The sequence below is a fragment of the Shimwellia blattae DSM 4481 = NBRC 105725 genome, from assembly GCF_000262305.1.
In the GTDB taxonomy this organism is placed as follows: Bacteria; Pseudomonadota; Gammaproteobacteria; order Enterobacterales; family Enterobacteriaceae; genus Shimwellia; species Shimwellia blattae.
The window spans coordinates 922,747-980,417 of record NC_017910.1; the positions used below are offsets into that span (position 1 = coordinate 922,747).

A 57,671-nucleotide genomic window follows, 5' to 3' on the forward strand; every position below is an offset into this window, starting at 1 on the left:
CGGGTTTGCTTGTTCACTCATTGGTCGCTCCTTCTCTGTCTAATGCCTGTAGCAGGCACCCCCGGGAGATAACCCCCAGGTATTGCTGATCGTCGCCTGTTACCGGCACTGCGCACGGTGCCTGGGCCACATGGCCCAGCAGCTCGTTCAGTGGGGTTTCTGCGCTGACAGGCTGCGGGCTTTCCAGCAATGCGCTGTCCAGCCCCTGGCCTGCGGCCAGTGCGGCTTTCAGGGAGTCAATGGAGACAATGCCAATAAATTTTTGCGCCCGTTCAATCACATAGCCATATTCCCGGTCGTCATCCTGAAGGAGTTTCAGTGCCGAGCGGGGGCCAACTCCCGGGGTTTTGCGGATAATTCCGGCCTGGCTGCGGCGGGCAATATCTTTCGCGCTGAATACCTGGCTGATATCCACACCCCGGAAAAAGGTGCGGACATAATCATTGGCCGGGTTATTGAGAATTTCATCAGGGGTGCCTGTCTGAATAATCTCGCCGTTTTGCATAATGGCAATCCGGTCGCCGATACGCATTGCCTCATCGAGGTCGTGAGAAATAAAGACAATAGTGCGCTGATGTCTGGCCTGCAGTTTGATTAATTCATCCTGCATTTCAGTTCTAATTAAGGGATCGAGCGCAGAGAATGCCTCGTCCATAAGTAATATATCCGGGTTTATTGCCAGCGCCCGGGCTAATCCGACACGCTGGCGCATTCCGCCGGAAAGTTCATCCGGCCAGGCGTGGACATAATTTTCCAGCCCCACCTGGCGCAGGGCATCCAGCGCTTTTTCCTGACGCTCGCGCAGCGGTACTCCGGCTAATTCCATACCAAAGGCGGTATTATCCAGCACCGTCATATGCGGCATAAGGGCGAATGACTGAAATACCATCGCGATTTTCTTTTTGCGCACCTCACGCAGGGCGGCATCTGAAATACGGGCAATGTCTTCCCCGTCAATCAGTACCTGGCCGCGGGTGGGTTCAATCAGGCGATTGAGAAGGCGAACCAGGGTGGATTTACCAGAGCCTGATAACCCCATAATGACGAAGATCTCGCCTTCTTCAATGGTCAGATTCGCGTTTTTAACGCCGAGTGAGAGGCCGGTTTTCTCCAGAATTTGCTCTTTGGAAAGCCCCTGTTCGATATATTTAAATGCCCGCTGTGGGTTGTCTCCGAATACTTTATAAAGATTTCTGACTTCTAATTTAATTGCCATGCAATAAACTATTTCCTGTATTTATCGATATATTTATCATCCTGATGGAATATGACACTCGCCATATACCCTAACATACTGAGATGCTGAGGCAACCCTCTAATTTGATTATAAGCAAAGTGTGCTGTGCCCGAATGTGGGGTGATCCCCCGCCATATAAGGGCTGAGCGCAAATGTAAATGTGCGGAATATTTTTTACGACGGGATGAGATATTTAGCCTGGTGGCGTAGTGATTACATGCTCTCTTTACTGAGATAATTACCCGCAGGGGCCGTTAATTTCCATTATTAATATGCGGGAAATAGCCGGAATATTTTCCGGCTAATTACCGTTATTGCCCGGGGGTTAAAAGTCCCAGTCCTGATCTTCCGTCTCTATGGCGGTGCCCATTACGTAGGAGGATCCCGAGCCGGAGAAAAAGTCGTGATTTTCATCGGCCCCCGGCGAAAGTGCGGCAAGGATAGCCGGGTTCACTTGCGCCATTTCGGGGGGGAAGATGGCCTCAAACCCCAGGTTCATCAGCGCTTTATTGGCGTTGTAACACAGGAAGTGATTCACATCCTCTTCAAACCCGGTTCCGGCGTACAGATCGGCGGTGTATTCCTTTTCGTTTTCGTACAGGGTCATCAGCAGTTCAAGGGCGAACGCCTGTAGCGTTTCGCGCCGCCCGGGGCTGGCTCCGGCAAGCCCTTTCTGGAACTTATACCCGAGGTAATAACCGTGGATGGCCTCGTCGCGGATGATCAGGCGAATTAAGTCCGCCGTGTTGGTGAGCTTCCCCCGGCTGGACCAGTACATGGGGAGCCAGAACCCGGAGTAAAACAGAAAGGATTCGAGGAACACGCTGGCGATTTTCTTCTTCCCTGCATCATCGGCCTGATAGTGGCTGAGAATAATCGCCGCTTTGCGCTGCAGGGCGGCGTTTTCTTCGCTCCACTGGTAGGCGGCGTCTACGTCGCGGGTCTGGCTCAGGGTGGAAAACACCGAACTGTAAGAGCGGGCGTGGACCGCCTCCATAAAGCTGATATTGGTGAGCACCGCTTCTTCGTGGGGGGTGATGGCATCCGCCAGTAATGACGGCGCCCCGACCGTATTCTGGATGGTGTCCAGCAGTGTCAGGCCGGTAAAGACCCGGATAGTCAGCTGCTGCTGCGCAGGAGTCAGGGTCTGCCAGGCGGGTAAATCCCCGGATAGCGGCACCTTTTCCGGCAGCCAGAAATTGGTGGTTAACCGGTTCCATACTTCAAGGTCTTTCTCGTCCTGGATTTTATTCCAGTTAATAGCGCTGATGCGGTTAAGTGGCGTCATAACATATCCTTAAAGGGCGCAGGAAACACAGCCGGTAACTTCGGTGCCTTCCAGCGCTGTCTGGCGCAGGCGGATGTAATAGAGCGTTTTTATGCCCTTCTTCCAGGCATAAATCTGGGCTTTGTTGATATCCCGGGTGGTGGCGGAATCCGGGAAGAACAGGGTCAGCGACAGCCCCTGATCCACATGCTGCGTGGCCTGGGCATAGGTGTCGATAATCTTCTCCGGGCCTATCTGGTAGGCATCCTGGTAGAGGTGGCGGTTTTCGTTGGTCAGCCAGGGGGCAGGGTAGTAGACCCGGCCGGTTTTCCCCTCTTTGCGGATCTCAATGGGCGAGACAATCGGGTGAATACTCGACGTGGCGTGATTAATATATGAAATAGAGCCCGTCGGGGGGACCGCCTGAAGATAGCGGTTATAGATCCCGTATTGCATCACCTCGTCGCGCAGCTGGCGCCACATGGCCTGATCCGGAATGGTTATCCCGGCGCGGGCAAAAAGGGCGGCTACCTCTGGCGTGGCGGGCTGCCAGCGCTGCTCCGTGTAGCGGCGGAAATAGTCGCCGCTGGCGTAAGCCGAGTGCTCAAACCCGGCAAACCGCTGGCCGCGCTCTTTTGCCAGGGCACAGGAGGCGCGCAGCGCATGCCAGGTCACGGTGTAAAAATAGATATTGGTAAAATCAAGCCCCTGCTCAGAGCCGTACAGAATGCCTTCCCGGGCCAGATAACCGTGTAAATTCATCTGCCCCAGGCCAATGGCGTGAGAGGCCGCATTCCCCGCCGCCACCGAAGGCACTGAGCGGATATCACTCATCTCTGATACGGCGGTCAGCCCGCGAATGGCGGTTTCAACGGTGCGGCCAAAGTCTGGCGCGTCCATGGCGTGGGCAATATTCAGCGAGCCGAGATTACAGGAGATATCCTGCCCGGTATGGCGGTAATCCAGGTTGTCTTCATACTCTGAGGGGCTGTTGACCTGGAGGATTTCTGAGCACAGGTTGCTCATATTAATATGCCCGGCAATGGGGTTGGCCCGGTTAACCGTATCCTCGAACATGATATAGGGATAGCCGGACTCAAACTGGATCTCCGCCAGGCGCTGGAAGAAGCCGCGGGCGCTGATGTACTGGCGGCGAATGCGGGTATCTTCCAGCAGGGTCTGGTACAGCGGGGTGATGGCAATATCCCCGAAGGCTTTCCCGTACACCCGGGCGACATCATAAGGCGAGAACAGGGCCATTTGCTGGTTATCCCGGGCTAGCCGGAAGGTAATATCTGGTATCACCACCCCGAGCGAGAGGGTTTTAATGCGGATTTTTTCGTCGGCATTTTCCCGCCGGGTATCCAGAAAGCGCAGAATATCCGGGTGGTGGGCGTGCAGATAAACGGCCCCCGCCCCCTGGCGGGCACCAAGCTGGTTGGCGTAGGAGAAGGCGTCCTCCAGCATTTTCATGACCGGGATCACCCCGGAAGACTGGTTTTCAATACGCTTAATGGGGGCTCCGGCCTCCCGCAGGCTGGAAAGCAAAAACGCTACGCCGCCCCCGCGCCGGGAGAGCTGCAGCGCGGCATTTACCGCCCGGCCAATGGACTCCATATTGTCTTCAATACGCAGCAGAAAGCAGGAGACCAGCTCACCGCGCTGCTGGCGCCCTGCGTTCAGGAAGGTGGGGGTCGCAGGCTGAAAGCGCCCCGTGAGCATGTCATCCGTCAGCCGCAGGGCCAGGGTCTCATCGCCCCGGGCGAGGGTTAACGCCACCATAACCACCCGGTCAGTGAAGTGTTCAAGCCACTGTTCGCCGTTAAATGTTTTCAGCGCGTAGCTGGTGTAGAACTTCCAGGCGCCGAGAAACGTACTGAACTGGTGGTGATATTCACCGGCCGTGTGAAACAGCCGGGTGATAAACGCCGGGCGCCAGTGGGCGAGGACCCCGGGATCGTAATAACCTTCGCTAACCATCCAGCTCAGGCGGCTGTCCACATCCGGAAAGGTCCGGGTATTGGGGAGCACCTGGCAGGTCATAAATGCTTCTATGGCCTGTTTGTCTTTGTCGAAGGGGATTTTCCCGGCCTCGTCAAACAGGTTAAGCATCGCGTTCAGGGCGTGGTAGTCCTGGCTCAGGGCGTCAGACTGCGGGGTTGGGGTTGTTGTTGCCAAAATTGGGTTACTCCGTTTCGCACGTTATCAAGATCCTCAGGGGTGCCCATCAGCTCGAAGCGATACAAAAAAGGGATCCGGCATTTTTGCGCGATAATCTTGCCCGCCAGTCCGTAGGCTGCCCCGAAATTACGGTTACCGCTGGCGATAACGCCGCGGATCAACGCCCGGTGGCGGGGAATATTGAGAAAGCGGATAACCTGGGCCGGAACGGCCCCGGCAATACCGCCGTTTCCCCAGGTGGGCACCACCAGAATAAAAGGCTCAAAGACCGCCAGCTGTTCACCGGCCTCCCGGGGGATACGCAGCGCCGGAAGCCCCAGGCGCTGAATAAAGCGGTGGGTATTTTCGGAGCTGCTTGAGAAGTAGACCAGGTGGCTCACAGGTAGACGCGCTGGTGGGTGGCGGCACACAGCCGGTTGATCATATCCGGGCGGAACCCGCACCAGCTTTCATGCTCGGTTATCACCACCGGCAACTGGCGAAAGCCCTGCTGGCGCAATGCGTCCGCCGCCTCCGGGTGGTCATCAAGGCTTATCATGTCAATGTCCACATTGCGTCCCTCCAGCGCCTTTTTGGTGGCGTAGCACTGGATACAGTTTTTGCGAGTGTAAATCGTTATGCGCATGATTTGTATTTCCACTTAAGGTGACAATCGCGGCGCAGGGAGTGCGTCGTGGTCTGGTAAACCTGAACCTCAGATACTAGATGTAGTTGGTGTGAAGTTCAACCACTCTATATATGGTGCTTTATGGTAAAAATCCGGTTTTCCGGTGGTGCGGCATGGGAAGGGGCCATCTCACCCGGGGCAAAAAAGGCGGCTAAGTGTAGACGTTATCGGGCCTGTGGCGAATGTTTATGGACTTTTCCGAAAGATTTGCTAATGCTCAATAGAGTAGTGTTATAAAGCAGTAAAAAAAATAATGAGGAATGAGAATGTATTTACGACCTGATGAGGTGGCTCGCGTTCTGGAGAAATCAGGATTTACCATGGACGTTGTTACACCAAAAGCCTATGGATACCGCCGTGGGGATAATTACGTATATGTGAACCGTGAGGCCCGCATGGGGCGTACCGCGCTGGTTATCCACCCGATGCTGAAAGAACGCAGTAGCTCACTGGCGGAGCCCGCGTCAGAAACCAAGACCTGTGATCATTACGAACAGTTTCCGCTGTGTGCCGGGGGTAACAGCCAGGAGCACTACGGTATTCCTCATGGTTTTAGTTCGCGCATTGCGCTGGAAAGATACCTGAGCGGATTATTTGGCGAGCAGCACTGATAATAAGACTGGCGACGGCCAGTCTTATTTCGCCACAGATGACCGCGCTTATGCGCGGCTGGCCACATACCCCTGAACCCGGAACAGGCGGCGGCAGTAATCCAGGAAGTACCCGTAAGCAGCTCCCATCAGCATAGTGGCCAGGGCGTTAGAGCTGACAGCCGCGATAATCTGCTGCGTATCTGCCCCCACGGACCACAAAATCGCCCCGTAAACCGGTGACTGGAAAGTCACATAGGCCGTAATATCCGCAAGGTTACGCATCCACCCGGCATTTCCCCCACGTTTTGCCAGCTTCATAAAGCCATCCCGGTAGAGCCCGTAGGGCCAGGCTATCAGGATATTCACCGGAATTGACACCAGGCGCGACGATAACGACTGCTGGAATGTCATCCCGGACATTAAGATTTCAATCGCCATTCCCACGATAAAGCAGTACACCACCATGGCGAAGATGTCGGCTGCTGCGTGACGCAGGCGGGATTCACGGGAGAACATATCAGTATCGCTCCAGGCTCAGTAATAAATAACGTGAAGTAACGTGTTTTGGAGTTTTAACGGTTGGTTTGTTGCTTGATGAATAGAGTATATTTCTGGTTCTTTTCTTTCAACTAGTGTTAAATTTTTATTTAACATCTTTTGGTAGACAAAATGCTCCGCTCCGCACGCATTGTGAACAGTTTCCCCATTTTTGTTGGTTAAATTATTTTTTTCATTAAAAATCATTGTAATAGAAATTTATCGTACAAATAAGCTACAGGTTAACCTGCGGTTGAGGTTAGCACGCCGGTGTCAGGTGCTGCGGGCGGGGGTGTGGCCGGGTATTTTGCCCCCCAGTGGCTGGCTGAAAAATATCCGTATTCCGGGGCTCACGGTATATGGGCGGGGGGTTATTGGTGGCGAATTTCAGGGCAGTAAAATTTGTGTTAATTAAGATCAGGACCGTAATGGGCTGGCCGGATTATCATGCGAAATAATCTTTCTGTTTTGTTCAAAATATCGGCTCATAATAAGCATGCGGCTGGTAATGAATAAGATAATTAAGTATCTTAGCCGCTCATTTTTTTCAGGTAGTAAATTAAGAGGGAATATGTCTCAGGCGTTACAGGCATTAAATAATATTCGTACATTACGGGCTCACAGCCGCGATTTCTCCATTGACGTGCTTGCAGAAATGCTGGAAAAACTCAGGATCGTCACTGAAGAAAAACGTCAGGAGCAGCTTGCCGCACAGCAGGCGCGCCGGGAGCACGAAGAGAAGCTCAGCACCTGGCTGGAGCTGATGGAATCAGACGGTATCAGCCCCCGCGATCTGATCGTGTCCGCTGATGAAAAGGCCCCCAAAAAGAATAAACCCCGCGCACCGAAATATCGTTATCAGGATGCCAGTGGAGAAGAGAAAACCTGGACCGGGCAGGGGCGTATGCCAAAACCGATTGCCCAGGCTGTTGCGGCGGGTAAATCACTGGACGATTTTTTATTGTAATTTTACAGCCCGATAATATCGGGCGATATTTATATGTAATGGCATAATAATAAAGATATTTTACCCGGTGCTAATTTCCCTGATAACGCTTGCGCGCTGCGCTCTCTTTATTGGCGATATCGCTTCCCTGGGGGTGTAATAAATCCCGGTATATTTGTGCCAGGATGCCGCCGGGTAAAAACTGTTGTCTTATCCACTGGGTGACATAACCCGATGTTGCCCGGCGCGAGGCCAGTAACATTGGCGAGTCCTGGCGCGGGTTGCGGATTTTTCGCATCACCAGGCGGCCCGCTTCGCTGGCGTTGCGGGCCATATATTCCGGTAAAAAACCAATACCGTCCCCCTGAATCTGGCACTGGCATTTGGTATTAAAATCCGGCACCAGGATGCTCTCCTGGCCGTGGAGCAGCCAGCCCACTTTTTTGTTGATGGTGTGGGCGGTGTCTTCCACCATGATATTGGGGTACTGACGCAGCAGGTGTTCCGGCAGGGGCTCCGGCAGCCGCGCCAGGGGGTGATCCGGCGCAATCGCAAACACCCAGCGGATCACGCCAATATCGGTGTAGTCTATCCCGCCGCCGGAAAGCAGCGTGTCCGGTGCGCCAATGGCGATATTCACCTGATGGTTGATAAACGCATCCCAGACACCGTTATACACCTCACTGATGATTGTAATCTGGCTGGTGGGAAAGTGTTGCTTCAGCACCTGTAACAGGCGGGCGGTATGCTGCGGCGTGTAAAGCAGCTGGTTAATACAGATGCGTACTCTGGCCTCCACTCCCCGGGCAATGGTGTCGATGGCGTGGCGGGTATCATCAAAGTGGTTCAGTAGCTCGGTGGCCTTCCGGTAGAAGTAGCCTCCGGCCTCGGTCAGCTCAATATGGCGGGTATTGCGGGTAAACAGCGTAGCGTCAAGCCCGGCCTCCAGGCGCTTAATGGCGTAGCTGACGGCAGAGGTGGTGAGCCCCAGCTCAATGGCGGCTTTACTGAAACTTCCGCAGCGTGCGGCAGCGCAGAACGTCAGCAAGTTTTCTTCAGTAAAAATGGAGTGCATGGTCGTTGCGCCTGATATTCGGAAGGTGATGCCGGCTGGCATAAGGCCCCTATACCAGCGCGACTGCTGGGCAGTATCAATGGGGGATTCTACTATTTATATGATTATCAGATCCCTGACGCTCTCTTTTTTAAATATGTGGGAAATACCGCTTACTGGCGTCGTCGTTTTTATGAAATAAGTGAAATATTGTTGTGCGGCACGCTTTTATTCTATTTTTGAATGGCGTTTGATAATCAGCCCGGTGCGGGTAAATAGGTTTTAAAATGATTTTATTCCTGCGTTATCAGGTTATGCTTTTATCTGATAATCAGGAGGTGAACATGACCGATGCTAATATTATTAACCCGTTACTCCACGCGGCAGAACAGGGCGCTCTCCCGGCGCTGAAACAGGCGTTATCGCCGGGGGTAAATATTAATGCGACAAATCAAATGGGCCGTAGCGCCATCATTCTTGCCAGTTTGCACCAGCATTATGATTGTGTTGCCTGGCTGATTGAGCAGGGGGCGGATATCAATCAGCAGGATAATATCTGCCTTAACCCGTTTTTAATTAGCTGCCTGACTAATGACGTGCAGTTACTGCGCCTGGTATTGCCCGCCGGGCCCGATCTCACCCGGCTGACGCGCTTTGGCGGCGTGGGGCTGACCCCGGCCTGTGAAAAAGGGCATCTGGAGGTGGTCCGGGAGCTGTTAAGCCGCACCGATATCAATGTAAACCACACCAATTTTGTGGGCTGGACACCGCTGCTGGAGGCCATTGTGCTGAATGACGGCGGCGAGCGCCAGCAGCAAATTATTGCGCTGCTGCTGGACCACGGCGCCGATCCGAATATGACTGATAAATACGGTAAAACGCCCCTGACGCTGGCAAAAGAGCGGGGATTCAGGGAGATCGCGGCCCGGCTTATAGCCGCCGGAGCGGTATAAAGTATTATTTATTTATGGTGGTAAATACGATACCCGGATAACTGACGTTACCGCTTTTTCTATTTTATTCCGGATATATACCATGAACAGATAATGTCACGGCACTTTCTTCCTGAAAGTGCTTTCTGACCCTTTTATTCTGATGAGGGAAATATGCCTGTTAGCGTGGTTATCAAAAAGAACACTTATTTTGACTCTATTTCTTTAATGTCATTTTCGACCCAGGCGAATAACCTCCCGGATATTAACCGGGCGTTTATTGCTATGGGAACGGAAATTAATAAAAACCTGTTAAAGGATATGGGGGTGGACCCGGCGCAGACAAACGACGCGTGCGCCAGCGATCTCTTAATTGTCCTGGAAGGCTCCAGCCCGGAGGCGAACACGGCAGCACTGGCCGAGGTTGAAAAGCTACTCACCTCGCCAGGCCAGCAGGAGGGGCCCGCAGTGCGCTGCGCGACCCTGTCCACCGCCATGCAGCAGCAGCCCGGAAGTAATCTGGCGCTGATCTCCGTTCCCGGTATCTACGCGGTGCGGGAAGCGCGCCAGGCGCTGCTCAGTGGTCTGCACGTCATGTTGTTTTCGGACAATATCAGCCTGGAAGATGAAGTGGCGCTCAAGCATCTGGCCCATGAAAAAGGGCTGCTGCTGATGGGGCCAGACTGCGGCACCGCCATCATTAACCACAGCGTGCTGGGGTTTGGTAACCGGGTGCGTCAGGGCGGGGTAGGGATCATTGCGGCTTCCGGCACCGGGAGCCAGGAAGTGAGCGTTCAGCTGCACCAGTTCGGCGGCGGCATTTCGCAACTGATAGGCACCGGGGGGCGCGATCTCAGCGAGGCGGTGGGCGGCATGATGATGCTGGATGCCCTGGAGATGCTGGCACAGGATCCACAAACCCGGACCATTGTACTGATCTCCAAACCGCCAGCGGCGGCCGTGGCCGACAGGATTATTGCCCGGGCCAGAGCGGTTAAGAAACCGGTGGTTATCTGGTTTGCCGGGCCCGGTACGCCGCCAGACGATGAGCCGGGGCTTGTGTTTGCTGCCTCCTCGAAACAGGCGGCTATCAGGGCAATGCAGGCCAGTGGCGTGGATGAAAACAGCCTTGATCTCCACCCGCTGAACTGGCCGTTGATCCACGAAATAAGAGCGGTGCTGGCAGGCCCGCAGCGCTATATCCGCGGGCTGTTTTGCGGCGGCACCCTGTGTGACGAGGCCATGTTCCTCGCCATGAAAAAATACACCGACGTGTACAGCAATATCCACCCTGATCCGGCATTTCGCCTGGCCCCCCGGGATCCGGGGCGCGGCCACAGCTTCCTTGATTTTGGCGATGACGCCTTCACCGACGGTAAGCCGCACCCGATGATCGATCCCTCTTCCCGCATTGAGCGCCTGTTACAGGAGGCCCGGGATCCGCAAGTGGGCGTGATCCTGATGGATTTTATCCTCGGGTTTGGGGCGCACGAGGATCCGGTCGGCGTCATGTTACCGGCAATCCGCGAGGCCCAGGCCATTGCCGCTGCGGAAAACCGCCCTCTGGTGATGGTGGGCTACGTGCTGGGGACCGATCTGGATTCGCCGTCGCTGCACCAGCAGTGCGAAAAGCTAACTGCCGCAGGCGTTATCTGGGCCAGTAGCAGCACGAACGCCGGGCTGCTGGCCCGGGAATTTGTCGCGAAAACGCAGGAGAGCGTATGAGCCAGTCACTCTTTGAACATCCCTTACAGGTTATTAACCTCGGCATTCCTCTGTTTGCTGATGATCTGCGCCAGCAGCATGTGCCGGTGCTGGATCTGGACTGGACCCCGCCGGGCCAGGGGAACCCCCGGATTGTCGCCATGCTGGATGCGCTGGAGCACCCCGCGACAGCAGAGCGGATAGCCGCCGCAAACCAGCAGGCGCTGGCGCGCATTCTGGAGTCACACCCGGTGCTGGTCGGCTTTGATCAGGCCATCAATGTGGTGCCGGGTATGACCCGCACCACCTTGCTGCACGCCGGGCCCCCCGTGAGCTGGGAAAAGATGAGCGGCACGATGCGCGGCGCCGTGACCGGGGCTCTGGTGTTTGAGGGGCTGGCGGAAAATATTGCCCAGGCCGAAGCGCTGGCGGCCTCCGGGGAGATTACCTTCTCCCCCTGCCATGAGCATGACTGCGTGGGCTCCATGGCGGGTGTGACGTCCGCATCGATGTTTATGCATATTGTCGAGAACCGTACCTTTGGCAACCGCGCTTATACCAACCTCAGCGAGCAGATGGCAAAAATTCTGCGTATGGGGGCCAACGATCACACGGTGATTGCGCGCCTGAACTGGATGCGCGATGTGCTGGGGCCCGTCTTGCGTGATGCCATGCGCCTGGCCGGAGAGATAGATCTCCGGTTGTTACTCTCGCAGGCGCTGCATATGGGGGACGAGTGCCACAACCGCAATAACGCGGGCACCGCGCTGCTGGCCCAGGCGTTAACCCCGTGGATTATCCAGACCAGCCACCCCACAGAGCACCAGCGCCAGGTGTTTGAATTTATTGCCAGCAGTGAGTATTTCTCCGGCCCCACCTGGATGGCGATGTGTAAAGCAGCGCTGGATGCCGCCGCCGGGATTGATTACAGCACCGTGGTGACCACCATGGCCCGCAACGGGGTGGAGTTCGGGATCCGGATTAGCGGCCTGCCCGGCCAGTGGTTTACGGGACCGGCCGGGGTGGTGACCGGGCCCATGCTCGCCGGGTATCGCCCGGAAGATGCCGGGCTGGATATTGGCGACAGCGCAATTACGGAAACCTACGGCATTGGCGGTTTTGCGATGGCTGCCGCCCCCGCCATTGTGCCGCTGGTGGGGGGCTCGGTTGAGCAGGCCATTGCCTGGTCGCGAAAAATGGCCGAAATCACCCTCGGTGAAAACCCGAATATTACCGTTCCCCTGCTGGGCTTTCGCGGTATTCCCAGCGGCATTGATATCCGGCGGGTCTTAATGACCGGGATCCTGCCGGTTATCAACACGGCGATTGCTCACCGGGAGCCGGGCATCGGCATGATTGGTGCCGGTATTGTCTACCCTCCCTTCCGCTGTTTTGAGCAGGCCCTGGAGCAGTTCTGTCAGCGCTATTGCTAACCCTGAGCGACACCGGGTATCGCCAGATACCCGGTAACTTATCTGAGAGAGTGTCATCATGAATGGAAGAATACTTGAGTGGAAGCGCGGTGACTGGGCGGCTTATTTTGGGCTGATGACCAATAATCTGACCAATTTACTGACCATGATGGGGTTGCTTATCTTTGTGGTGGGGATCCCTAAGGAGATTGTGTACGGGCGCATCGCCCCGGCATTTGGCGTGGCGGTGCTGGCTGCCAGCCTGTGTTATACCTGGTTTGGCATTAACATGGCGCGCCAGAGCCAGCGCCAGGATGTGACGGCGCTGCCCTCCGGCCCCAGTGCGCCGTCTATCTTCACCGTCACCTTTCTGGTGCTGATGCCGGTGTACCAGCAAACCGGGGATGCGGACTTCGCCATTCAGATTGGCCTGGTCTGGTGCTTTGTGGAGGCGCTTATCCTTGCGGGCGGGGCGTTTGTGGGTGATGCCATTCGCCGGATGATCCCGCGCACGGTGTTGCTGTCCTGCCTGTCGGGCCTTGGCCTGTTATTGCTGGCCATGAACCCCATGCTGCAGGCGTTTGAGGCGCCTACCGTGTCGTTTATTGTGCTGTTGCTTATCTTCATTAACTGGTTTGGCAAAAAGCCGATTTTCGCCCGGATCCCGACCGGGTTACTGCTGCTTATTGCCGGGACACTCCTTGCCTGGCTTTCCGGGCTGCAAAGCCCGGATGACATTAAACACTCCCTCGGGGAGCTGGGGTTTAACCCGCCCGGGGTGCATATTGACAGCTTCCTGCAGGGGCTGCCCCACGCGTTACCGTACCTGGCGTCTGCCGTGCCCCTGGGGCTGGCGAACTATATTTTTGACCTGGAGAATATCGAAAGTGCGCACGCCGCGGGGGATCCCTACAACACACGCAACGTGATGATGGCAAACGGGCTCTCTTCCATTCTGGGCTGCATGCTGGGCAACCCGTTCCCGGTGACCGTGTATGTGGGGCACGCAGGCTGGAAGGCGATGGGGGCGAGGATCGCCTATACCCTGGCCTCCGGGGTGACCATGTTTATTGTGCCGTTGTTCGGGCTCGGGGCGTTTATGCTGGCGGTGATCCCGATGACGGCGATTGTCCCGATCCTGGTGTTTATCGGCATAGTGACCGCCAACCAGGTGGTGCGGGAGACGCCAAAACCGGAAGTGCCGGTCATTTTCATCTGTATGTTTCCGTGGATAGCCAACTGGGCGCTGAGCATTGTGAACAGCGTGATGAATGCCGCCGGTACCTCTGCGGCAGCGCTGGGGCTGGATGTGCTGCACGGCAAGGGCGTCTATTACCAGGGGCTGGTTCACCTGGGCAGCGGGGCACCGCTGGCCAGTATGCTGTGGGGATGCATTGCGATTTTTGCCATTACCGATAAACCGCTACGCGGCGCGCTGGCCGGGGTTGGCGGCGCCATACTGGTGCTGTTCGGGGTGATCCACTCCCCGGCGGTGGGTTTCGCCCAGGGGACATCCCTGTGGTTTGTCACGGCTTATCTGATGGTGTCGGTGCTGTTTGTTGTCAAACATGTGCTTAACCGGCGGGAGTCCACCGCACCTGCACCGGCACCGGCCGTGGCGGAGGGTGAATAATGGGGTTACTCACGGTTGTGGCCATTGGCGGTAACAGTATTGTGCAGTCGCCACAGGATATCGCCGGTGACCGCCAGCAGCAGGCGATGGATCAGCTGGCGGCCAGTATTGCGGATGTGCAGGCGGCGGGGCACCGGGTGGTTATCACCCACGGTAACGGCCCCCAGGTGGGGCTGGAGCTGCGGCGCGCAGAGCTTGCCCACCAGCATGAGGATCTGCCCCCGGTGCCCCTGGCCGCCTGCGTGGCGCTCACCCAGGGGGGGATGGGGTATCAGCTCCAGCTGGCGCTGGCGAATACCACCCGCGGGGATGATAAGCCCGGCGCCGTGAGCCTGGTCACCCTGGTGGAGGTGGATGCCGGTGATCCGGCCTTTCATGCGCCGGATAAACCGGTAGGGCTGTTTTACAGCGAGCAGGAGTACCTGGAGCAGGCAAGGCGACACCCGGACTGGCAGTTTGTGGAGGATGCCGGGCGCGGTTACCGCCGGGTGGTGGCCTCGCCCCGGCCACAGCGCATTCTTTCCTCTGCGGCCATTGCCAGCCTGCTGCATAACGGGCATATGGTGATTGCCGGGGGCGGGGGTGGCGTGCCGGTGATCCGGGGAGAGGGCGGCGCCTACCAGAGTATTGATGGCGTGATCGATAAAGATCTTACCAGCGCCCTGCTGGCCACGGAAATTTCCGCCGATCTGCTGGTGATCACCACCGGGGTGGAAAAGGTGTGCCTTAACTTCGGCACGCCGCAGCAAAAAGCGCTGGGCCTGGTCAGCCTGGCGGAGATGGAGCAGTACCTGCAAGAGGGCCACTTCCCGGCCGGGAGTATGCAGCCGAAGATTGCCGCAAGCCTGGCGTTTTTGCGCAGCGGCGGTAAGCAGGTGATTATTACCGATCCGGCACACCTGAATGCAGCGGTGCGCGGCAGTGCGGGAACCCGGATCGTGCCCTAACCTGAATAGCGCCCCCGGCGAATATCTGTTTTGCCGGGGGCGTTGTCTATATATATTGCCCCCGGCGGCTGTAGCCAATTACCACTGCAGATAACGTTAACATTTATCCTCTGTTTCTGTGGGTGTTATCTCACTTATCTTTCGTTTTTGAGCCATACGCCTGTTTTAATCTTTCCTTTCTGGATTTTTGGAATCAGTTGTTTTTTACATAATTGATTTTTATCTGTTTTCTATTTTGTGATTTTCGGAAGCAGGGATGAATTTCTTCACTGATATGTGGCTGTATTTAATAGGGCAAGGCAAAAGATGCGAAATTTCCAGGCTAATAACGGTCTGGATCAACTGTTATGGTGAAACGCATTGCACTGGTAGGTTTATCCAATTAATGATTATTCGCTACGGTGTATATACTCAAAGTCCCCTAACAGAAAAAGTATGGAGCATGTCATGAGTAAATCAGGAAGTGAGCCGACAGCAGCCGGGTGCCCGTTTCATCATACGGCGCCAAAGCAGGCAGCTGGCGGCGGGACGAACAGTCTGGACTGGTGGCCAAATTTACTGCGTGTGGATTTATTAAATCAGCACTCCAACCGTTCTAACCCCCTGGGCGAATCGTTTGATTATCGCGCTGAATTTCAGAAACTGGATTATTCCGCACTAAAGGCAGACATCAAAGCATTGCTTAATGACTCACAGGAGTGGTGGCCTGCTGACTGGGGTAGTTACATTGGTTTGTTTATTCGTATGGCATGGCACAGCGCCGGCACCTACCGTATGGAAGATGGGCGCGGTGGCGCAGGGCGTGGTCAGCAGCGCTTCGCACCACTCAACTCCTGGCCGGATAACGTAAGCCTTGATAAAGCCCGCCGCTTACTATGGCCGATTAAACAAAAGTATGGTCAGAAAATTTCCTGGGCCGACTTGATTGTGCTGGCGGGTAACGTCGCGCTGGAGAACGCAGGCTTTCGCACCTTCGGCTTTGCCGCAGGGCGTGAGGATGTCTGGGAACCGGATATGGACGTTAACTGGGGTGATGAAAAAACCTGGCTGGCCCACCGTAATCCGGAATATCTGGCGAAAAACCCGCTGGCGGCAACCGAAATGGGTCTGATTTACGTGAACCCGGAAGGGCCAAACGCCAGTGGCGATCCGCTGTCTGCGGGGCCGGCTATTCGCGCGACATTCCACAATATGGCGATGGACGATGAAGAAACCGTCGCCCTGATTGCCGGTGGTCATACGCTGGGTAAAACCCACGGCGCGGGCCCGGCAACCCATGTGGGGGCGGCACCGGAAGCGGCACCGCTGGAAAATATGGGCCTGGGCTGGGCCAGCACCTACGGGAACGGCTCCGGGGCTGATGCCATCACATCCGGTCTGGAAGTGGTATGGACTCAGACACCAACCCAGTGGAGCAATTACTTCTTCGAGAACCTGTTCAAATATGAATGGGTCCAGACCCGCAGCCCGGCGGGCGCTATCCAGTTTGAAGCCAAAGACGGGCCGGAGATCATCCCGGATCCTTTCAACCCGGGTAAAAAGCGTAAACCGACCATGCTGGTGACAGACGTGACCCTGCGCCTTGATCCGGAGTTTGAGAAGATCTCCCGCCGGTTCCTGAACGATCCGCAGGCGTTTAATGAAGCCTTCGCCCGGGCATGGTTCAAACTGACTCACCGTGATATGGGGCCAAAAGCGCGCTACCTGGGGCCGGAAGTGCCGAAAGAAGATCTGCTGTGGCAGGATCCGTTACCTGCGGCGGTGCATCAGCCAACAGAGGCCGACATTGCCGATCTGAAAGCGAAGATTGCCTCCTCTGAACTGAGCATCAGCCAGCTTATTTCGGTGGCCTGGGCTTCTGCTTCTACATTCCGTGGCGGTGATAAACGCGGTGGCGCGAACGGTGCCCGCCTGGCGCTGGCACCGCAGCGTGGCTGGGAAGTTAACCAGGTTGCGGTCAGTGCGTTACCGGTGCTGGAAGCTATCCAGAAAGCCAGCGGCAAAGCCTCTCTGGCGGATGTCATCGTGCTGGCGGGTAATGTGGCTATCGAGAAAGCCGCCGCAGCGGCGGGTGTTGCGGCTGAAGTGCCGTTTACCCCGGGCCGGGTGGATGCGCGCCAGGATCAGACGGATGTCGCATCTTTTGCGGTGCTGGAGCCGGTGGCGGATGCGTTCCGTAACTATCGCGACGCAGAAGGCGGCCCGACCACGGAAGAGCTGCTTATCGATAAAGCCCAGTTGCTGACCCTGACCGCACCGGAAATGACGGTGCTGATTGGCGGTATGCGTATGCTGGGGGCTAACTTCGACGGTAGCCAGCACGGGGTTCTGACCGGGCGCGTCGGAACGCTGAGCAACGACTACTTCGTTAACCTGCTGGATATGGGCAATGTCTGGAAGCCGATCGAAGGCAGCGATAATGAGCTGTTTGAGGCCCGGGATCGTAAGAGTGGTGAGGTGAAATTTACCGCCACCCGTGCTGACCTGGTCTTTGGCTCCAACTCTGTGCTGCGTGCCCTGGCGGAAGTGTACGCCAGTGAGGACGCCCACCAGAAATTTGTGAAGGACTTTATTGCCGCCTGGACGCGGGTAATGAATCTGGACCGTTTCGATATCGCATAACCTCTCAGCGGGCAACCTGGTTGCCCGCTTTTTCCCTCTCTTTTTTTACCTGCCTTCCCGGTGCGTTTTTCACCCGAATCTCCTGCGGTTGCTGTGTGGGAAATAGTCTACGCTGATAGAACTGCTGTGCTGTGGATCACGAAATCAGGCCACAGGATTAACAGCCAGGCTGCACTGATCAGATGACTTATCCGACGGGGGTATCTGTATGGGGTTTGTGACAACACAGGATGGCGTAGCGATTTTTTATAAAGACTGGGGCCCACAGGATGCGCCGGTTATCTATTTTCACCACGGCTGGCCGCTGAGTGCCGACGACTGGGACGCCCAGATGATGTTTTTCCTCGCGCAGGGGTTCCGGGTTGTGGCCCATGACCGGCGTGGCCATGGGCGTTCAGCCCAGGTGCCGGACGGGCATGATATGGACCACTATGCGGACGATGTCCTGGCTGTGGTCCGGCATCTTGATCTTCACGATGTGGTCCATGTGGGGCACTCAACCGGCGGCGGAGAGGTGATTCACTATGTGGCGCGCCACGGTGATTCCCGGGTGCGTAAGGCGGTGCTGATAAGTGCTGTTCCCCCGATTATGGTGCAGTCCCCGGCAAATCCCGGCGGCTTGCCGAAAGCGGTGTTTGATGATTTCCAGTTGCAGGTGGCGACAAACCGCGCCGTGTTTTACCACAATATTGCCTCCGGGCCGTTTTACGGCTTTAACCGCGAAGGGGTGACGCCACAGCCGGGGATTATCCTCAACTGGTGGCGCCAGGGCATGGAAGGGGGCGCCAAGGCCCATTTCGACGGGATTGTGGCGTTTTCACAGACCGATTTTACCCCTGATCTGACAACGGTTACGGTGCCGGTACTGGTGATGCACGGGGGACGATGACCAGATAGTCCCTTATGCGGATTCCGCCCCGTTGTCGGCAAAGTTACTGAAAAACGGCACGCTGAAAACCTATGCGGGTTTCCCCCACGGTATGCCCACGACCCATGCTGCCACCATCAATGGGGATCTGCTGGCGTTTATCCGCAGCTGAGGCGTGCCGGGGTTACTGGCGGTTCCAGGGCATTTTCCCCAGCAGGAGTGCCATGCCGCACCAGCCGCTGACCCCGGCAAACAGCAGGCCAGCCCCGACAAAACCAGAGAGTAAAAAGAACCCCGGGCTGACGGCATAGCCGGCGATGACACCCGCCAGGATAATGGTTCCGGCGACGATTTGTACCTGGCGCATAATGGGCAGTGGCTGGCGGCCGTCCCGGGCGGTTGCCAGCCCGGCCCGTTTCCAGGCGGCTATGCCGCCCTCCAGCAGCATGACCTTCCGCCCGGGCGCCGCCCGGACAAGCGATTGCGCGTTACCGGCGGTGCGGTTCCCTCCCTGACAGTGAAAGATAACCGGCGCACCGGCGGGGGCATCATCCCCCAGGGTGCTGCCCTGCTGAATGCTGCTTAGCGGCAGAGAACGGGCTCCGGGAATGTGTTCATGGCGATATTCATCCGGCTCGCGGATATCAACCAGAATAGCCCCGGCAGCAAGCTGCTGGCTGGCCTGTGCTGCACTGGTGGTGGTGTATGTCATTTTGCTTCCTCCGGGCAATTTAACGGGTATGACGCGGCAGTCTGGTCGCTCAGTTTCCCATGATCGCCCTCACAGAGTGGATTAAATCATCCTCTGATCCGTCGTCAAATTGGCCGCTTTGGTTATTATTTTTCAGTTGAGTAACATTTATCGTGTTTTTTGCAAATATACATTAACATTTTCCAGCGATTTATTTGCATATACATGCGATCAGGAGGGCATTATTTGTCACCCCCCTGAAACCTGCCGGGGTACTGCTCTTGCGGGGAGGCATCATCGGGCCTGAGCGGAGCCTGGCCTGACTTTGCTGGTGCGCCAGCCATTTCCCGGATGTCGCGTTATGGAGCGCAGGCGGCAACGGGCTTCAGTGAATGCTTAAACTGTGACGAGGAAATGAGATGATGCAGATGTTGAGATCCCCCCGGGGCGAAAGCTGTTATATGTGCGTCTGTTTTGCCGCTGTGTATGAGGGTATGTGGTTAAAAATCCGTGGAGCCGGTGACATGGTATGCCCCGAGCCCGTTGTCTGTATGGGAGCGGCCCGCAATGGCGACTAATCATTTCAGTCACTCAACAGAGGCCGGTAAGCCACGGCTGCGTAAGTCTCTTAAACTCTGGCAAGTTGTGATGATGGGGCTGGCGTATCTGACGCCGATGACGGTGTTTGATACGTTCGGGATTGTTTCCGGTATCAGTGAGGGCCATGTGCCTGCTTCTTATTTGCTGGCGCTGGCCGGTGTGCTGTTTACCGCCATCAGCTACGGCAAGCTGGTGCGCCAGTTTCCGGAGGCGGGCTCCGCTTATACCTATGCCCAGAAATCCATCAGCCCCCATGTGGGGTTTATGGTGGGGTGGTCGTCGCTGCTGGACTACCTGTTCCTGCCGATGATTAACGTATTGCTGGCGAAAATTTATCTTTCCGCCATGTTCCCCGGCGTGCCCCCGTGGATCTGGGTGGTGGGATTTGTGGTGATCCTGACGGCGGCGAACCTTAAGAGTGTCAACCTGGTGGCTAACTTTAATACGCTGTTTGTCCTGGTGCAGATTGCCATTATGGTGGTGTTTATTGTGTTGGTGATCCAGGGGCTGCACAAAGGGGAGGGGACAGGAACCGTCTGGTCGCTTCAGCCTTTTGTCAGCGAGAACGCTCACCTGATCCCGATTATTACCGGTGCCACGATAGTCTGCTTCTCGTTTTTGGGGTTTGATGCAGTCACGACATTATCGGAGGAGACGCCGGACGCGGCCCGGGTGATCCCACGGGCGATTTTCCTGACGGCAATGTACGGCGGTATTATTTTTATTGTCGCGTCTTTTTTTATTCAGCTTTTCTTTCCGGATATCCACCGCTTTAAAGAGCCCGATGCGGCATTACCGGAGATAGCGCTGTATGTGGGCGGCAAGCTGTTCCAGTCTATTTTCCTGTGCACCACGTTTGTGAATACCCTGGCGTCCGGGCTGGCATCGCACGCCAGTGTATCCCGCCTGTTATATGTGATGGGGCGCGATAATGTGTTCCCGGAGCGGGTGTTTGGTTATGTGCATCCACGCTGGCGGACACCGGCGCTGAACGTGATCATGGTAGGGATTGTGGCGCTTTCGGCGCTGTTTTTTGATCTGGTAACCGCTACCGCACTGATCAACTTCGGGGCGCTGGTGGCCTTTACCTTTGTGAACCTGTCGGTGTTTAACCACTTCTGGCGGCGCAAGGGCTACAACAAGACCTGGAAGGATCGTATCCACTATCTGATCCTGCCGATGGTGGGCGCGCTCACGGTCGGGGTTCTGTGGATCAACCTTGAGGCCACATCGCTGACGCTGGGGCTGGTGTGGGCGGCGCTGGGAATGGTGTATCTGGCGTATCTGACTCAGCGGTTCCGCAAGCCCCCGCCGCAGTTCAGGGAGAATACGGCAAGCCAGGCGCTGGAGTCGTAATTCACCGTTTTCTGAAATGTGCGGGTTGTTTAACGTCCTGGCCGCCAGGCCAGGACGGGATGCTTCTTAGTGCGTTCGTCTGGTGAAATGCTGCCGCGACATCCTGTTTTTGTATATCCCGCTGACATATCCCACGATTACCTTATTCTGCTGGATAAACTGTATTAGCTTTATGAAGTGCCTGAAAGGTTAGGATTTAATGAGTTGTTTTCACTTCGCGGGGCAAATTGCAGGCACAAAAAAGCCCGCAGGGCTTGTGCCGTGCGGGCTTTCAGGACTTCACCGGATGACTCTGGTAATCACCGGTGGAGAATTTTGGTGGGCTGGCGGAGTCTGAATAAATTCCTCAGTGCATTAAATATAAAGGACTTTTTCGTATTAAACTTTCAGTTGTGTACCTAAACGTGTACCAATTATGAAATGTCATAGTAATACGATCCCTCTTTAGAAATGTGTCACCTTTTTCATGTGGTCTTTTTTTTAAACAATAAGCACAGAAAAAAAGTTTTTTTGCATTTAACTGTTCACACTGTTCACCTCGGTTATTTATCATTTTATATCATGTGGTTAGGTGGTGATGAGTTGGTGAAGAGTGAACAGTCGACTCTTCACCTTTGTGATTTTTGCTCGTTCTGGATCCGTCCGCTCAGGCGATGCGTGGGGGGATAAAAAGTTTTTTTCGGTTTTACTGTTCACACTGTTCACCTCTGAATTTTTATCAATAATTTCATGGTGATACAGGGTGAAGATACGGTGAAGGGTGAACAGTGGATTGTTCACCTTGTGGCAATGGCCAGAAAGGAAAAGACCGGCTGTTGCCGGTCTGAGTGAGGTTATGTTGCTACGGGTTCGTCGCATTTCGGCAGCCAGTCGCCGTAGCTTTCCTCTTTCAGCGACAGATTGGTTTGTATCCCCTGCTTAGTGTGCCGCTTCTCATAATTCAGGCCGTACTCTTTCAGCATCATGGGCAGCCCCAGCCCGAACATTTTCAGGCTGAGCACGTTCCTGTACCCGTTAGCCTCCATATAGGCCAGATATGCATGATAGAGGTATTTACGGTAATTACGCGGGATGATGCTGGCATTACCCATAAACATCCCGTTGGTCTGTGGGAGCATTTCCAGATAGCCGCAAAAATCAAACGTCGGGTCAGCATCGCGCTTGATGCTGAGCGCCTCGTCGGAGTTCTGCTGCGACTGGAGCAGTGCGCGCGCTGCCATTGGGTCGCTGAATTTCTGCATAAGCTGGCGCACGATGACGGCCAGCTCGCGCGCAATTTTATCCCTGAGCTGCGGGTCGCGTTCCTCCGGGGCAATCTGCTCCGGGAAATGAATAATCACCCGGCGACGGGAGACGCCGCCGCTGCGGTCGGTGAAGCGCATCGGGTTATTGTTCACGGCCAGAATCACTGCCGGAATATGTGTTGAGTACGGGTTCTGGTATTTCGGGTCAACCGAGACTGCATCGCCGCCGGTGATGGCCTTAAGTCCTGCGCCGTCACCACTCCATTTTTCCTGGTCAGGCAGTCGGATAAGCGAAAAGCCAATCAGGGAGGCACGCTTGCGCGGGTCTTCCAGTGTGTCGATATCGGCTGACGTGGCATTATCTTCCCCGGCAAGCAGGGTCGCAATTTCGGCGAGAATACTTTTGCCGCTCCCGCCGGGACCGGTGACTTCGAGAAAGAGCTGCCAGTCGTAGCGGTTCGCCAGCACCATAAACAGCGCAGCCAGAATCACGTCGCGTTTTTGTGGATTTTTACCGGCCGCACGGTCGAGCCAGCGCCAGAAGTTCGGCGCGTGCGTCTCCAGCGTTTCCCCTTCCACCGGTGGGGTGAAATCCACGTCGCACAGCGTGCGCAGCCAGTGCGATTTGTGGTGCGGGCTGAATACGCCGCTTTGGGTATCGAGTACCCCGTTGCGAAAGCCAATCAGACGGCGCGCCGGTGTATCCTGCTGTGGAATAATCAGTTTCAGGGTCTCCACCACCGAGGCAATTTTCCCGGACGAGAACGGGGCGCGCAGACGCTGGAATAAGTCAGCCACATTCCGTGAAAGAGTGGCGGCAGGGATATTTTTCCAGATGCCGTTTTCATAGCGGGACAGGAGCTGGCCGTTCGCATCCACCGCCAGCGCTTCGCCGTAATGCTCATGCACCCGCAAGGCCTTGTCGCTGGCGCTCATGGCGGTAAATTCTGCCTCGCTCATGGTATCGAACGGACTTTGCGCCGGTGGCCTGATGGCGTCATAAATGGCTTTGCGCGTGGCCTCCTCGCCGTACTGTATAAACGCATCATTCCAGTCACCGAACACCGGCGGCAGGGCAACAATGCCCTCACAGGCATCTGCGGCCGCAGCGGCTTTACTCTGGCCGTCGCCGTTAAGGTCACGGTCGGCAGCGAGCACAATCTGACAGGCCGGATATTTCTGACGGGCAAGGCTCGCCAGAGAAAGGAGGTTCACGGAGGACAGCGCCACCATGACGGTTTCCCCAGTCAGGTGATGCACGGTGAGTGCGGTCGCATAACCCTCTGCAATCCACAGGCGTTTTCCGGCCTGTTTTTTCCCTTCGATGATATGACATGCCCCTTTGACCTGACCGCCTTTCAGGGTGCGTTTGAGACCGTCAGCATTGATAAGCTGAAGGTTAACCAGTGCGCCGGTATCGTCATACAGCGGGACAGCCACATCACCGGTGTGGAACGCCACGCCGCCGGTTTTATGCATGACGGTGAGCGTCAGACATTCCAGAGCGGGGAAGCCCTTTCGGGTGAGGTAGGCGTTGCCGGTGGCTGGTCGGGTTTTCTCCATCAGTTTCGCGGCCAGCCCGGCCGCCGCTTTGCGGTCGGCATCGGTTTCAGCCTCTGCGGCCGCAATCACTTCCGGGGCAACCGGTGACAGATTGCCGGTCACGGCGTTCACCTTCCCGGCAGCTTCTGACGGGGTCACGCCAAACACTTTCTCTACCAGCTTAAGCCCGTCACCTGCGCCACACTGATTGCAGAACCACGTCCCGCGCCCTTCTTTATCGTCAAAGCGGAAACGGTCAGAGCCGCCACACACCGGGCAGGACTGATGGCGGTTTTTAATCACCTTCACACCCAGCGCCGGGAGGATACGCGGCCAGTGGCCGCACGCATGTTTTACGGTTTCCGTTACGTTCATTTTCATGGTTATTTTCTCCCTCAGTGCAATACAGGCGATGTGATATGACGGGCGCAAAGTTCATCCATCACCGCGAGCCCGAGAAAGGACAGTGAGGGCGCGGCCTTGAGTGGTCCGGCTTCCATTAAATCTTCCAGCAGTGCGCAGGCAATCTGACGGCCTTTTTCCTCACCGTGCTGACGCAGATAGAAACCCTCCAGCTCGGCGGCAATGGCGCTTTCCAGTGCATCGAGGGTGAGGTAGGGATAGCGGTACTGACGCTCGCATACCGTCAGCCATGCACAGGCCACGGCGCGACGATACAGCGCGGCGCGTAATACGGGGGGTAATGGCTTTTTCATACATTCCCTTCCCCGGTCAGCCACTGCTGATTGCAGCGTTCGACCACACCGTCGAGCTGGGCGGTCATGAGGTAAATCACGGAGGTGAGCTGTGACTGCTGCACCGGGTCACGCCTGACGGTCGCACAGTCCTGCACCTGCATCAGCTCATTGACGAGCTGGCCGATGTTGCGCATGTGCTCAAGGCATTCGAGGTCACGGGCGGTAATGGTGGTGTGTTTCATGCGCGCACCTCCGCAACCGGCAGGCGGCCAGCGAACGAGAGGACGTAATCGCGAACGAGGGAAAGCCGTGCGGCGTGTTCATCACCGGCAACAGTGCGGAGCATACAGATACGGGGTTTACGGTCTGCACGACGAACGGCGGCAAACACAAAGACAAACTGCGGGTGTGACGGAGTGAGGGTCGTAGCCATAGGGGCAACCTCCTTGAAGTAGCGGTTATTGCCACCACCGGAGTTCCTACGCTCATGGGTGGTGACCCGAACGGGGGTAGGAATACCGGCCTTCAAGGAAACCGGCCAGCCCGAAGGCTGCCCCGCCCGGACCACCATTATCTGACAGGGGCTAAGGTATAAGCACCACAGCCCGAAAAATGGGTGTGCCTGAGCAACGACATAAAAAAAGACGCATGGCGCGTCTGGTGTCGCCTTGAAGTAACTCGGGTTCCTACGCCCGGCTGCCGATTTTGCGACAGCGGGGAAACTATACCTGGAAACGGCGAAAAGAAGCAAGCCAGAAAAAGGGACGGTTTGCTGAACGGTCATCATCATGCGTCATAGCCCCGGTTGCGTTCGGCAATACGATCTGCCATCCATGCGGTGATTTCAGACTGCGCCCACGCCACGTTTTTACCGCCCAGGCTGATTTGTTTCGGGAAAGCCTCGCGGCTGATGAGGTCGTAAATGGTCGACCGGGACAGGCCGCACAGATGCATCACTTCGGGCAGACGGATAAAGCGCTCATGAACGGTATCAGAGACCGGCATCAGCGGCGCGGCAGGGGCAGAAGACGGGGAAGAAAAAGCGGTGTGCATCGGGCTACCTCACAAAGTCCATACAGTGCCGGTCGTGTCCGTCCGGCTTCGGGTAGCTCTCTATTTTGTGAATATTTTCCCTCAGGGCAACAAGTCTTTTTATAGCTCCTCGTCACACAACAGAGCGATTTTTGAACAATGGCAAACGCTGGCAAACAGATGCAAATCAATGCATTACATTGCAGTAACTTTAAGTACTTTCACTTATATATTTCCTCATAATTAATCGGAAAAAAGACTAAATCCGACACCCCAGGCAAAAAGCAAAAGGTGAACAGTAGTGAACAGTCGGTGAACAGTTACACCCTCAACTGTTCACCCTTTATCTTACTGTATTACTTATCTTTTTCTTTTCAGTGAACAGTAGTGAATAGTTATAAGTAAAAAAACAAACAGTGAGTAAGATTTTCCTGAGACCTTTCTCTGGCCAGCCGGGTTTTAAGGTCTGTTTGTGCCATTTTTGCCACAACGGCAATGAATCGTGTTGTTGTGTCTGGCGCGGCAGAATCTCCTCAGGTTGAAACGAAGAGGAGACCCGACATGACTCAGACCGCTGTTATTCCCGACTACCTTAAACCTGCAATGGAACGCCTTGAGACTGCCCGCTCGGCGCATCTCGTCAATGCCAGCCGTATGGATGAAACCACGACGGCCATCAGCCAGGTGCAAACGCAAAAAAAGGAACTGGAGCAGGAAAACGGCAATGATTCCGGCGCATGGCGCGCCGCCTTTCGTGCCGGTGGTGCTGTCATTACCGACGAGCTGAAACAACGCCATCTGGCGCGCGTGGCACGGCGGGAACTGGCGCAGGAATGTGACAGCATGAACGAGGTACTGTCTTTTGAGCTGGACAGGCTCAAAGGAGCCTGTGACCGCACGGCCAGAGCATACCGTCAGGCACATCACGGCGTCCTCAGTCAGTATGCAGAGCATGAACTTGATGCTGCCCTGCGTGAAAGCTGCAGTGCCCTCATCAGAGCAATGAAACTCAACATACTGGTTCTGAATAATCCGCTTGCTAATACGACCGGGCATCAGGGATATATCGAACCGGAAAAAGTTGTAATGCAGCAGGTGAAAGCGTGGCTTGAACAGGCCGTAAAGGGCTGCAATATCCGTCTGACCGATGAACCGGTGCTGTTTAAAACAGGGCTGTCGGCTTCCACACTGCCGCATATGGAACATGACGTTGCGACCACGCCCGGTCAGCGAAAAGTCTGGCAGGAAAAAATGCGGGAACGTGAAGCTGACCTGAAAGCACGGGGGTTATTGTCATGATGCGCTGCCCTTTCTGCCGCACGGCGGCACACGTTCGCACCAGCCGCTATATGTCTGACAGCGTCAAAGAGAGTTACCTGCAGTGCCAGAATGTGCACTGCTCGGCGACATTCAAAACGCATGAGTCCATCTTTGAAGTGATACGTTCGCCGGTCGTCGATGAGAAACCCGCGCCGGTGCCGACAGCCCCCGTGGCACCCCGTCGGGTAAAAGGCTGCTACAGCTCGCCGTTCCGCCATTAATCAGGAGAGACAACCCGTGACCACTCTGACCTTACAGCAGGCCTATGACGCCTGTCAGACGAACAAAACCGCGTGGCTGAACCGTAAAACCGAACTGGCCGCCGCAATGCAGGAATATCAGGAATTATTGCTGGATGACAATGTATCAGGCTCCCGCAGATTACCGATGCTGCGTGACCTGATTGACGTAAAAAAATGGGAAGTTAATCAGGCCGCCGGTCGCTACATCTTCTCGCACGAGGAGGTGCAGCGCATCAGCATCCGTAACCGGCTGCATGATTTTATGCAGCAGAACGGCGCAGAGCTGGCCGCCGCACTGGCACCGGAGCTGATGGGGATTAAAAACCAGCCCGCGATGATAAAAAATCGCGCGCTTGACCGTTCAGTCTCTTACCTGAGGGAAGCTCTTTCCGTCTGGCTGACCGCAGGAAATGAAATTAATTATTCTGCACAGGACAGCGATATTTTAACGGCCATCGGATACAGGCCTGACGCGCCTTCGCGGGATGATAATCGTGAAAAATTCACCCCTGCACAGAACATGATTTACACCCGTCGACGCGCCGGACTGGCCGCGCAGTAGCCTGTCAAAAAATCCCTGTAAATCCCATCATTTTTCCCGAATTAAGCCATGCATCCATAAGGTGCATGGTTTTGCATGTGTTTTCCCGCCCCTGCACTCCCTGCCTGCGCCAGTCGCGGCGCAGCCTGAGACCACCTTTGCACCTGCATTAAAAGCGGTCCCTTAAGCGGGCAGGCGTGGCGGGGAGAGCATTGCGCGCCAGATGTGGTGTTTGTTTTTAATTTCACAATATGATTGTGATTGCGGTCACTCTTATTCTCAGATAAATCGCTAATGAATTCACAAAATTAACATTAGCTTATATCCATGCGTTGTCTTTATTTGATATTAATATACTGCTAGGTGAGGATTTTTGGCTACAAACGGCATTAATCATATTAAGGGAGTTATATGAAAATATCTTTTTTTGGCGTAAATAACTTTAGAACTATTTCTGGTGGTATTGATAATAATAAAATAATCTTCAAAGATACCAATACACTTTTTATTTACGGAGCAAACAATGCTGGTAAATCAACCTTTTTAAAAGCGTATATGTTTTTTTATAGTAATGAAAAACCTATCATCGATGATTTTTTTAAACGAGATGGTAATAATTCCATTGAGTTCGAGTTAGAAGTTCAGCTTGATGAATTAGATAAAGAAAGAATAGAAGCTAAAGCACCTAAGCAAAAGGAAAGCTATAAGAAATATTTAAATAATGATTATATAAGAATTAAGAAGGTATGGAGAAAAGATGGAGCAAAAATAGAAGACAAAAACTATACCTTTGATTATAGCAAAGGAGAGAACGGTGAATATGACGAAATTGGGTATGCAACAGTTGGTTTGCATACTGTTTTCCAATCTTGTTTACCAAAACCTGTATTTATAAAAGCAATGCCAACAGAGGAGGAAGCGAAGAAAATTCTCAATGAAATCCTAAAAATGATGGCTGAGAGTACACTTAAAACATCAGATCTTGAGGAATTAAAAGCAGCTCAGGATAAAATAAAAGAATTACAAGATAAAATGTATGATCCAGAATTAATTGAAACCTATCAGAGTTCAGTTAACGGATATTTCAATAAAATATTTGGCGATACTGCTATATGCTTCAAAGATCAAAAAGATAGAGTGATATGGACTGAGAATAAACTCGGCAGAGATTTTGAGATTGAGTTTATGAAAAAAAATAGCCAAGGGGATTTTGATCAAAACATTCCATCAAGCTATAGCAGTGTAGGTCACGGAACCATCAGGACAGCAATATTCACATTACTATTGATGAGAGATGTGGCTGAACGTTTTGAAAGAAGGCAGGGTCGTAAAGATTACATGGTTCTGTTTGAGGAGCCAGAGCTATTTCTCTATCCTAGAATGGTGAAAGAACTTCGAGAGCTGATTTATCAGGTGAGTACTGAAGATCTTCCATATCAAGTACTTTGCGCTTCACATTCATCTTCTATGATAGATCTTTCAAAACCTAAATCTTCGATAATACGATTAGTCAATAACTCTGCCGGAACTAAATCATATCAAATCAATGATCAATTTTTGAAGGATGCAAAAGGGATTGCTACAAATGATGAACTTAAACAAGAAATGTATGAGGTTTTAAGATTCAACCCTTATATTTGTGAGTCATTCTATGCTGATGAGGTACTTTTGATTGAGGGGCCGACAGAAGAAATAATATCTAGAGCTTTTTTACAAGAGGTTCCATCAGATAAAACTATATTTGTATTGAATTGCGGTACTGTTAATAATATTCCTTTTTATCAGAAAATATTCTCAAGGTTTAACATTAAATATCATGTGATTTGTGATACGGACAAGGCAGGAATAGTAAGCGTAGATCAATTCGGCAATGCGGATTTTGATTCTGGAATACAGAAAACAATTTCAGAACAGTATAGGAGTGACTGCACTGCAATGAACGGAAATATAGGGTTGCTTCGAACTCATAATATTACATTTGAACCAGCTCACCAAGATGCTAGTATCCCTGACTTTTTGCGATTTGTGGATAGTGGTGATAGGAGCAAACCATTTAATGCTAACTTGTACTGGAAGGATGTTTTAAAGCCAAACATCGCACATCAAGATATAAATAAAGTGCCTATTATCAAGTATTTAAATGAAATAATGGCGCATTAAATTAGTGGGCCGAGCATTATATGCTCGGCCTGTTTTATTTATATATGGCTAAACCCCACCAATCCATTAGTTCTTTCCGTGCTTCAAGGTATGTTGATCTATTATATGCTCGACGAACTTCATTTTTATCACTATGGGTTAGTGCTGCCTCAATAACATCTGCATTGAAACCAGCTTCATTCATTGCTGTACTTGCAATAGAGCGCAGACCATGAGCAACAAGTTTGCCACCATATCCAATGCGCTTAAGTGCGGCGTTAGCTGTCTGACTATTCATTGGCTGCTTGGGATCATTCCTGCTGGGAAAAACATGTTCACGATGAGCGCTGATTGGCTTCATCACTTCCAGAATCTCTAATGCCTGAGGCGATAAGGGAACAACATGCTCTCGATTGGCCTTCATCCGTTCGGCTGGAATAGTCCAGAGCTTTGCATCGAGATCGATCTCCGCCCACCGAGCACCGGAAGCCTCAGAAGGGCGCACAAGGGTCAGGAGCTGCCACTCAATAAGACAGCGAGTCGGAACAGATAGATTTGACATGATTAGCGAACGCATCAGCTTTGGTAATTCCTCTGGCCGCAGCGTCGGCATGCTTTGCTTTTTGGGCTTCTCAAAAGCCATGCCAACACCTGAAGCCGGATTCGCATCAATCAGACCTGTGTTTACGGCATAAATCATTATCTCGTTGATGCGCTGCACCAACCGGCGCACAGTCTCAAGTGCTCCACGTGCTTTTATTGGCTCAAGAGCTTCAACCAGTGTCCGGGCTTTGATTTGCTGAACGGGGATCTCACCGATGGCAGGGAATACATCTTTCTCCAGTGAGCGCCAAATGTCTTTTGCGTAATCAGGGGTAACGCTTTTGCTTTTGAGCTGGAACCAGTTAGCGGCGACCGTTGAAAAAATACTGTCCAGTGCGATTTGCTGCGCTTCCTCTGCAACTTCAGCTTGAATCTGCGGGTCGATTCCGTTGGCTAACAAGGCAAGGTAATCCGTTCTTAACCCTCGGGCATCAGCAAGTGAAAGAGCAGGGAAGGCACCGAGCCCCATCATTGTTCGCTGCTTTGTTGCCGGGCGTTGATAACGGAAACGCCAGAGCTTTTTCCCGCTGGTTTTCACTATAAGGAAAAGCCCATCGCCATCATGCAGCGTTAGATCCTTCTCTAACGCTTTTGCGCGCAGAACTTCGGTGTTTGTCAGGGGGCGTGTTGTCCGTGCCACTGTGGCCGCTCCTTCATGAATTGGTATACGCGTTTAGGTATACATCCTACCGTATACCTAAACGTATACCAATAATCACCGGATTTAGCCGGATGTTCTCGGACAACGGCAGACACAAAAAAGCCCGCAGGGCTTGTGCCATGCGGGCTTTCTGTACTTCACCGGACGTATCCGGATCATGATTTGGTGGAGCTGGCGGGAGTTGAACCCGCGTCCAAAATTCCTACATCCTCGGTACTACATGCTTAGTCAGTCTTTACATTCGCCTGGCACCTGCGGACAGACACGCCACTACCAGACTAGCCTGATTAGATTTAACGCTTCAACCCCAGGCAGGGCATCCACGCGATCTCTTTTGGGTTTGACCTCTCTTGATCCCCGTCCTAAGAGCGGAGGCTAGGGAGAGAGGGCTCTGAGCAGGTTATTAAGCTGCTAAAGCGTAGTTTTCGTCGTTTGCGACTATTTTTTTGCGGCTTTTAACGAGGCCAACCGCCCCTCGGCATGCACCTTGGGTTTCGCGAATCCTGTCGAATCCAGAATCAGCCCCAAAATGTAAAACGGATTATAACAGACTTCACACCCGTGCCGCCAGCGCTGTTTTCTGCGCTGGCCGTTATTCTCACCCGGATCAGCGGCCCGCGTTTTTCATAATCCGGGCTTTATCCAGCTGCCATTCGCGCTCTTTCAAATCCGAACGCTTATCGTGCTGCTGTTTACCTTTGGCAACGCCGATTTTGACCTTACACCAGGCATTCTTCCAGTATAAGGACAGGGCGACGACCGTATAGCCACCGCGGTTGATCTGGCCGTAGAGTGAATCCAGCTCGCGCTGGTTCAGCAGCAGTTTGCGGGTCCGGGTGGGATCGCACACCACATGCGTGGAAGCGACACTCAGCGGCGTGAAGTTTGAACCGAACAGAAATGCCTCCCCGTCTTTGAGGATCACATAGCTGTCACTGATATTTGCCTTCCCGGCGCGCAGGGATTTCACTTCCCAGCCCTGCAGGGAAAGACCAGCCTCAATCTCTTCTTCAATGAAGTATTCATGGCGGGCGCGCTTGTTAAGCGCGATCGTGGCTGAGCCAGGTTTGTGTGCTTTTTTCTTCGTCATAGTGCCGCTCAGTATACGTAATCCGACGGTAATTAGCACCCCATCCCGTGGGGGCTGAAAGACGTTATCTTAGCATGGGGCAGGGGCGGTATAGCACGCTTTGCGCCAGAGTTTTTTGTTTGCAGATGGATAAATGTTATTATTCGCGCGTTGTATGACTCACGGGAATGACTATGCCGCAGATCAGCCGTACCGCACTGGTCCCTTTCAGCGCGGAGCAGATGTATAAGTTAGTGAATGATGTGCAATCTTATCCGCAGTTTTTGCCAGGGTGCGTGGGCTCCCGGGTATTGCATTCTTCGCCAGCCGAGATGACCGCCGCCGTGGATGTATCGAAGGCCGGGATCAGTAAAACATTCACCACACGTAATGTGCTGACCAGTAACCAGAGCATTTTAATGCAGCTGGTAGACGGCCCGTTCCGCTCCCTGGCCGGAGGCTGGAAATTTACCCCGCTAACGTCTGATGCCTGCCGTATTGAGTTCCATCTGGATTTTGAATTTACCAATAAGCTCATTGAGCTGGCTTTTGGCCGGGTGTTCAAAGAGCTGGCCCTGAGTATGGTGCAGGCGTTTACCAGCCGGGCCAAAGAGGTTTACCGTGTCGCCTGAGATCCATGTTGAAGTGATTTATGCCCTGGCGCAGAAGCAGTACCTGCGCAAGGTTACCCTGCCGGAGGGGGCGACCGTAGAAGCGGCTATTCTCGCCTCCGGTATTCCTGAGCTGCGCCCGGAAATTGATCTGGCCAGAAATAAGGTCGGCATCTATAGCCGCCCGGCAAAGCTGACGGATCCGGTACACGAAGGGGACAGGGTTGAGATTTACCGGCCACTGATTGCCGATCCGCGCGCGCTGCGCCGGGAGCGGGCAGAGAAATCAGCCAGAAAATAAGTGCCGTGAATGGCGGGTTCTCATGAAAACAAAAAAGGTGCCACTGGCACCTTTTTTGTTGGTCTGGCGAATCAGTCGCTGCTGTTCTTGCGGCTCAGCGCCGGTTTGTTGGCGATATTGGTCAGAATGCCGTTGCTGTCGAAGGTGAGCGTCAGCGTTTGCTGGGTGACCTTCTCATGGCCTGGCTGCTGGCGGAAGACATAGAACCAGGTGTTGGTGCCGAACGGATCGCTCATCATCGGGGTTCCCAGTGCGTAAGCAACCTGCTGCTGGGTCATGCCCTGGTGAACTTTCGCGATATCTGTGCTGGTCAGGTAGTTACCCTGGTTGATATCAGGACGATAAACCACGCGTTCCAGGGTGGAACAACCCGCAGTCAGCATCAGAAGAGCCGCAACGGCAGCAGTCAGCGTTTTACAGCGCATAGTGATTTTATTCCTTTTCGGGCCCGAGTAAGTTCGTGGCTTATCTATAATATGCTGATGATAATAAACCTTCGCGCAGTTTAAAACCTTCAGACGCTTCACTATGACCGCAGCGGGCGAAAAAAGTTGATGAAAACGCCCGTTAATCGTCACCTGAAATCATGTAAAGATGAATTTTTATACAAATCAGGCCGCCAGTAACTCCCGGGCGTTAGCCAGCGTATTGCGGGTTACCGCGCTGCCGCCCAGTAAGCGGGCCAGCTCCTGCAACCGGGCACGCTTATTCAGTGCCTGCATATGGGTCTCGGTCATTTCACCATCCGTTGTCTTGCTGACAAAGAAATGATGGTGCCCGCAACCGGCCACCTGGGGCAGGTGGGTAACGCACATTACCTGGGTTGATTCGCCAAGCTGGCGCAGCAGCCTGCCGACAACCGCCGCTGTCGGGCCGCTGATCCCTACGTCTACCTCATCGAAAATCAGGGCCGGGGTTTCCATTTTATGGGCCGTGATCACCTGAATCGCCAGCGCAATACGCGACAGCTCACCGCCGGAGGCCACCTTCGCCAGGGGCTGTAACGGCTGACCCGGGTTTGTGGAAACCCGGAACTCAACCCGGTCAGCCCCTTCGGCAGACAGGTGGTTTTCATCAAAGGTGATGGCTATCTCCAGGACACCGTGCGGCATGGCAAGGGCGTGGATGCTTTCGGTGATAAGCCGGCTGAGCTCACTGGCCTGATGATTACGGCACTGGTGCAGCTGGCGGGCAATCGTCAGCGCCTGCTGGTGATGCTGCTCTACAGCGGCGGCCAGGGCATCGGCATCATCGGCCTGGGAGTCCAGCTGGCGCTGCTCCTCCAGCAGGGAGTGGTGCAGGGCAGGGAGGGCCTCCGGCGTGGTCTGGTGCTTGCGGGCCAGGGATATCTGGCGCGAAATGCGCTGCTCCAGCTCATACAGCCGGTTTGGATCCAGATCCAGCCGCTCGCAATAGTGGCGAAGCTCCGTGCTGGCTTCATCAATCTGTATTGCGGCCTCTTCCAGCAGATCCAGCAGGGGGGCGAGCTTATCGTCCATGGAGATCAGCTCGCCAAGGGTCTGGCGCACGCTGTAGAGCTGGCTCTGAATATTGCACTCTTCCGCTTCTGCCAGCACACCCAGCGCCTGCTGGCCCAGTGAAAGCAACTGCCCGCTGTTAGCCAGCAGTTTGTACTCTTCATCAATCTGTTCAAACTCCCCGCTCCGGGGGGCAAATTCATTGAGCTCTTTTAGCTGGTACTGCAGCAGTTCCGCACGGGCGGCCCGCTCCTGAGAAAGCTGCTGATGCCGGGCCAGCTCACGGCAGCTGTGGTGCCATTGCTGGTAGGCGGCGGCCATTGCCGCCAGCAGTTCGCTTTCGCCGGTGTAGCCATCCAGCAGGTGTTTTTGATGTTCGGGCCGGAGTAATAACTGATGGGCATGCTGGCCGTGGATTTGAATTAACTGCTGGCCAAGTTCACGCAACTGAGACAGCGGCACCGCCGTGCCGTTGATAAACCCACGTGAGCGGCCGTCGCTGCTGAGCACCCGGCGTAACAGGCATTCGTTACCGTCATCCAGGGCGTTTTCCTCCAGCCAGCGGCGGGCGGCGGGGGTATCCCGGAGGGAGAAGCGGGCGCAGAGATCGGCGCGTGTGGCGCCCGGGCGGACCATATCCCCTTCCGCCCGGCCACCCAGGCACAGGCCAAGGGCGTCGATAGCGATAGATTTGCCTGCCCCGGTCTCCCCGGTGATTGCCGTCATCCCCTGGTGAAAGTCGATTTCCAGTTCACGAACAATAGCAAAATTTGTGATTGTCAGTTGCGCCAGCATAGCCACCTTCCTGTATATAACAGCAGAACTGTAATTTCATACAGTATATACTGGCTTTATATACAGTAAAGTGGTTAAGGCAATTTTAGAACAATTTTTTAGACCAGCCGAGTTTAGAACTTAATGTATTGAAATAGCTGTAGTCTTTAGGGTGGATAAGGTTCAGGTGGTAATCGCACCGCCGGATGAACACATCGTCCCCCTCCTGAATCGGCAGGGCTATCTGGCTGTCACAGCTGATTTCCAGATCGCTGCGCATATGGGAAAAACGCAGGCGAATGGTGCTGTCGCCGTTGATCACCAGCGGGCGGGCGGACAAGGTATGGGGGAACATCGGCACCAGGGTGATGGCGTCCAGCGACGGGGTGAGGATCGGGCCACCGGCCGAAAGTGAATAGGCCGTTGAACCGGTCGGGGTGGAGATGATCAGGCCATCAGAGCGCTGGGAAAACGCGAAAACTTCGTCAATATAGACTTCAAACTCGATCATATGGGCCACTTTGCCCGGGTGCAGGACCACTTCGTTAATGGCGGTGCTCAGGCAGGTATGGCGATCGTGATGGCGAATTTGCGCCTCCAGCAGGAAGCGGCGCTCAATGATGTAGTGGCCTTCCAGCACATCGGCCAGCTGTTGCTGGGCGTTATCCGGGTCAAGATCGGTCAGAAAGCCCAGGTTGCCGCGGTTGATACCGATAACTTTGATATCATAGCGTGCCAGTACCCGGGCCGCCCCCAGCATGTTGCCATCCCCCCCGACGACCACGGCCAGGTCTGCCTGCTGGCCAATTTCTGCCAGGGTGCCGGTTTTCACATTTTTGAGGCGCAGTTCATGGGCGATTTGTTGCTCAACCATCACCTCATAACCCTGCTCGCTAAGCCAGCGGTATAACATTTCATGTGTTGTTAGTGCAGTTGGGTGACGCGGGTGCCCGACAATACCGATACAATTAAAATGCATGGTCATTATCCAGTGGTCCTTGTGCTGAGCAATTAACGACAATCTGTCAGGTTCTCTTGAAACCCGGCTACTGATCCCCATAATAAGCCAGGTAGCGAGATGAATGCCAAAAGAACGCGGAGAATTTCATGAGTAGTCAAGAACAGAAAGCACCAGAAGAGCAACTCTCTGAGGAGAAACAGGCCATGGAGCAACACGAGGAAGTGGAAGTCGCGGCAGAGAATGCGAACACGGTGGATCCGCGCGACGAACGCATCGCAAACCTCGAAGCTCAACTGGCTGAAGTGCAGCAGCATGAACGCGACGCGTTGCTGCGCGCTAAAGCAGAGATGGAAAACCTGCGCCGTCGTACAGAGCAGGATGTCGAAAAGGCACATAAATTTGCTCTTGAAAAGTTCGTTAACGAACTGCTGCCGGTGATCGACAGTCTGGATCGGGCCCTGGAAGTGGCCGATAAAAATAACCCGGACCTGGCACCGATGGTGGAAGGTATCGAGCTTACCCGCAAATCGATGCTGGATGTGGTGCGTAAATTCGGCGTAGAAGTTGTCGGGGAAGTGAATGAGCCGTTTAACCCGGATGTTCACCAGGCCATTGCGATGGTGGAGTCAGACGAGGTGGCACCCAACCACGTACTGATGGTGATGCAGAAAGGCTATACGCTGAATGGTCGTACTATTCGCGCGGCAATGGTCTCTGTGGCGAAAGCGAAAGCCTGAGCCCGGTAACGCCAGGAACAAAAAGGCCAGTCACTGACTGGCCTTTTGCTTTCTGGTGTCTTAATGCGCGGTGTTTTCTACCGTTTCCCGCAGTGCCCTGACCGGCACCACTTTCACCTGTTTTATCATATTTTCCTGCACATCAAGGATGTCGATATCGTACTGATCAATGCGCACCCGGGTGCCCGGTGCCGGGATATCTTCCAGCGCCTCCAGCAGCATGCCGTTTACGGTGCGCGCTTCGTCTTCCGGCAGGTGCCAGTTAAAGGCTTTGTTAATTTCGCGCACGTTCGCCCCGCCATCAATAATCACGGAGCCGTCGTTTTGTGGCGTGACTTCTTCAGCAAGGCTCGGGGACATTGAGGTGGTGAAATCACCTACGATCTCCTCAAGAATATCCTCCACGGTGACCAGCCCCTGGATATCGCCATATTCATCCACCACCAGGCCCACTTTTTTCTTGTTGCGCTGGAATTTCACCAGTTGGGTACTTAACGGGGTGCCTTCCGGCACAAAGTAGATCTCATCTGCGGCGCGCAGCATCACCTCTTTGGTGAACTCTTTTTTCTCGGTCATCAGCCGGTAGGCTTCACGCACCCGCAGCATGCTGATGGCGTCGTCCAGGGATTCCCGGTACAGCACAATCCGGCCGTGAGGGGAGTGGGTCAGCTGGCGGACAATAGATTTCCAGTCGTCATTAATATCAATCCCGACAATTTCATTACGCGGCACCATAATGTCGTTAACGCTGACATTCTCCAGATCCAGCACCGACAGCAGCATATCCTGGTTGCGGCGCGAGATTTTCGAACGGGATTCATTCACGATGGTGCGCAGCTCTTCTTTGCTGAGGGCAGCACTGACCACGGCATTGGTTTTAATGCCGACCATGCGCATCAGCAGGCGGGTGATCATGTTCAGCAGCCACACCAGCGGCATCATGATTATCTGTAACGGCGCCAGCAGGAAGCTGCTGGGGTAGGCGACTTTTTCCGGGTACAGGGCGGCCACGGTTTTGGGCAGCACTTCAGCAAAAACCAGCACCACAAAGGTCAGCACGCCGGTTGCGATAGCCACGCCCGCATCCCCGTACAGGCGCATACCGACAATGGTCCCCAGGGCGGAGGCCAGAATATTCACCAGGTTGTTACCGATAAGCACCAGGCTAATCAGCCGGTCCGGGGTTTTAAGCAGTTTTTCAACGCGCCTGGCCGCCCGGTTACCCTGTTTTGCCATATGGCGCAGCCGGTAGCGGTTGAGGGTCATCATCCCGGTTTCTGAGCCGGAAAAATACGCGGAGATCACCACCATGATGACCAGGGTGATGATCAACGTGGTGGTCGATATGTGTTCCAAAAGAGTTCCTTACTGTCGCTGATTAGCTGATGAGATATTGCAGGATCCGGCTACCGAAATAGGCCAGCGTTAAAATAATCGCCCCTGCGACGTTAAATCTTACCACCCGGCGCCCGCGCCAGCCTTCATGATAGTGCCCCCACAGCAGGATGACATAAACAAACCATGCCAGGATGGAGAGGATAGCTTTATCAATATTTTCCAGACTGAACAGATTTTTCAGCCAGAACAGGCCGGTACACAGGGTCAGCGTCAGCAGCACCACGCCCACCTGGGTGATATGAAACATTTTACGTTCAATTGTCATTAGTGGGGGCATTTCCGCACTAAATGCGAGTTTTTTATTTTTCAGCTGAAAATCAATCCACGCCAGTTGCAGGGCATACAGGGCCGCAATAATCAGGGTGGCATAGGCAAAGAGCGCAAGGCCAATGTGGATCATCATGCCCGGGGTGGCCTCCAGGTGGGTGATAAACGCATTGGGCATCAGCGTAGCCAGCGCCAGATTGATCACCGCGAAGGCATAAACAATGGGCAGTAATAGCCAGCCCCGGTTGCGGGTAGCGACAATGGTCATCACCGCGCAGATCATCAGGCTGACCAGGGAGCCCACATTCAGCAAGCTCAGGTTCTGCCCGCCAGTGGGCTGGAAAATGCGGGCCTCCAGCGCCAGGGCATGGCTGACCAGCGCCAGCGCGGCAAACAGGATAGCCAGGCGCCGCCAGGCGCTATGCTTGCGCAGCAATCCGGGAATAATGAGCGCCAGGCTTGCTAAGTAAGCAATCAGCGCAATGAGTGCAAAAACAGGCATATTCAGTGTCAGTTTGTCGCCATAAGTGAAGATGCAGTATACCGTCAGGAACCGCCTGCTCCAACCGCCATCGCACTGGGGCAACGGTATGGTATACTCGCTGCATTCTGCTTACTGTCGCTTCGGCGGCCACTGTTATCACCTGGATTAGTGCAATGTTTGATAATTTAACTGACCGCCTGTCGCGCACGCTACGCAATATCAGCGGCCGCGGTCGTCTGACTGAAGACAACATTAAAGATACCCTGCGGGAAGTTCGCATGGCTCTGCTGGAGGCGGATGTCGCGCTGCCGGTGGTGCGTGATTTTATCAGCCGTGTGAAAGAGCAGGCGGTAGGGCATGAAGTTAACAAAAGCCTGACCCCGGGCCAGGAGTTCGTCAAAATTGTCCGCAACGAACTGGTCGCGGCAATGGGGGCGGAAAACAGCAGCCTGAACCTGGCAGCCCAGCCACCCGCCGTGGTGCTGATGGCGGGCCTGCAGGGGGCCGGTAAAACCACCAGCGTTGGTAAGCTGGGTAAATTCCTGCGCGAGAAACATAAAAAGAAAGTGCTGGTCGTCTCTGCGGACGTGTACCGCCCGGCGGCAATCAAACAGCTGGAAACCCTGGCTGAACAGGTCGGGGTCGATTTCTTCCCCTCTGATGTGGGCCAGAAACCGGTCGATATCGTTAAGGCAGCCCTGAAAGAAGCCAAACTGAAATTCTACGACGTGCTTCTGGTGGATACCGCCGGTCGTCTGCACGTTGACGAAGCGATGATGGACGAAATCAAACAGGTTCACGCGGAGATTAATCCGGTAGAAACCCTGTTTGTTGTCGATGCCATGACCGGCCAGGATGCGGCGAATACCGCGAAAGCGTTTAATGAAGCGCTGCCGCTGACAGGGGTCATTCTGACCAAAGTGGACGGTGATGCCCGCGGTGGTGCGGCGCTCTCTATCCGCCATATTACCGGTAAGCCTATCAAGTTCCTCGGCGTGGGTGAAAAAACCGAAGCGCTGGAGCCGTTCCACCCGGACCGTATCGCCTCCCGTATCCTCGGTATGGGCGATGTGCTCTCGCTTATCGAAGATATTGAAAGCAAAGTCGACCGCGCCCAGGCGGAGAAACTGGCCAACAAGCTCAAAAAAGGCGACGGTTTCGATCTCAACGACTTCCTGGAACAGCTCAAACAGATGAAAAATATGGGCGGTATGGCCAGCCTGATGGGCAAACTGCCCGGCATGGGCCAGATCCCCGATAACGTCAAAGCCCAGATGGATGACAAAGTGCTGGTGCGCATGGAGGCGATTATCAACTCCATGACCATGAAAGAGCGCGCCCGTCCGGAAATCATCAAAGGCTCCCGCAAGCGGCGTATTGCCGTTGGCTGCGGGATGCAGGTTCAGGATGTGAACCGCCTGCTCAAGCAGTTCGACGACATGCAGCGCATGATGAAGAAAATGAAAAAAGGCGGTATGGCGAAGATGATGCGAGGGATGAAGGGGATGATGCCGCCGGGTTTTCCCGGGCGCTAATCGGCCTGGCTTGTTTGCCATTCTGGCATTGGGGTGTGCTCGCAATGCTCACGTACTATGTGTACGCTCCGCTTGCTGCGCGCACGCCGCAGCCAGACTGGCATCACCGCCGACGGTCTCGGTTATGGTGCGCCTGGCTTGTTCGCCAGGCAGGCACTGTTACGCTATCGCCTGAGGTTATCTTTATTTTGTTGTTTTCTCGTGTCCGATCGCGGATTGCTATCTGCTGATTGCATTTTCCCCAGAAATCAGTAAAATTTTCGGGCTTTTAATATGACACCGGGCTCCGTTCCTCGATGGGGCCCGGTTGTTTTATTCACACAAGAGGATGTTATGGTAACTATTCGTTTAGCACGTCACGGCGCTAAAAAGCGTCCGTTCTACCAGGTAGTCGTAACCGACAGCCGCAATGCACGTAACGGTCGCTTCATCGAGCGCGTTGGTTTCTTCAACCCGCAGGCCAACGGCCAGGCAGAAGGCACTCGTCTGGATCTGGACCGTATTGAGCACTGGGTTGGCCAGGGCGCAACTATCTCTGATCGCGTATCTGCGCTGATCAAAGAAGCTAAAAAAGCAGCTTAATCTGTCACGGTGGTCATGATGAGCAAGCAACACACCGCACCGATTCCCGCTGACCCGATTATTGTCGGGAAGATGGGGTCGTCTTACGGGATCCGTGGTTGGCTCAGAGTGTTTTCTTCCACTGAAGACGCCGAAAGCATTTTCGATTACCAGCCCTGGTTTATCCAGAAAGCTGGTCAGTGGCAGCAGGTCGAGCTGGAAAGCTGGCGGCACCACAATCAGGATATGATCATCAAGCTGAAAGGCGTTGACGATCGTGATGCAGCGAATCTGCTCACCAATTGCGAAATTGTGGTGGATTCTTCGCAGTTGCCTGGTCTGGAAGAGGGTGACTACTACTGGAAAGACCTTATGGGTTGCCAGGTAGTAACCAGTGAAGGATACGATCTCGGTAAAGTCGTCGATATGATGGAAACCGGATCTAACGACGTTCTCGTCGTGAAGGCAAACCTGAAAGATGCGTTCGGTATCAAGGAGCGGCTGGTTCCGTTCCTCGATGGGCAGGTTATCAAGAAAGTCGATCTCGCTACTCATACCATTGAAGTAGACTGGGATCCTGGTTTTTAAACCTCCGAATTAACGGTAATAAAACGTGCTATGGGGATTGGCTTGTGTTTATTGGTGTAGTTAGCCTGTTTCCTGAGATGTTCCACGCAATTACCGATTACGGGGTAACTGGCCGGGCAGTAAAAAATGGCCTGCTGAGCATCCAGAGCTGGAGTCCGCGTGACTTCACTCACGACAGGCACCGTACAGTGGACGATCGTCCCTATGGCGGTGGCCCCGGGATGCTGATGATGGTGCAGCCCTTGCGGGATGCCATTCACGCAGCGAAAGCAGCGGCAGGTGACGGCGCAAAAGTGATTTATCTTTCACCTCAGGGGCGCAAACTCGATCAAGAGGGCGTTTGTGAGCTGGCAACAAGTCAGAAGCTGATTCTGGTTTGTGGCCGTTACGAGGGTATAGATGAGCGCGTGATTCAGACCGAAATTGATGAAGAATGGTCAATCGGTGACTACGTGCTCAGTGGGGGGGAATTGCCCGCCATGGTGTTGATTGATTCCGTTTCCCGGTTTATTCCCGGGGTGCTGGGTCATGAGGCATCAGCAAGTGAAGATTCATTTGCGGAGGGCTTTCTGGACTGCCCGCATTATACTCGTCCTGAAGTGCTGGAAGGCATGGAAGTACCGGCGGTGTTACTCTCCGGGAATCATGCTGAGATACGTCGCTGGCGGTTGAAACAGTCGCTGGGCCGGACCTGGCTTAGAAGACCTGAACTTCTGGAAAACCTGGCTCTGACTGAAGAGCAAGCAAAGTTGCTGGCGGATTTCAAAAAAGAGTTCGCAGAGCAGCAACATAAACATGATGGGAATGACAATGCCTGAGGGCGTCACCCGTAAAATCAGTTTACCCAGGATAAGAGATTAAATTATGAGCAACATTATTAAGCAACTTGAACAAGAACAGATGAAGCAGGATGTACCTTCCTTCCGTCCGGGCGATACCGTGGAAGTGAAAGTATGGGTTGTTGAAGGTTCTAAAAAACGTCTGCAGGCATTCGAGGGCGTGGTTATCGCTATTCGTAACCGCGGTCTGCACTCTGCATTCACTGTTCGTAAAATTTCCAACGGCGAAGGCGTAGAGCGTGTTTTCCAGACTCACTCTCCGGTTGTTGACTCTATCAATGTCAAACGTCGTGGTGCTGTTCGTAAAGCTAAACTGTACTACCTGCGTGAGCGTACTGGTAAGGCTGCCCGTATCAAAGAGCGTCTTAACTAAGAACGTATTCACGCTACATCCAAAGCGTGTTATAGAACAAGGGGTTAGCCGCAGGCTAACCCCTTTTTTTTGGGGCTCACGGCACCCCGTACCATATGCGTTAAGCGTGCAGCTCTCTTTGCGAAAATAGCCAGAATATCCATTCTGTGACCCGGTAAACATATTAACCCCCTCAGGATATCGCCTGTAAATGCTGTTAACACAGTCAATAGTCGTGTTAATACCCCATGGGCAGAATAAAAATCCCCCCTGGTAGTGATAATCGCCTGAGATTGTCATGAACTTGTCTTATATTATATCTGTGAGTATCTTTTTCTTTTCTATCACATTGTTTTTAATTGCTATTTTTGTGTATTCCTGAGGGCGTTATATATAAACGCCAGTAATTTAATTATCGATTTTTTATGAATTGCCATGGCGCCATAGCCTGATAATTATCCCTCCGTTTTGTTCTTTCTTATAACTATAAAGCGGGATGTTGATTTTGATACGGATAATTCATTTGTGCCGGTTGTCAGGGGCGCTGGTGCTATTTCCCTTCTTTACGGCGGGCGCTAAGGATCTGCCTGCACGGGACCTTTTTAATCAGCAGCAGCAACAAATAGAGGCCCGCCAGTCAGCGCTGGAGGCCTGGCTTGCGCCCCTGGCGCCAGATATTACCGCCGGGATTGCGCCTGCGGATACCGGCAGTGGCCAGTTTGTGACTGAGAGCCCCTGCTTTATGGTGCACGAGGTCGTACTGACCGGGCGCGAGGACTTCCCCTCATGGTTTCCGGCCCGGCGCATTGCCGATACGGGCGCGGGCCACTGCCTGGGGATCCGCGGTATTAACCAACTGATGTCCCGTATTCAGGACAGGATGATAAGCCATGGCTGGGTTACCTCCCGGGTGCTGGCACCGCAGCAGGATCTGCGTAGCGGCAGGCTGACACTGCACTTACTGGCCGGCAGGATCAACAGCATACGCTATGGGCACGGCTCAGATGAGGGGGCAAGCCTCACGGGGGCATTGCCGCTCAGGCCCGGGGAGCGCCTGGATTTACGCGCCATTGAACAGGGGCTGGAAAACCTGCAACGGTTACCCGGCGTCTCTGCCCGGGTGGATATCTCCCCCGCCAGCGCACCCGGTGAGAGCGATATTATCATTACCCGGCAGCAGACGGATCGCTGGCGGCTGAGCAGCTGGATTGACAACACCGGCAGCCAGGCCACTGGCCGTTATCCTGTCGGGGTGGCGCTGGCACTGGATAACCCACTGGCGCTGAGTGATCTGTTCTGGTTATCCGCCAGCCGGGACTCCGGCTTTGCCGGTAAAAAGGGCTCACAAAGCCTGAGCAGCTACTATTCACTGCCGTTCGGTTTCTGGCAGTTCTCTCTTTCGGGCAATGCCAGCACTTACGCCCGGACCCTTACACAGCGTTATGGCGACATCCGTTATTCGGGAAATACCCGCAATTTTAACCTCGGCGTAAGCCGGGTGATCCAGCGTAATGCCACCGGTAAAACCACACTGCGCTACAGCGTGCTGTGGCGGGAAAATCGTAACTATATCAACGATCAGGAAGTGGATGTTCAGCGGCGGCGCACCAGTGCCTGGCAGGCCGGGCTTGATCACCGGCATTTTCTGGGGCCGCTGACGCTGGATGCCGGTATCAGCTGGCAGAGGGGCACCCGCTGGTTTGGTGGTCTTCCGGCTTATGAGACGTATGCCTCCGGGCGCGACTACGCCACCGACAAAAGCAAAATACTGACCTGGCAGGCCACAGCGAGCTGGCCTTTTCAGCTACTGAACCAGTCATTTCATTACCAGGCCAGCTACCTGCGCCAGACCAGTACCACCCCTCTGACGGTGCCGGATCAGTTTGCTATCGGCAACCGCTGGACAGTTCGGGGATTTGACGGCGAACGTTTGCTGAGCGCCAGCAACGGCTGGTATCTGCGCAACACCCTGGCCTGGTCAACACCAGTACCCGGGCAGCAGCTTTACCTGGGGATCGACAGCGGCGGCGTGAGTGGTTACGGGGCTGATCGCCAGGGGCGGCACCTGGCCGGTAGCGCACTGGGGCTGCGGGGAGAGCTCAGCGCGCTGAACCTGCGTTATGACCTCTTTGCCGGGCATCCGCTTTCCAGGCCCGGCAATTTCCCGGCAGATCCGCTGACGTTTGGTTTTTCCGTTGGCTGGCAATACTGAGCGGCCCCTGATTCAGGAGAGAGTGATGAACAGATTATGTTACCGCGTTGTGTTTAATCAGGCCCGCCAGATGCTAATGGTCGCCCCGGAGCTGGCGCGGACAACCGGCAGTCACCAGCCCCGGGGAACCGGGGGCGGTATACCCCATCGCCGGCAGCCGGTGCGCCCGCTGGCGCTGGTGCTCTGGCTGGCGATGGGGTGGGTCAGCGTGCCGGTCAGTGCCAGTACGGTTATCAGCGATCGCACAGCGCCCGGTCACCAGCGCCCGACGGTGCTGGAAACCCGTAACGGTATCCCGCAGATCAATATCCGTACCCCGGACAACCGGGGGCTTTCCCATAATAAATATACGCAGTTTGATATTGATTCGCGGGGGGCCGTACTCAACAACAGCCCCCGGGCGACCACCACCCGGCTGGCCGGGAGTGTCAGTGGTAACCCGTGGCTGGCAAAGGGCAGCGCACGGGTCATCCTCAATGAGGTGACCGGCCGATCCCCCAGCCAGCTTAACGGATTTATAGAAGTGGCGGGGCGGGAGGCGGACGTGATCATCGCCAGCCCCGCCGGGATCACCTGTAACGGCTGCGGGTTTATTAATGCTGCGGGCAGCACGCTGGCGGCGGGGCGCCCCGTGATGAATGCCGGGCAGCTCAGCGGGTTTGAGGTGGATAAAGGGCGCATCGCCATAGAAGGGCGCGGCCTTAATGGCAACGACCAGGCCTGGACCCGGCTGATTGCCCGGGCCGTTGAGGTTAATGCCCGTGTTCAGGCCCGGAGCCTGCAGGTGACAACCGGGCGCAATCAGACCCTGCCAGATGGCGCGGTCAGCCAGGTGGCCGCCGCAGACGATGCCGGTAAACCACGCTTCTCCCTGGATGTTTCCGCCCTGGGGGGAATGTATGCCGGGAAGATTGCACTCACCGGGACCGAAAAAGGTGTCGGGGTGCATAACGCCGGTGAAATAGGGGCTTTCCTGGGGGAGTTACAGCTCAGTGCCGACGGCAAACTGACCAACAAAGGCACGATGTACGCCAGCCAGAACCTGGAGCTACAGACCGCAGGGCTTACGAACCATGGCCTGCTGGGAAGTGACAGCGGGATACAGATAACGAATCGCGGCGATATGGCCAACAGCGGCATGCTGCGCGCAGCGGAGCAGGTGACGGTCAGTAACCGTGGCGCGCTGCGCAGCCAGGGGGAGCACCTCAGCCAGCGCGGGCTGCACATTACGGCAGATTCGCTGGATTTACGCGCCAGCCGCAGCCAGTCGGCCAGCGTGGTGCTCGCGGCCACGCAGGGCGACATCATTGCCGATGAAGCACACATCAGCGCACGACACCTGAGGGTTGCCACCCCGGGTGAGCTCTCGACACAGCGGGGTAATGTCAGCGCGGAGCAGATCGGCATCAGCGCCGGAAAAGGGGTGAATAATGCCGGTGGCCTTATCGTGCAGTCCGGCGCCAGCGAGCTGGCGATAACCACTCCCCACCTGAATAATCACGCCGGATCACTGACCAGCGCGGGCTCTGTGAAACTGGTAACCGGGATGCTTATCAACCAGCACGGGGAGCTGGGATCACATACCGGTAATGTGAGTATCGAAACCGGGCATCTGGCCGGGACTGGCGGCACGATGATTGCGGCGCAGGCGCTGCGGATCTTTGGGGGGGACATTGTTCTGGATAACGCCTTTACCCGTGGCTGGCATATTGATCTTGCGGCCCGCAGCCTGGCACACCAGCAGGGGAAAATGCTGCAGACCGGGGGCGGCGATGCCCTGATCCGGGTGCGTGACGGCCTGAATAACCAGCAGGGCTATATTGTCAGCCTGGGCGGGCTAAAGGCCGAAGGCCAGGAGATTCATAATCAGCAGGGGGTGCTGTCGGCAACGGCGGGCGGGCTGTTCCTGCACGCGGGCCAGCGCTTTAACAATCAGGCCGGAAGAGCAGAAAGCGGCCGGGATCTCACCCTCACGGCCCGCGAGACAGATAACCGCAGCGGAATAATACAAAGTGCCGACGGTGGGGTTATCAGTGGCGGGCAGTTTGATAACAGCGGCGGAAAACTGCTGGCTGCCCGTGGGCCTCTGGTCGCCAGCCTCAGCGGTGGCATAGATAATCAGTCCGGTGTTATCGCCTCCGGCGGAAGTTTTGCGTTACGGGCCGGTGGCGTGAATAACCGGCGCGGGCTGATTCAGGCAGCAGATGCGCTGTTCATTGACAGTGGTAACGGGGCGCTGAATAACACCGACACCCTGGGAACCGGCACCGGTATTCGCGCCGGTGGGGTGCTGGAACTGCACAGCGGTGATACGGACAACCGCGACGGGCTGATTGGCGCAGGCACCTTACTCGCCCGGGCAGGGCGCTGGTATAACCAGGGCGGGGAAGTCATCAGCCGCCACAGCATGGCGCTGCATACCCGCGAATGGATGAATCAGTCAGGCCTGGTCAGTGCCCGGGGCGGCGAGCTGGATATGCATGTGTCCAGCGGGCTGGATAACCAGCGCGGTACGCTGCAAAGTGGTCACGCGCTCCGGGTAAGCGCCGACCGGGCAGACAATACCGGCGGGCGCATGCTGGCTGCCGGTGGTGATATGGCTATCCGGGTTACCCGGGAGTTACATAACCTGAAAGGCACAATTGCCAGCCACGGCAATACCCTGCTGCGGGCCGCCATGCTGGATAATACTGACGGCACGATATTCACCGCTGCCGGTCGCCTTGTCGGGCAGATTGCCGGGCAATTACGCAATCACCACGGGGTGATCGAAAGCAAGGATGACACCGGGCTGAGCGCGGGTATGGTCGATAACCGCGAGGGGGCTCTCCTGTCCGGCGGGGCGCTGCGGATAAGCGCTGTGGATGCTCTGGAAAATCAGCACGGCGATATTGTCGCCGCCCGGGGGCTCAGACTGCTGGCGGAGACACTCAACAACCAGGATGGCGTGATCCAGAGCCACAGTGGAGAGGCGAGCCTTGAGATTAACGGCGATATGACTAACCGCCAGGGCATGATTCTGGGAGAGGGCGTCAGCATCAGCAGCCAGCAACTGGATAACCGGGAAGGTTTACTTCAGGCCTCCCGCCAGCTCAGCATTGACACCCGGGGGCACAGCCTGCAAAACACCGGCAGCCAGACGCCAGACAGCGGGATCCGCAGCGGCGGGGCGCTCACACTCAGTGCGGGGGAACTGGTGAATCAGCAGGGGCTGGTTGCCAGTGCCGGGATCATGGAACTGGCGGGTGATATCCGTAATACAGAAGGGCAAATCCTCAGCCACAGTGACCTGACTGTTCACGGGACGCAGTTAGTGAATCAGCAGGGGCAACTGGTGGCCGGGCGGGATCTGCAGGCCCGTATGGCAGAGCTGAACAATCAGGGCGGCAGCGTACTGGCTGTGGGCAGCGGCCTGCTGGCGGTGGCCCGTCTTATACAGAATACGGGGGGATTTATCCGGGCCGGTGAGTCACTGACACTGAGCAGTGAGCGGATCGAAAACCAGGAAACACGCACCCCCGGCAAAGGTATTGAAGCACAGCACCTGCTGGTGAGTGCCGGAGCGCTCGATAACACCCGTGGCGCACTGCGGGCGGCGGCACAGCTCCGTGCGGAGGTGGCCGGGCGGCTGAATAATACCCTGGGGGTTATCTGGTCCCGGGGGACGATAACGCTGGGGCAGCCAGAGGCTGCGCTGCATCTGGTGAATGACCAGGGGGATGTGGTCTCTGTGGAGGATATGGCGCTGTTTCTGCGCGGGCTGGATGCGGTGGGCCGTATCACCAGCGCCGCCAGCGTTGCGCTGAAGATAACCGGTGCCCTGATCCAGAATGGCACCCTGGCGGCGGGGAAAGACCTTGAGATCCGCAGTGGTGATGTGACCAACAGCGGGCTGATACACGCCGGGCAGCGCCTGGTGCTGAACAGTGATGCGCTGGTCAACCAGCAGGCGGCGGAAATCAGTGCCGGGCAGGCATGGATCTCTGCCAGCCGCCTGCTGAACCTGGGGCTCCTGGATGGCGGGCTGGTCACGCTTATCACCCCCAGCCTGCATAACACCGGCAGCGGGCGGATTTACGGTGATGATGTGGTTATTGACGCCCGCCAGTTACTGAACGATATGTCTGAGGGGACAGCGGCGACCATTGCCGGGCGGCGTAGTGTTTCCATCGCCACTGAGCGGTTGCAAAACCGCGATCACGCGCTGATTTACAGCGAGGGCAGCCTGGTGGTGGGTAACCGGTGGGATGAGCATAGTGGTATCAGCGGCAGGGCTGCCAGCCTGGAAAACCACAGCGCCACCCTTGAGGCGACGGGGCCGGTAGTGCTGGCCGCCGGGGTGATCGATAACCGGGATATTTACCTGGCCGTGACCCGCGAACCACAGCCTGTCGGGGTCTCCGGCTGGATTGATGAGTACCGGTACTGTGCAGGGGATCGCGAACGGGTCAGTTGCCATGGGGGAGATGGCCGGCGCTATGTGATGGAGCCAGACTGGATCAACGGCGAGCGCCGGGCACTGAATCCGGACGGTTCGTTACTGGATAACGGGCGCACAAAGCTGAGACTGGAAGGGGGAAAAAATATCCGCCGCCAGCGTTTCTTCCTGCCGGGGTTTGAGCCCTCCAAACACTTCTGGCAGTACCGTTACCAGGTGCATACTTCAGAAACCCGGGTTCTGCACCGGGATCCCGCACTGATCCGCAGCGGCGGCGATCTTATCCTGCAGGGGAACTTACAGAATCAGAACAGCAGGGTGGTAGCCGGAAACCGCCTGATGGCCCACGGGCAGGTTCACAATCTGGAAACGCAGGGGGAGCGCATCACCACCCAACAGGGGACGACAACCTCCTGGTTTAAGCGCGGGGACTGGCACACCAGCAGTGTCACGTTTGATTACCAGGGAGAGCAACGTCGCGAGATGTTCAGCCTGAACCTGATGCAGTTCACTGATCATGCCGGTGAACATGCCGGGCAGACTGTCGCCAGCCGGGAAGCGCACGGCAATCTGGCACAAATGCCTGCCGGCGGGCAGCAGAGTAGCGCAATACCGGAAAGCGGCCACGGCCCGCAACTGACAGATATTCCGCTGATATCGCCCAGCCATCATGATCCGGCCCTGGCGCAACTGGCCGGTAGTGAACCGCTCAGACCGGCAGAGATATCTGGCGGTACGCCCGTGGTTATTGATGATCAACCGCTGGTGGCGCGCACCGTCAGTGGCCCGGAAACTGTGCCGGACAGCAGCCTTTTTACCCTCAATGCAGGTACGGACAGCAGCTACCTGGTGGAAACCGATCCCCGTTTTACCCGCCAGAAAACCTGGCTCAGCAGTGGTGATATCTATAGCGCGGACCAGCTGAATAAACGGCTCGGGGACGGCTACTATGAGCAAAAGCGGGTTCGCGAGCAGCTGTTGCAGGCCACCGGACAGCGTTTTCTGGCGGGGTATCAGGATGATGAAACTCAGTACCGGGATTTGCTCAACCAGGGGCGGGCCTTTGCTGAGCGCTACGGGATAAAACCCGGCATCGCCCTGACGGCAGAGCAAATGGCACTGCTGACCAGCGACATCGTCTGGATGGTGAACCAGCCTGTCACCCTGCCGGATGGCTCGGTGGAAGTGGTGAGCGTGCCCCGGTTATATGTGCGGGTTAAGCCCGGTGATTTGCAGGGCAACGGCGCGCTGCTTTCCGGGCGGCAGGTGGTGATTAGCGGCGGTGAAGCGCTGGTAAACAGCGGCACAATCCGGGGGCAGGAGATGACCCGAATCCATGGGGATAATCTGCTGAACCAGGGTGTGATCTCCGGCGATCAGGTCACTATTCTGGCCCGCAATAACATTATTAATCAGGGCGGGCAATTACGGGCCACCGAGCGGCTGTGGCTTCAGGCCGGTAATGACATACTCAGCCAGACAGAAAGCCGCCAGCAGGGTAGTGAACGCTGGCTGGATCGCCAGGCCGGGATCTATGTGCAGGGAGAGCGCGGTGAGCTGCATCTTCAGGCCATGCGTGATATCCGGCTGGTGGCCAGCGAGGTTGATAACCGCGGGCAGGCCAGCCAGACCCGGTTACTGGCCGGGCGGGATCTGCATCTGGATTCCGCCACCGAAAGCCACAGCACTGACTACACGCTGAACCGTAAAAACTACGATCGCACGCACGAGACCCGGGAGCAGGGTAGCCGGATCAATGCCGGTGACTCCCTGTGGATGAACGCCGCCCGGGATATGACGCTACACGCGGCGGAGATAGCCAGCGGGGGCCAGCTGACGGCGGTGGCCGGTCGTAACCTGCATCTGGAAAGTGGTGCCGACACCCGGGAACATGCCGGGCGGGCAAAATGGACCTCGGGCGGATTTCTTTCAAAGACGACCCGTGAACATCTCCGTGAGGAGCACCGGGTAACGGCGCGCAGCACCACCCTTTCCGGCGACAGTGTCAGTCTGCAGGCCGGGCAGGATTTACGGCTTGATGGCAGCCATGTGGCGGGCCGTGGGGATGTTTCGCTGGTTGCCGGGCGAGATCTGACGCTGACCACAGCGGATGAAGCCTGGCACCAGAACGATATTCAGCGGCAGAAAAAGTCCGGCCTGACGGGGAATGGCGGCCTGGGCTTTAATGTGGGCTCCGCCAGCCAGAAGCTCACCCGGGATACGGACAGTAATATGAAAAAAGGCAGCGTGGTGGGCAGCAGCGCGGGGGATGTCAGCCTGACGGCCGGAAATACCGTCCGGGTTCACGGCAGTGATCTGGTGGCGGGGCGGGATTTATCCGTTACGGGGGCCGGTATTGCCATCACGGCGGCACAAAACAGCCACACCACCCTGACCCGGACAGAAAGCCACGCCAGCGGGTTTAGCCTGGCGTTGTCCGGCTCTGCCGGTAGCGGGGTGAATACCCTCGTACAGCAGGCCAGAGCCGCGGGGCGTGAGGAAGATCCGCGTCTGGCCGCGCTGCGCGGTATCCAGGCCGCACTGAACGCTGTGCGTACCGGCCAGGGGATCCTTCTGGATCAGGCAGGTAGCAGCCATAACTATATCGGGCTGAGCCTGAGCTACGGCAGCCAGCACTCCCGCGCTGAGCGTAAAACGGAGCAGCTGGTGGCCTCCGGCAGTGCGCTGACGGCGGGGCGGAATATGCTCCTGACGGCGACACAGGGCGATATTCTGGCCCGTGGCGCGACCCTGAATGCGGGCGGTGATGCATCGCTTTATGCCCGGCAGGATCTCCTGCTGGCATCCGCCACAGATAAGCAGACGGTAACCGGTAAAAACAAAAGCCAGGGCAGCAGCGCCGGGCTCGGGGTGGGGGCGGGCCTCAGCGGTACTGTCAGTGTCAGCCGGAGCCGCGGTAATGAAGATGGCACTCAGCTCAGCCATACCGGTACGACGCTGAACAGCGGCGGAAATGTGCAGCTGTTCAGTGGCCGGGATTCCACCCTGACCGGCGCCCGGGTCAGTGGCGGGCGGATCCTGGCGGAGGTGGGGCGGGATCTCACCCTTGCCAGCCAGCAGGACAGCGAGCGTTATGACAGCAGACAGCAGAGCCACAGTGCCGGGGGCAGTGTGTCTTCCGGGGGCGGCGCTGCCGGTGTCAGCGCAACGAATACCCGGCTGCACAGCCGTTATCAGGCCGTGCAGCAGCAGAGCGGTCTGTTTGCCGGTGAGGGGGGATTTGATATTACGGTGGGCAATCATACGCAACTGAACGGGGCGGTAATCGGCTCTGATGCCACGGCAGATAAAAACCGGCTGGAGAGCGGCACGCTGGGGTTCAGCGATCTGCGCAACCGTGCAGAATTTACGGCGCAGCAGCAGAGTGCCGGTATCAGTACCGGCGGCAGTCTGGGCGGGCTGTTTCTGGGCAATATGGCCAGTACCCTGCTGGCCGGGGTGAACCATCACGGCACTGCCGGTTCATCTACTCAGGCGGCGGTATCTGAGGGGCAGATACTTATCCGGGATCCGGGTGCGCAGCAGCAGGATCTTAACCTGCTGAGCCGTGATGTGAGCGGGGCTCACCGGTCGCCGGGCCGGATCTTTGACGGTGCGGCAGAGCAGCGGCGGCTGCAGCAGGCGCAGTTGCTGGCGGAGACTGGTGTGCAGGCCGGAGATATCGCCCGGACTCAGGGGGAGATCAACGGGCTGAAAGCGGCGCAGGCGCAGTATCCCGGCTACACGCCGGAGCAGTTGCGTGATACGGCGATTTATAAAGCTGAGGTGCAGAAATACGGTACGGGCAGCGCTATCCAGCAGGGTATACAGGCGGCCACGGCAGCGATACAGGGGCTGGCAGGGGGGAACCTGGCTCAGGCGCTGACCGGGGCGGGGGCACCGTATCTGGCTTCTCAAATCCACCGGCTGGCACCGGACGAGGCCGCACGGGCGATGGCGCATGCGGTGGTGGGGGCGGTAACGGCGTATGCGGCAGGTAATCCGGCGCTGGCGGGGGCTACCGGCGCGGTCAGCGGGGAGCTGATGGCACAGTGGGTGATGAGCCAGCTGTATCCGGGCCGGGGGGTCAGTGAGCTGACAGAAACGGAGCGGCAGACGGTCAGCGTGCTGGGTACGCTGGCGGCGGGCCTGGCTGGAGGCGTTTCCGGAGGCGGTAGCGTATCTGCCCTGGCAGGGGCAGAGGCAGGAAGGAATGCGGCGGAGAATAATAACCTGCACTTGCCATCCGGGATGATGAATTACGGTCAGGCGGTAGCGTCATGGAACCAGTACGCGCAGGACAATAATCTGACAATGGAACAAAAACAGGCCGGGCTGGAGCAACTGGCGAGAGGTGATTTGCCGGAAGGGATGAATATTGCGAAAGCCATTGTTGAAGGCTACCAAGATGGAGTGATGATTGCAGGAGCATGGTATCTTGGGCCTGCGGCATCAGTCGGTAAGGTGATTGGTGGTGGAGTTATTGCTGAAATAGCCAACGGAAGCTACCAGTGGTTTGATCTGAGCCTGCCAGGTAATGGAAATAAAAACTGGGACTGGAAGAGCAGTGCCAGCGCAGGCATTGCAGGTATGCTTGCACCGGGAAGGACTATTGGACAAAACGTCGGAATTGCGGCTGGTAGCGCATTTTTCACCGATGGACCGGATACAGGATCTATTGGAGGGGCAGCGGCTGGAGCATGGGCCGGTGGACTGTTCGGGGAATATGCGCCAGGCATTGTAAATTCATTAACAGGTAAAGAAGTGCCTGGTTTTGTTTATGATTATTGGGGCAATGTCGCTTCAGAATTCTCATCTGGACTAATTAAAGATCTTAATAAACCCAAAGGGTCTACTGAGGAGAAAAAACAATGAAGCAACTATACGGTTATGTAATGTTATTTATTTATAGTTGCTTGTTTTCCATATTGATGCTGTTGTTTTTAGGTGGAATAATTTCTATTTTTTACTTTTTAAAAGGAAATGGATTTAATTTCCCAATAGATCAATTAAAAAGGGCTATTGTTTTCGGTTGTATAGCAGGATCTGCGATCACTTTGGCCACAATAGTCTTTAATCTGATAGACAAATATAGCACTCATAAAAGGCCACCTTCAGATTCTGAGTAAATTTAGCCGCAACCCCCATCTGTGTAGTGGGGATGTTTAAAACTAAATATTATAGCCATGCTATAAATGAAATGTGGGGCAAAAATGAAATGTATAAACTGTAAAACTTCAGAAGCAAATAAAGAGTCGGGATTGTGTGATGCCTGTGAAAATGAGGAATTAAGTAAAATTAATGGACTATTATATTTTCCTGCTCTGGGACTTATCCTGGGTGTTATTCGTATTGCTATTGAGCTTTACAGTTTTACCATAGCTGCATTCAATTATTTTAATGAAACTGGATTTTTGTCTTATTACGCTATGGGGGTATTCGTGTTGCTGATATGTGGGTTTATTGTTTCCATTTATGCGGCGTGGCTGTTTTTTAGACGCAAAAAAGGAACTCGAAAAGCCATGATAGCTTATTATGTAACCGGACTGATTATTGCTCTCTATCTTACTGTATTACCGGCTATTATTTTTGACGTACAGCAGGATTCAGATAATATCATATTATTAATGAGTGGAGTATTTGGTGTTGTTATATGGATACCTTATTTTATTTTTTCCAAAAGAATTAATATGGTTTTTTGTCGGTAGCCATAGTTAATTGATGAATTTGTTGTTGAGAAAAATAACCTGGATAATGTTCTCGTGGCTGAAAATAAGCATAGGCCCGATACAGCGAATTACGAATCCGGCACGTATAAAGCGATTAAAGAAGCCTGTAGCGGGAATACACCGGATCCTGGCAGACAGTAGTGGTAGCGATGGTATGGACGAGCAGCGCACCGAGCCTGGCGGGGAGCAGGCTCCCGTGTAGCGAGGAGCATGACAACCAAAAAAAGGCCGGCACAGGCCAGCCTCTTAAGGGGTGAGAACCTCGCGCTGGGCCGCGGTTACGGTGCGCTGATAACAATCGCCACCCGGCGGTTTTCGGCGCGCCCGGCGCTGGTACTGTTGCTGGCAACCGGATCTTTCTTGCCCAGCCCGCGGGTGGTCAGGTTGCTGCGCGGGATCCCGGCGCCCTGGGCCCAGGTGTCTGCTACCGCGTTGGCGCGTTTCAGGGATAAATCCACATTGTAATTATCTTCGCCATAGTTATCGGTGTGGCCATCCATACGGGCGTGTTTCAGGCCAGTGTCGGCCAGGTGCCGGGCCATGGTGGCTATCTTCTGCTGGCTATCCTGGCGCAGCTTAAACTGGTTAGAGTCAAACAGAACTTTATCCGTTAACCCCAGCGTCCAGTCGCTGTCTTTTTCAGTAAATCCATAGGACTGCATGGCGGCGATTTGCTGAGTGCTGAACTTTCCCTGTGGTGCGCTCTGGCAACCGCTCAGTGCCAGAACCGAAGCAAGCGCCAGTGCGCTGTAGTGGATAACTTTCATGTTTTTTTCCTGTTAAAACGTATGATGACGATGCTTTTTCTCACGGTACATGCGTTGATCTGCCAGTTCCATCAGAGATTTTGGCGTAGTGTGTAGATCTGCCATAGCAAAGCCGATACTGAGTGTCATGGTGATATAGTGACCATCTTTAAAGGGCATCGGATGATGTATATGTTTGCGCAGCTCCTGAATAACCTGCTGCACATCCTCTTCCCGCCGGATGTCCGGTAAGATCATGGCAAACTCATCCCCGCCGAGCCGGTAAACCGAATGGGGCGTGAAATCAAAGGAACGCAAACGGGTCGCCAGCTCAGTCAGCACCCGGTCACCGGCCGCGTGCCCCCAGGTATCATTGATCTGTTTAAAATTGTCGGTATCCATAAACAGCATGGCGGTTTTAACCCGCTGCTGTGGGTTGTTCAGTAGCCGGGTCAGCATGTTGTTAAACGATGCCCGGTTTTTCAGCCCGGTGAGCGCATCGCGCATGGCGCTTTTCCTCAGCGAGGCGTTACGCTGCCTGAGCTGTTTCTGCCAGCTTTCCATATCGCTCAGCAGGCTATTCAGATCCTGGCCAAAACGGTGAAATTCGGCAATACCATCAGGCTCAACCCGGCGATCAAAATTGCGGTTGGTACGCACATCATGCACGACACCGGTCATGTTCTTCAGGGTGTTCACCAGTCCCTGGTTAAGGCGATTAGTAATCGCGACCGCGATAAACGAGGCCAGAACCAGGCACAGGGTTAATACCCCCAGCGATAACCAGATAAAGTGGATAATAACGCTGTTGCTGCCGGTCAGATACAGGCTGCCAAGGTTAACGCCGTTATGCTGAACCGGCAGCGGTACAGGGGCCGGGTAGAGCCAGCTGTTAACCATCCGCTCAACGATGTTTTCATCGTGAGTGTTTTTCCTCTCCCAGCGCGTCAGCTCGTGGTTCCCGGGATCAAACAGCACGGCACGGTAAAACTGCCCCCGGTGCCCGAGGGTTGTCAGCGTATCGTGGGCGGCCTGGATATCATGAAAGACCAGCGGCGCCTCAAGGCTCTGGCTGATAGACGCGCCGGAAAGCCGCAGGTTGCTCTGGGCGTATTGCTTCAGGGTCACCATGGATGCTACCGACAGCAGTAACCAGAGAATCGTCATCGTGATAATGATGCTGATTACGCTGGTTTTGCGCAGTGTCTTCTTTAATGTGGGGCGTCGTATTACCCGGGCTTTATTTTTATTCATCGTTGTTTTTCCGGGCGCGGGCCAGCATTAATACATCCGGGCTGACCCTGACGCCGCTGCGCGACAGT

48 protein-coding genes, 1 other RNA gene and 1 pseudogene (2 of these 50 only partly in view) are annotated in these 57,671 nt (G+C 55.2%); 25 read left to right on the top strand and 25 right to left on the bottom strand.

Features of this window, described 5'->3' with window-relative positions; translation table 11 throughout:
* The 6 genes from proW to nrdH form a co-directional block, all read right to left on the bottom strand.
* A protein-coding gene (gene proW, locus EBL_RS04355) for a glycine betaine/L-proline ABC transporter permease ProW (protein WP_002444396.1) crosses the window boundary here: on the bottom strand, positions 1 to 21 show its start. Its footprint begins 1,026 nt before the window's first position; the window shows 21 of its 1,047 coding nt (coding positions 1-21); it begins with the start codon at positions 19 to 21; its stop codon lies off the left edge, out of view.
* Complete coding sequence (proV, locus tag EBL_RS04360; protein ID WP_002444393.1) at positions 14 to 1,216, bottom strand: glycine betaine/L-proline ABC transporter ATP-binding protein ProV; 1,203 nt, start codon at positions 1,214 to 1,216, stop codon at positions 14 to 16. The genes proW and proV overlap by 8 nt, the downstream gene beginning before the upstream one ends.
* 346 nt (positions 1,217 to 1,562) lie before the next feature.
* Positions 1,563 to 2,525, bottom strand: coding sequence for a class 1b ribonucleoside-diphosphate reductase subunit beta (nrdF, locus tag EBL_RS04365; protein WP_002444391.1), 963 nt, complete (start codon positions 2,523 to 2,525; stop codon positions 1,563 to 1,565).
* 9 nt (positions 2,526 to 2,534) lie between these two features.
* Positions 2,535 to 4,682, bottom strand: a complete 2,148-nt coding sequence (gene nrdE / locus EBL_RS04370) for a class 1b ribonucleoside-diphosphate reductase subunit alpha (protein ID WP_002444389.1) — start codon at positions 4,680 to 4,682, stop codon at positions 2,535 to 2,537.
* Positions 4,643 to 5,065 (bottom strand): class Ib ribonucleoside-diphosphate reductase assembly flavoprotein NrdI, encoded by a 423-nt coding sequence (nrdI, locus tag EBL_RS04375; protein ID WP_002444387.1) that lies wholly within the window; start codon positions 5,063 to 5,065, stop codon positions 4,643 to 4,645. The genes nrdE and nrdI overlap by 40 nt, the downstream gene beginning before the upstream one ends.
* The gene (gene nrdH, locus EBL_RS04380) at positions 5,062 to 5,310 is read right to left on the bottom strand and encodes a glutaredoxin-like protein NrdH (protein ID WP_002444385.1); all 249 of its coding nucleotides are present in this window, start codon (positions 5,308 to 5,310) and stop codon (positions 5,062 to 5,064) included. Before nrdH ends, nrdI begins: the two co-directional genes overlap by 4 nt.
* Before the next feature lie 308 nt (positions 5,311 to 5,618).
* On the opposite strand from nrdH, the gene EBL_RS04385 reads away from it, so the two are divergent.
* Positions 5,619 to 5,963 (top strand): DUF2002 family protein, encoded by a 345-nt coding sequence (locus EBL_RS04385; RefSeq protein ID WP_002444383.1) that lies wholly within the window; start codon positions 5,619 to 5,621, stop codon positions 5,961 to 5,963.
* Between the two features lie 48 nt (positions 5,964 to 6,011).
* Here EBL_RS04385 and EBL_RS04390 read toward each other — a convergent pair whose 3' ends face one another.
* Complete coding sequence (locus EBL_RS04390) at positions 6,012 to 6,461, bottom strand: L-alanine exporter AlaE (RefSeq protein ID WP_002444381.1); 450 nt, start codon at positions 6,459 to 6,461, stop codon at positions 6,012 to 6,014.
* A gap of 592 nt (positions 6,462 to 7,053) precedes the next feature.
* On the opposite strand from EBL_RS04390, the gene EBL_RS04395 reads away from it, so the two are divergent.
* Positions 7,054 to 7,449 carry an H-NS family histone-like protein gene (locus EBL_RS04395; RefSeq protein WP_002444377.1) on the top strand — a complete coding sequence of 132 codons (396 nt, stop codon included), beginning with the start codon at positions 7,054 to 7,056 and terminating at the stop codon, positions 7,447 to 7,449.
* Between the two features lie 70 nt (positions 7,450 to 7,519).
* On the opposite strand, the gene EBL_RS04400 is transcribed toward EBL_RS04395, so the two are convergent.
* Positions 7,520 to 8,503 (bottom strand): LysR substrate-binding domain-containing protein, encoded by a 984-nt coding sequence (locus EBL_RS04400; protein WP_002444375.1) that lies wholly within the window; start codon positions 8,501 to 8,503, stop codon positions 7,520 to 7,522.
* Between the two features lie 293 nt (positions 8,504 to 8,796).
* On the opposite strand from EBL_RS04400, the gene EBL_RS04410 reads away from it, so the two are divergent.
* From EBL_RS04410 to EBL_RS04440, 7 genes and pseudogenes are all read left to right on the top strand, one after another.
* Complete coding sequence (locus tag EBL_RS04410; protein ID WP_337459845.1) at positions 8,797 to 9,435, top strand: ankyrin repeat domain-containing protein; 639 nt, start codon at positions 8,797 to 8,799, stop codon at positions 9,433 to 9,435.
* A 153-nt stretch (positions 9,436 to 9,588) separates the two neighbouring features.
* Positions 9,589 to 11,139, top strand: a complete 1,551-nt coding sequence (gene fdrA / locus EBL_RS04415; protein WP_002444371.1) for an acyl-CoA synthetase FdrA — start codon at positions 9,589 to 9,591, stop codon at positions 11,137 to 11,139.
* Positions 11,136 to 12,551 (top strand): YlbE family protein, encoded by a 1,416-nt coding sequence (locus tag EBL_RS04420; RefSeq protein ID WP_002444369.1) that lies wholly within the window; start codon positions 11,136 to 11,138, stop codon positions 12,549 to 12,551. The genes fdrA and EBL_RS04420 overlap by 4 nt, the downstream gene beginning before the upstream one ends.
* 58 nt (positions 12,552 to 12,609) lie before the next feature.
* Positions 12,610 to 14,163 carry a hypothetical protein gene (locus EBL_RS04425; RefSeq protein WP_002444368.1) on the top strand — a complete coding sequence of 518 codons (1,554 nt, stop codon included), beginning with the start codon at positions 12,610 to 12,612 and terminating at the stop codon, positions 14,161 to 14,163.
* Complete coding sequence (locus EBL_RS04430) at positions 14,163 to 15,110, top strand: carbamate kinase (RefSeq protein WP_002444366.1); 948 nt, start codon at positions 14,163 to 14,165, stop codon at positions 15,108 to 15,110. The genes EBL_RS04425 and EBL_RS04430 overlap by 1 nt, the downstream gene beginning before the upstream one ends.
* A 447-nt stretch (positions 15,111 to 15,557) precedes the next feature.
* Positions 15,558 to 17,732: a catalase/peroxidase HPI gene (gene katG, locus EBL_RS04435; protein ID WP_002444363.1), complete on the top strand. Its 2,175-nt coding sequence runs from the start codon at positions 15,558 to 15,560 to the stop codon at positions 17,730 to 17,732.
* A 208-nt stretch (positions 17,733 to 17,940) separates the two neighbouring features.
* Positions 17,941 to 18,772 (top strand): annotated as a pseudogene (locus EBL_RS04440) (alpha/beta fold hydrolase).
* A 12-nt stretch (positions 18,773 to 18,784) separates the two neighbouring features.
* Here the strand turns inward: EBL_RS04440 and EBL_RS04445 are convergent.
* Positions 18,785 to 19,312, bottom strand: coding sequence for a rhodanese family protein (locus EBL_RS04445; RefSeq protein WP_002444360.1), 528 nt, complete (start codon positions 19,310 to 19,312; stop codon positions 18,785 to 18,787).
* Positions 19,313 to 19,858: 546 nt separating this feature from the next.
* Between EBL_RS04445 and EBL_RS04450 the strand changes: the two genes are divergently transcribed.
* A complete protein-coding gene (locus EBL_RS04450) occupies positions 19,859 to 21,247 on the top strand; it encodes an APC family permease (protein WP_002444356.1) in 1,389 nt (462 codons plus the stop codon).
* Positions 21,248 to 22,080: 833 nt separating this feature from the next.
* On the opposite strand, the gene EBL_RS04455 is transcribed toward EBL_RS04450, so the two are convergent.
* From EBL_RS04455 to EBL_RS04475, 5 genes are read right to left on the bottom strand one after another with little or no spacing between them, the layout of a single operon-like run.
* Positions 22,081 to 24,414 (bottom strand): primase-helicase zinc-binding domain-containing protein, encoded by a 2,334-nt coding sequence (locus tag EBL_RS04455; protein ID WP_002444353.1) that lies wholly within the window; start codon positions 24,412 to 24,414, stop codon positions 22,081 to 22,083.
* A 14-nt stretch (positions 24,415 to 24,428) separates the two neighbouring features.
* Complete coding sequence (locus EBL_RS04460) at positions 24,429 to 24,749, bottom strand: DUF5375 domain-containing protein (RefSeq protein WP_002444351.1); 321 nt, start codon at positions 24,747 to 24,749, stop codon at positions 24,429 to 24,431.
* Positions 24,746 to 24,973: a hypothetical protein gene (locus EBL_RS04465; RefSeq protein ID WP_002444348.1), complete on the bottom strand. Its 228-nt coding sequence runs from the start codon at positions 24,971 to 24,973 to the stop codon at positions 24,746 to 24,748. Before EBL_RS04465 ends, EBL_RS04460 begins: the two co-directional genes overlap by 4 nt.
* A complete protein-coding gene (locus EBL_RS04470; protein WP_034920516.1) occupies positions 24,970 to 25,521 on the bottom strand; it encodes a host cell division inhibitor Icd-like protein in 552 nt (183 codons plus the stop codon). The genes EBL_RS04465 and EBL_RS04470 overlap by 4 nt, the downstream gene beginning before the upstream one ends.
* A complete protein-coding gene (locus EBL_RS04475) occupies positions 25,518 to 25,784 on the bottom strand; it encodes a helix-turn-helix transcriptional regulator (RefSeq protein WP_000556587.1) in 267 nt (88 codons plus the stop codon). Before EBL_RS04475 ends, EBL_RS04470 begins: the two co-directional genes overlap by 4 nt.
* Positions 25,785 to 26,324: 540 nt before the next feature.
* Between EBL_RS04475 and EBL_RS04480 the strand changes: the two genes are divergently transcribed.
* The 4 genes from EBL_RS04480 (at position 26,325) to EBL_RS04495 (ending at position 30,026) form a co-directional block, all read left to right on the top strand.
* Positions 26,325 to 27,062, top strand: coding sequence for a hypothetical protein (locus EBL_RS04480; RefSeq protein ID WP_002444335.1), 738 nt, complete (start codon positions 26,325 to 26,327; stop codon positions 27,060 to 27,062).
* Entirely contained in the window at positions 27,059 to 27,304 is a 246-nt protein-coding gene (locus tag EBL_RS04485) for an ogr/Delta-like zinc finger family protein (RefSeq protein ID WP_000984205.1), read from the top strand. The genes EBL_RS04480 and EBL_RS04485 overlap by 4 nt, the downstream gene beginning before the upstream one ends.
* 16 nt (positions 27,305 to 27,320) lie before the next feature.
* Positions 27,321 to 27,887 carry a phage polarity suppression protein gene (locus tag EBL_RS04490; protein WP_002444329.1) on the top strand — a complete coding sequence of 189 codons (567 nt, stop codon included), beginning with the start codon at positions 27,321 to 27,323 and terminating at the stop codon, positions 27,885 to 27,887.
* Positions 27,888 to 28,277: 390 nt separating this feature from the next.
* Complete coding sequence (locus EBL_RS04495; RefSeq protein ID WP_002444327.1) at positions 28,278 to 30,026, top strand: ATP-dependent nuclease; 1,749 nt, start codon at positions 28,278 to 28,280, stop codon at positions 30,024 to 30,026.
* Between the two features lie 34 nt (positions 30,027 to 30,060).
* Here EBL_RS04495 and EBL_RS04500 read toward each other — a convergent pair whose 3' ends face one another.
* From EBL_RS04500 to smpB, 3 genes are all read right to left on the bottom strand, one after another.
* Positions 30,061 to 31,248: an integrase domain-containing protein gene (locus EBL_RS04500; protein ID WP_002444325.1), complete on the bottom strand. Its 1,188-nt coding sequence runs from the start codon at positions 31,246 to 31,248 to the stop codon at positions 30,061 to 30,063.
* 184 nt (positions 31,249 to 31,432) lie between these two features.
* Positions 31,433 to 31,795: a transfer-messenger RNA gene (gene ssrA / locus EBL_RS19660) on the bottom strand.
* An 81-nt stretch (positions 31,796 to 31,876) separates the two neighbouring features.
* On the bottom strand, positions 31,877 to 32,359 hold the full coding sequence (gene smpB / locus EBL_RS04505) for an SsrA-binding protein SmpB (RefSeq protein ID WP_002444322.1): 483 nt from the start codon (positions 32,357 to 32,359) through the stop codon (positions 31,877 to 31,879).
* Between the two features lie 173 nt (positions 32,360 to 32,532).
* On the opposite strand from smpB, the gene EBL_RS04510 reads away from it, so the two are divergent.
* Positions 32,533 to 32,970 (top strand): type II toxin-antitoxin system RatA family toxin, encoded by a 438-nt coding sequence (locus tag EBL_RS04510; protein WP_014715868.1) that lies wholly within the window; start codon positions 32,533 to 32,535, stop codon positions 32,968 to 32,970.
* The gene (locus EBL_RS04515) at positions 32,960 to 33,250 is read left to right on the top strand and encodes an RnfH family protein (RefSeq protein WP_002444318.1); all 291 of its coding nucleotides are present in this window, start codon (positions 32,960 to 32,962) and stop codon (positions 33,248 to 33,250) included. Before EBL_RS04510 ends, EBL_RS04515 begins: the two co-directional genes overlap by 11 nt.
* 71 nt (positions 33,251 to 33,321) lie before the next feature.
* On the opposite strand, the gene bamE is transcribed toward EBL_RS04515, so the two are convergent.
* From bamE to nadK, 3 genes are all read right to left on the bottom strand, one after another.
* Positions 33,322 to 33,675, bottom strand: coding sequence for an outer membrane protein assembly factor BamE (gene bamE / locus EBL_RS04520; RefSeq protein ID WP_002444315.1), 354 nt, complete (start codon positions 33,673 to 33,675; stop codon positions 33,322 to 33,324).
* A gap of 186 nt (positions 33,676 to 33,861) precedes the next feature.
* On the bottom strand, positions 33,862 to 35,523 hold the full coding sequence (gene recN / locus EBL_RS04525; RefSeq protein ID WP_002444313.1) for a DNA repair protein RecN: 1,662 nt from the start codon (positions 35,521 to 35,523) through the stop codon (positions 33,862 to 33,864).
* A gap of 85 nt (positions 35,524 to 35,608) precedes the next feature.
* Positions 35,609 to 36,487: an NAD(+) kinase gene (nadK, locus tag EBL_RS04530; RefSeq protein WP_002444311.1), complete on the bottom strand. Its 879-nt coding sequence runs from the start codon at positions 36,485 to 36,487 to the stop codon at positions 35,609 to 35,611.
* A gap of 122 nt (positions 36,488 to 36,609) precedes the next feature.
* On the opposite strand from nadK, the gene grpE reads away from it, so the two are divergent.
* A complete protein-coding gene (gene grpE / locus EBL_RS04535) occupies positions 36,610 to 37,200 on the top strand; it encodes a nucleotide exchange factor GrpE (RefSeq protein WP_002444309.1) in 591 nt (196 codons plus the stop codon).
* A 60-nt stretch (positions 37,201 to 37,260) separates the two neighbouring features.
* Here grpE and EBL_RS04540 read toward each other — a convergent pair whose 3' ends face one another.
* Together EBL_RS04540 and EBL_RS04545 are read right to left on the bottom strand one after the other, a co-directional pair.
* Positions 37,261 to 38,556: an HlyC/CorC family transporter gene (locus EBL_RS04540; protein ID WP_002444306.1), complete on the bottom strand. Its 1,296-nt coding sequence runs from the start codon at positions 38,554 to 38,556 to the stop codon at positions 37,261 to 37,263.
* A 22-nt stretch (positions 38,557 to 38,578) separates the two neighbouring features.
* The gene (locus EBL_RS04545; RefSeq protein WP_002444304.1) at positions 38,579 to 39,367 is read right to left on the bottom strand and encodes a cytochrome C assembly family protein; all 789 of its coding nucleotides are present in this window, start codon (positions 39,365 to 39,367) and stop codon (positions 38,579 to 38,581) included.
* Positions 39,368 to 39,522: 155 nt separating this feature from the next.
* On the opposite strand from EBL_RS04545, the gene ffh reads away from it, so the two are divergent.
* The 8 genes from ffh (at position 39,523) to EBL_RS04585 (ending at position 55,582) form a co-directional block, all read left to right on the top strand.
* The gene (ffh, locus tag EBL_RS04550; RefSeq protein WP_002444302.1) at positions 39,523 to 40,884 is read left to right on the top strand and encodes a signal recognition particle protein; all 1,362 of its coding nucleotides are present in this window, start codon (positions 39,523 to 39,525) and stop codon (positions 40,882 to 40,884) included.
* 333 nt (positions 40,885 to 41,217) lie between these two features.
* Positions 41,218 to 41,466 carry a 30S ribosomal protein S16 gene (rpsP, locus tag EBL_RS04555; RefSeq protein WP_002444300.1) on the top strand — a complete coding sequence of 83 codons (249 nt, stop codon included), beginning with the start codon at positions 41,218 to 41,220 and terminating at the stop codon, positions 41,464 to 41,466.
* Positions 41,467 to 41,484: 18 nt separating this feature from the next.
* Positions 41,485 to 42,033, top strand: a complete 549-nt coding sequence (gene rimM / locus EBL_RS04560) for a ribosome maturation factor RimM (RefSeq protein ID WP_002444298.1) — start codon at positions 41,485 to 41,487, stop codon at positions 42,031 to 42,033.
* Between the two features lie 44 nt (positions 42,034 to 42,077).
* Positions 42,078 to 42,851 (top strand): tRNA (guanosine(37)-N1)-methyltransferase TrmD, encoded by a 774-nt coding sequence (gene trmD, locus EBL_RS04565; RefSeq protein ID WP_002444297.1) that lies wholly within the window; start codon positions 42,078 to 42,080, stop codon positions 42,849 to 42,851.
* Between the two features lie 46 nt (positions 42,852 to 42,897).
* Positions 42,898 to 43,245, top strand: a complete 348-nt coding sequence (gene rplS, locus EBL_RS04570; RefSeq protein ID WP_002444295.1) for a 50S ribosomal protein L19 — start codon at positions 42,898 to 42,900, stop codon at positions 43,243 to 43,245.
* A gap of 475 nt (positions 43,246 to 43,720) precedes the next feature.
* On the top strand, positions 43,721 to 45,436 hold the full coding sequence (locus EBL_RS04575; RefSeq protein ID WP_002444293.1) for a ShlB/FhaC/HecB family hemolysin secretion/activation protein: 1,716 nt from the start codon (positions 43,721 to 43,723) through the stop codon (positions 45,434 to 45,436).
* Between the two features lie 25 nt (positions 45,437 to 45,461).
* Positions 45,462 to 54,749, top strand: a complete 9,288-nt coding sequence (locus EBL_RS04580; protein ID WP_014715870.1) for a two-partner secretion domain-containing protein — start codon at positions 45,462 to 45,464, stop codon at positions 54,747 to 54,749.
* Positions 54,750 to 55,087: 338 nt separating this feature from the next.
* On the top strand, positions 55,088 to 55,582 hold the full coding sequence (locus EBL_RS04585; protein ID WP_002445498.1) for a DUF2569 domain-containing protein: 495 nt from the start codon (positions 55,088 to 55,090) through the stop codon (positions 55,580 to 55,582).
* 299 nt (positions 55,583 to 55,881) lie between these two features.
* Here the strand turns inward: EBL_RS04585 and EBL_RS04590 are convergent, their stop codons facing one another.
* The 3 genes in view from EBL_RS04590 to yfiR are tightly spaced (at most 12 nt apart) and all read right to left on the bottom strand, a layout consistent with a single transcriptional unit that may run on beyond the window.
* Entirely contained in the window at positions 55,882 to 56,370 is a 489-nt protein-coding gene (locus EBL_RS04590) for an OmpA family protein (protein ID WP_002445496.1), read from the bottom strand.
* 12 nt (positions 56,371 to 56,382) lie between these two features.
* Positions 56,383 to 57,603 carry a diguanylate cyclase DgcN/YfiN gene (dgcN, locus tag EBL_RS04595; RefSeq protein WP_002445495.1) on the bottom strand — a complete coding sequence of 407 codons (1,221 nt, stop codon included), beginning with the start codon at positions 57,601 to 57,603 and terminating at the stop codon, positions 56,383 to 56,385.
* A protein-coding gene (gene yfiR / locus EBL_RS04600; RefSeq protein ID WP_002445493.1) for a regulatory sequestration protein YfiR crosses the window boundary here: on the bottom strand, positions 57,596 to 57,671 show its final stretch. Its footprint extends 488 nt past the window's final position; 76 of the gene's 564 nt are visible here — the last part of the coding sequence; its start codon lies off the right edge, out of view — the gene reads right to left on this strand; the stop codon is at positions 57,596 to 57,598. The genes dgcN and yfiR overlap by 8 nt, the downstream gene beginning before the upstream one ends.

Excerpts from the sequence above, each read along its gene's own strand:
- EBL_RS04430 (WP_002444366.1), top strand. The coding sequence starts at position 14,163 with ATGGGGTTACTCACGGTTGTGGCCATTGGCGGTAACAGTATTGTGCAG.
- EBL_RS04445 (WP_002444360.1), bottom strand. The coding sequence starts at position 19,312 with ATGACATACACCACCACCAGTGCAGCACAGGCCAGCCAGCAGCTTGCT.
- EBL_RS04580 (WP_014715870.1), top strand. The coding sequence starts at position 45,462 with ATGAACAGATTATGTTACCGCGTTGTGTTTAATCAGGCCCGCCAGATG.
- EBL_RS04480 (WP_002444335.1), top strand. The coding sequence starts at position 26,325 with ATGACTCAGACCGCTGTTATTCCCGACTACCTTAAACCTGCAATGGAA.
- EBL_RS04450 (WP_002444356.1), top strand. The coding sequence starts at position 19,859 with ATGGCGACTAATCATTTCAGTCACTCAACAGAGGCCGGTAAGCCACGG.
- proV (WP_002444393.1), bottom strand. The coding sequence starts at position 1,216 with ATGGCAATTAAATTAGAAGTCAGAAATCTTTATAAAGTATTCGGAGAC.
- EBL_RS04455 (WP_002444353.1), bottom strand. The coding sequence starts at position 24,414 with ATGAAAATGAACGTAACGGAAACCGTAAAACATGCGTGCGGCCACTGG.
- EBL_RS04575 (WP_002444293.1), top strand. The coding sequence starts at position 43,721 with ATGTTGATTTTGATACGGATAATTCATTTGTGCCGGTTGTCAGGGGCG.
- EBL_RS04495 (WP_002444327.1), top strand. The coding sequence starts at position 28,278 with ATGAAAATATCTTTTTTTGGCGTAAATAACTTTAGAACTATTTCTGGT.
- EBL_RS04400 (WP_002444375.1), bottom strand. The coding sequence starts at position 8,503 with ATGCACTCCATTTTTACTGAAGAAAACTTGCTGACGTTCTGCGCTGCC.
- EBL_RS04475 (WP_000556587.1), bottom strand. The coding sequence starts at position 25,784 with ATGCACACCGCTTTTTCTTCCCCGTCTTCTGCCCCTGCCGCGCCGCTG.
- grpE (WP_002444309.1), top strand. The coding sequence starts at position 36,610 with ATGAGTAGTCAAGAACAGAAAGCACCAGAAGAGCAACTCTCTGAGGAG.
- EBL_RS04590 (WP_002445496.1), bottom strand. The coding sequence starts at position 56,370 with ATGAAAGTTATCCACTACAGCGCACTGGCGCTTGCTTCGGTTCTGGCA.
- EBL_RS04460 (WP_002444351.1), bottom strand. The coding sequence starts at position 24,749 with ATGAAAAAGCCATTACCCCCCGTATTACGCGCCGCGCTGTATCGTCGC.
- rimM (WP_002444298.1), top strand. The coding sequence starts at position 41,485 with ATGAGCAAGCAACACACCGCACCGATTCCCGCTGACCCGATTATTGTC.
- nrdF (WP_002444391.1), bottom strand. The coding sequence starts at position 2,525 with ATGACGCCACTTAACCGCATCAGCGCTATTAACTGGAATAAAATCCAG.
- EBL_RS04420 (WP_002444369.1), top strand. The coding sequence starts at position 11,136 with ATGAGCCAGTCACTCTTTGAACATCCCTTACAGGTTATTAACCTCGGC.
- rpsP (WP_002444300.1), top strand. The coding sequence starts at position 41,218 with ATGGTAACTATTCGTTTAGCACGTCACGGCGCTAAAAAGCGTCCGTTC.
- EBL_RS04395 (WP_002444377.1), top strand. The coding sequence starts at position 7,054 with ATGTCTCAGGCGTTACAGGCATTAAATAATATTCGTACATTACGGGCT.
- fdrA (WP_002444371.1), top strand. The coding sequence starts at position 9,589 with ATGCCTGTTAGCGTGGTTATCAAAAAGAACACTTATTTTGACTCTATT.
- EBL_RS04585 (WP_002445498.1), top strand. The coding sequence starts at position 55,088 with ATGAAATGTATAAACTGTAAAACTTCAGAAGCAAATAAAGAGTCGGGA.
- nrdH (WP_002444385.1), bottom strand. The coding sequence starts at position 5,310 with ATGCGCATAACGATTTACACTCGCAAAAACTGTATCCAGTGCTACGCC.
- EBL_RS04385 (WP_002444383.1), top strand. The coding sequence starts at position 5,619 with ATGTATTTACGACCTGATGAGGTGGCTCGCGTTCTGGAGAAATCAGGA.
- dgcN (WP_002445495.1), bottom strand. The coding sequence starts at position 57,603 with ATGAATAAAAATAAAGCCCGGGTAATACGACGCCCCACATTAAAGAAG.
- katG (WP_002444363.1), top strand. The coding sequence starts at position 15,558 with ATGAGTAAATCAGGAAGTGAGCCGACAGCAGCCGGGTGCCCGTTTCAT.
- EBL_RS04485 (WP_000984205.1), top strand. The coding sequence starts at position 27,059 with ATGATGCGCTGCCCTTTCTGCCGCACGGCGGCACACGTTCGCACCAGC.
- rplS (WP_002444295.1), top strand. The coding sequence starts at position 42,898 with ATGAGCAACATTATTAAGCAACTTGAACAAGAACAGATGAAGCAGGAT.
- bamE (WP_002444315.1), bottom strand. The coding sequence starts at position 33,675 with ATGCGCTGTAAAACGCTGACTGCTGCCGTTGCGGCTCTTCTGATGCTG.
- ffh (WP_002444302.1), top strand. The coding sequence starts at position 39,523 with ATGTTTGATAATTTAACTGACCGCCTGTCGCGCACGCTACGCAATATC.
- EBL_RS04410 (WP_337459845.1), top strand. The coding sequence starts at position 8,797 with ATGCTTTTATCTGATAATCAGGAGGTGAACATGACCGATGCTAATATT.
- EBL_RS04545 (WP_002444304.1), bottom strand. The coding sequence starts at position 39,367 with ATGCCTGTTTTTGCACTCATTGCGCTGATTGCTTACTTAGCAAGCCTG.
- EBL_RS04510 (WP_014715868.1), top strand. The coding sequence starts at position 32,533 with ATGCCGCAGATCAGCCGTACCGCACTGGTCCCTTTCAGCGCGGAGCAG.
- recN (WP_002444313.1), bottom strand. The coding sequence starts at position 35,523 with ATGCTGGCGCAACTGACAATCACAAATTTTGCTATTGTTCGTGAACTG.
- EBL_RS04470 (WP_034920516.1), bottom strand. The coding sequence starts at position 25,521 with ATGATGATGACCGTTCAGCAAACCGTCCCTTTTTCTGGCTTGCTTCTT.
- EBL_RS04425 (WP_002444368.1), top strand. The coding sequence starts at position 12,610 with ATGAATGGAAGAATACTTGAGTGGAAGCGCGGTGACTGGGCGGCTTAT.
- EBL_RS04390 (WP_002444381.1), bottom strand. The coding sequence starts at position 6,461 with ATGTTCTCCCGTGAATCCCGCCTGCGTCACGCAGCAGCCGACATCTTC.
- EBL_RS04465 (WP_002444348.1), bottom strand. The coding sequence starts at position 24,973 with ATGAAACACACCACCATTACCGCCCGTGACCTCGAATGCCTTGAGCAC.
- smpB (WP_002444322.1), bottom strand. The coding sequence starts at position 32,359 with ATGACGAAGAAAAAAGCACACAAACCTGGCTCAGCCACGATCGCGCTT.
- nadK (WP_002444311.1), bottom strand. The coding sequence starts at position 36,487 with ATGACCATGCATTTTAATTGTATCGGTATTGTCGGGCACCCGCGTCAC.